This is a genomic window from Variovorax sp. GW822-FHT04E09 (assembly GCF_058800845.1).
Genome location: NZ_JBXAMR010000001.1, coordinates 892,795 through 948,092, shown reverse-complemented (window position 1 = coordinate 948,092; position 55,298 = coordinate 892,795). Strand labels below are relative to the sequence as shown.

The window sequence follows — 55,298 nt, the reverse complement described above, 5'->3', positions numbered from 1 at the left end:
CAGCGCGGCCACGCCGCTGAGCAGCCACAGGTGCCAGGCCGGCACGCCGCTCGACTGGTTGCCGCCGGCCAGCACCCAGCCGGTGGCGATGAGCAGCCCGACCACCACCGGCGCCATGCCCTGCTTGAAGGCGCGCACCTCGCGGCGCGTGCGGTTGCGATGGCCCCAGCGCGTGGCGACGTAGGTGAGGGTGGTGCTCGGCAGCATGATGCCGACCATGGTGACCATCAGGCCGAAGAAGCCCAGCAACCAGGCCATGGGCCCGGCGCCGATGCCGCCGCCCGCGTTGAGCCCGACGTTCCAGCCCATCAGCGCGACGAACAGCACGTTGGGCCCCGGCGCGGCCTGGGCGATGGCGACCGAGGAGGTGAACTGCGCCTCGGTGAGCCAGCCGTGCTGCGCCACGAGGTAGCGGTGCATGTCGGGCACCGTGGTGATCGCGCCGCTGATCGACAGCAGCGACAGCAGCAGGTACTGGCCGAAGAGGGCCAGCCAGTCGAGCCATTGCATCGCGATGGTCATGGGGAAATCTTCTTCCAGGTCCACACGCAGGCCACGCCGCCCACCGCGAGCAGCACCCACCCCAGCGGAATCTTCAGGAGGGCGATGGCCGCGAACACCAGCGCCACGAACGCCAGGCAGGTCGCGAAGCCCAGCGGATGCTTGCGCAGCTGCGGGATCAGCTTGATGCCCGTGGCCGCGATGAGCCCGCCCGACACCGCGCCCATGCCGCGCAATGCGGCGGCCACCTGCGGGTTGGCGGCGTAGTGCGCGTAGAGCACGGCCAGCGCGAGGATCACGAACAGCGGCACGGTGAGCATGCCCGCCACCGCGGCCACGGCGCCGCGCAGGCCGAAGTAGCGGTCGCCGATCATCAGCGCGAGGTTGATCACGTTCGGCCCCGGCATCACCTGGGCCACGGCCCAGTCTTCGAGGAACTGGTCGGGCGTGAGCCATTTCTTCTTCTCGACCATCTCGCGCTGGACGATGGCGAGGACGCCGCCGAAGCCCTGCAGCGCGAGCCAGGTGAATGAAACAAAAAGGTCGCGTGGCGACGCGGGCTGCGGATGGTCGGGCGGCGATGCCGCGGCGGGGGCGGACGGATGCATGTGGAACGATTATCGTAGGCGCACTGCTTCACCGGGACCCGACGCCATGCTCATTCGACTTCGCGCACTCTTCGATCTCTGCCGGCGCGCCTTCGCTTCCTGGTCCAACGACTACGCCCCGAGCATGGGCGCGGCGCTGGCCTACTACACGGTGTTCTCGATCGCGCCGCTGCTGCTGATCGTGATCGCGGTGGCTGGCCTGGTGTTCGGGCAGGAGGCCGCGCGCGGCGAAATTTTTGCGCAGCTCTCGGGCCTCATGGGCGAGCAGGGCGCGGCGGCCGTGCAGGGCATGCTGCAGGCGGTCAACAAGCCGACCGAGGGCATCGTGGCCACGGTGGTCGGCATCGCGTTGCTGATCGTGGGCGCGACCACCGTCTTCGGCGAGCTGCAGGACGCGCTCGACCGCATCTGGCGCGCCCCCGCGCGCACCCGCAACAAGGGCGTCTTCAACATGCTGCGCGTGCGGCTGCTGTCGTTCAGCATGATCATGGGCATCGGCTTCCTGCTGATGGTGTCGCTGGTGGCGAGCGCGGCGCTGGCCGCGCTGGGCAAGTGGTGGTCGCCGATGTTCGGTGCCTGGGCCACGCTGGCGCAGGTGGTGAACTTCGTCTTCAGTTTCGCGATGGTCACGGTGATCTTCGCGATGATCTACAAGATCATGCCGCGCGCCAAGGTGCAGTGGCGCGACGTGTGGGTGGGCGCGGCAGTGACGGCGCTGCTGTTTACCGTGGGCAAGCACCTCATCGGCCTGTACATCGGCAAGAGCAGCGTGGCCTCGGGTTACGGCGCGGCCGGCTCGCTGGTGGTGGTGCTGGTGTGGGTGTACTACTCGGCGCAGATCTTCCTGCTGGGGGCCGAGTTCACCTGGGTCTATGCGCGCACCTATGGCTCGATGAAGGACGCCATCGGCGAGCCGGCGGGGCAGGCGTCGCCGACGCGCGACGTGCCGCTGCCGGCGCACGTCGACGCTGCTTAGCCTGCGAAGCCGCCTTCGTCGAGAAACTTCTGCTCCTCGGGCGTGGAGGTGCGACCGAGCATCCGGTTGCGGTGCGGAAAGCGTCCGAAGCGCGCCACGATGTCGCGGTGCAGCACGGCGAAGTGCTGCGTGTTGGCGTCCTGCGTGGCGTTGAGTTCGACCGAACGCTCCTGCTCGGCCAGCACCTCCGAGTGCATGAAGGGCAGGTAGAAAAAGCGCTGCATCAGCGCCTCGGCCTGCCGGTCGAAGCCGGCCTCGACGGCGCGGCGCGCAACGGCCAGCGCGAGGCCGTCGGTGGCGAGCATGTGCGGGTTCTGGCGCCAGGCGTTGCGCGGGAACTGGTCGAGCAGCACCAGCAGCGCCAGCGCGCCTTCGGCGGTGTCGGCCCAGTGGTCGAGCCGGCCGCTGGCCGCGGCCTGGTGGGCGGCGGCCAACTGGTCGATGCAGGCGGCATCGAAGGCATCGCTTTTCGCGAACCAGCGCTCGGGGCCGGCATCGCGCCAGAAGGCGACCACGTCGTGTGCGGAGGGGAGTTTGTCGTCGGAAATCATCGTTGCATTCTCTTGCACAGGCGTGCGAAGAAGGGGCGCTGGCCGACAAGGCCGCAGGCGTCGTCTGCCTATGCTGAATGCTTTCATCCACAGGAGACCCCGACCATGAACAACACTCGCACACTCTGGCGCAGCACCCTCGTCGCGGGCCTGGCCGCCGTCGCACTGGCCGGCTGCGGAATGATGTCGAAGTCGAACGTCGCGAGCTTCAGCGGCGCGATGAACGCGGCCAGCCAGGTGCCGCCCAACATGACGCGCGGCAGCGGCATGGCCGAGGCCTGGCTTAACCGCGACACCAACGTGCTCAAGTACAAGATCACTTACGAAGGCCTGAGCGGCCCGGCCACGGCGGCCCACTTCCACGGGCCCGCCGCCGCGGGCGCGAATGCCGGCGTGGTGCTGCCCTTCGCGAGTCCGGCAAGCCCGATCGAGGGCCAGGCCAGGCTCACGCCGGCGCAGGCGGCCGACCTCGTGGCGGGCAAGTGGTACGCCAACATCCACACAGCCGCCAACCCGGGCGGCGAGATCCGCGGGCAGATGCTGCCGAAGATGTGAGATTCGTCCGGGCTGAAGCCGCGAAAAGGCCCCTGGTCAGGTGGCTGTCGCGGGGCTGGTGTCCAATGACCGCATGACGACGACACCCAAGAAAAAGCCTCGCGCCGCCACCGCTGCTTCCTCTTCTTCGCACGCACCACCTCATCCGTTCATCGCCCGCCGCGAAGGCATGCGCGCCGCCCGCAAGGCGCTGGTGCTGCAGGGCGGCGGTGCGCTCGGCGCCTACCAGGCGGGCGTGTACGCCGCGCTCAGCGAGACCGACCTGCAGCCGCACTGGATCGCGGGCGTGTCGATCGGCGCCATCAACGCCGCGCTCATCGCCGGCAATGCGCCCGCGCAGCGGGTCGACCGGCTGCGCGAGTTCTGGCACCTGGTGTCTTCGGGGCCGGCGCAGCGCCTGCCGTCGTGGCTCGGCGATCGCGCCACGCAGAACCAGTGGAGCGCCACCATGGCCTCGCTGGTCGGCATTCCGGGTTTCTTCGAACCGCGCTATTCGCCGGCCCTGCTGCTGGGCGGTGCCGCGCCGCTCCTGAGCTATTACGACACCTCGCCGTTGAAGGCCACGCTGGAGCGGCTCATCGACTTCGACCGCATCAACGCCTGCGAGGCGCGCTTCAGCGTCGGCGCCGTCAACGTGCGCACCGGCAACTCGGTGTACTTCGACAACACGCGCCAGCGCATCGGCCCCGAGCACATCATGGCCAGCGGCGCATTGCCGCCGGGCTTTGCGCCGGTGCACATCGACGGCGACGACTACTGGGACGGCGGCATCGTCTCGAACACGCCGCTGCAGTACGTGCTCGACACGCACCCGCGTTCCGAGGCACTGGTGGTGCTGCAGGTCGACCTGTTCAACGCGCGCGGCGAGATGCCGCACACGCTGTCGGGCGTGATGGAGCGCCAGAAGGACATCACCTATTCGAGCCGCACGCGCCTGAATACCGACGCGCTGGCGGCCAACATGAACCTGCAGCAGGCCATTGCCGACCTGATCGCCAAGCTGCCGCCCGGCCTGCGCAACGACCCGAGCGTGGTCGAGGTGCAGGCGCAGCTCACGCACGAGCCGATCGACATCTTTCACCTGATCTACCGCGACAAGACGTACGAGCTCGAGTCGAAGGACTACGAGTTCTCGCGCGCCGCGGTCGAGGAGCACTGGGAATCGGGCGTGCGCGACATGGGCAAGACGCTCGCGCACCCCGAGACGCTGCGCGCCGAAGCCACGGTGAATGGCGTGACCACCTTCGACCTCGGCGAGCCGGGCACCGGGCGCATCAAGCGGCCGGGACTGTCGCGCTGAGGGACGTCAGCCGGGCGCGTGCCCGGTTCTTGCTCGTTTTTTTCCTATCCACCACTTCCAAGGACGCTTCACCATGCAACTCAAGGACAAGGTCGCCTACATCACCGGCTCGGCCAGCGGCATCGGCAAGGAAATCGCCATCCTGTTCGCGCAGGAGGGCGCCAAGATCATCATTGCCGACCTCAACAAGGAAGCGGCCGACGCCACCGCCGCCGAACTGAAGGCCACGGGCGCGCAGGCCATCGGCGTGGCGGTCGACGTGACGAATGAAGACCAGGTCAATGCCTCGGTGGAAGAGGGCGCGAAGGCCTTCGGCGGCATCGACATCCTCATCAGCAACGCCGGCATCCAGATCGTGCATCCGGTCGACGAGTTCAGCTTTGCCGACTGGAAGAAGATGCTTGCGATTCACCTCGACGGTGCGTTCCTCACCACGAAGGCCTGCCTGAAGCACATGTACGCGCAAGGCCGCGGCGGCAGCGTGATCTACATGGGCTCGGTGCACTCGAAGGAGGCGTCGCTACTGAAGGCGCCCTACGTCACGGCCAAGCACGGCCTCATCGGGTTGGCCAAGACGGTCGCCAAGGAAGGTGCCAAGCACGGCGTGCGCGCCAACGTGATCTGCCCGGGCTTCGTGCGCACGCCACTGGTCGAGAAGCAGATTCCCGAGCAGGCGAAGACGCTGGGCATCACCGAGGAGCAGGTCATCAAGAACGTGATGCTCAAGGAGACGGTGGATGGCGAGTTCACCACCACCGACGATGTGGCGCGCGTGGCGCTGCTGTTCGCGGCCTTTCCGACCAACGCGTTGACCGGCCAGTCGCTCGTCGTGAGCCACGGCTGGTACATGCAGTAAGCGCTACAGCTTCAGCTCCCAGGTCTCGCCCACCTGCGGCTGCCCGTAGCCCTCGTGCGGCTCCGAGTGCGTGAGCTGGAAGCCGCGCTTGGCGTAGATGCTGCGCGCGGCAGTGAGGCAGCTGTTGGTCCACAGCGTCATCTTCTTGTAGCCCTTGCGGCGCGCGAAGGCGATGCACTCGTCCACGAGGCGTCCGCCCAGGCCCAGCCCGCGCGCGGCCGGCGTGAGGATCAGCATGCGCAGCTGCGCCACGGTGGCCGACTTGCGCACCACGAAGATCGCGCCGACGCGCTCGCCGTTGAGCTCGGCGATCCAGCAACGCTCCCATTCGGGCTGAAACTTGAGCAGGAACTCGCCCGCGATGCCCGCCACGAGCGCTTCAAAGCGGTGGTCCCAGCCGTATTCGCGCGCGTACAGCTCGCCGTGCTGCTGCACCACCCAGCCGATGTCACCGGGCGCGGGGTCGCGCAGCACAGCCGCCTGGGGACGGGCCGGCGATGCGGCCGGTTCGAGCAGCGCCTGCACCGTGTCCATGGCCTGCACCAGCTGGTTCTGCTGCGCCGGCGGCAGCGCCGCGAGCAGGGCGGCGGCCTCGTCGCGCGATTTCTGTTGCAGCGGCGCAAACGCGGCATGGCCGGCTTCCGTCAGGCGCAGCACGCTCTGGCGCGCGTCGCGCGGGTGCGGCTCGCGCGTGAGCCAGCCGTGGGTTTCGAAGCGGCGCAGGATGCGGCTGAGGTAGCCGGCGTCAAAGCCCAGGTCGCGCCCGATCTCGCTGGCGACGGGGGTTTCGCGGTGCGCCAGCTCGTAGAGCACGCGCACGTCGGTCAGCGACAGGTCGCTGCCCAGGTAGGGGTCGAGGGCACCGATGCGGCGCGTGTAGAAGCGGTTGAACCGGCGGATGGCCTTGACGGCGGACGGGTCGACGGGGGGCGTTGGCGTGGGCATGGTTGCCATTGTCATTCAAATTGATTGACTTTGGCAATCAAATAAGAGCCCTCTCGTTCCGGGGCAAGGGATCTTCAGGGCGACAGAAATGCTGGAAAACCCTAAAATCGAGGGTTGCCCACACAGGCGGCGCCCCGGCGCTGTCCGCTCCCACCGATGAACGCCCCCGTCGACGTCTCCTTTTTTGCGCGTGCCGCCAAGCCGCTGACCAGCTACCGCAAGTACTGGGCGGCCCGTTTCGGCACGGCCAAGTTCCTGCCGACCTCGCGCAAGGAGATGGACGCGCTCGGCTGGGACAGCTGCGACATCATCGTGGTCACGGGCGATGCCTACGTCGACCACCCCAGCTTCGGCATGTCGGTCATCGGCCGCATGCTCGAGGCGCAGGGCTTTCGCGTGGGCATCATCGCGCAGCCCGACTGGCAAAGCGCCGAGCCCTTCAAGGTGCTGGGCAAGCCGAACCTGTTCTTCGGCGTCACGGCCGGCAACATGGATTCGATGATCAACCGCTACACGGCGGACCGGAAGATCCGCAGCGACGACGCCTACACCCCCGGCGACGTCGGCGGCTCGCGCCCCGACCGCGCGGCCATCGTGTATTCGCAGCGCTGCAAGGAAGCCTGGAACGACGTGCCGATCATCCTGGGCGGCATCGAAGGCAGCCTGCGCCGCATCGCGCACTACGACTACTGGTCGGACAAGGTGCGCCGCTCCATCGTGGTCGACGCCAAGTGCGACCTGCTGCTGTACGGCAACGCCGAGCGCGCCATCGTCGAGATCGCGCACCGCCTGGCCGCCAAGGAGCCGGTGCAGCAGATCACCGACGTGCGCGGCACCGCCTATGTACGCCGCGAAACGCCCGAGGCCTGGTTCGAGATCAACTCCACCAGCGTCGACGAACCCGGTCGCGTCGAGGCGCATGTCAACCCGTACCTGATGGTGTCCGACCAGGCCAAGGCCAACGGCGCCACCTGCGCGAAGGAAGACGAGGCGCAAGCCGTCGCCAAGGCCGCCGAAGCCGCGGGCTCCGCTGCGGGCTCGGTCGTCAACCCCGCCATCAAGCCGCTGAACTTCGTGCCCAACCCGGCACTGCAAGGCCGCGGCAAGATCGCCGTGCCGCCGCGCGACCGCTCGGTGATTCGCCTGCCTTCGTACGAACAGGTGCGCAGCGACCCGGTGCTCTACGCCCACGCCAACCGCGTGCTGCACCTCGAGACCAACCCCGGCAACGCCCGCGCACTCGTGCAGGCGCACGGCGAGGGCGCCACGGCGCGCGACGTGTGGATCAACCCGCCGCCCATTCCGCTCACCACGGCCGAGATGGACCACGTGTTCGACCTGCCGTACGCGCGCAGCCCGCACCCGCGCTACGCCGACGAGAACGGCAGCCACGACGGCGCGACCAAGATCCCCGCGTGGGAAATGATCCGCTTCAGCGTGAACATCATGCGCGGCTGCTTCGGCGGCTGCACCTTCTGCTCGATCACCGAGCACGAAGGCCGCATCATCCAGAGCCGCTCGGAAGACTCGATTATCAAGGAGGTCGAGGCCATCCGCGATTCGGTCAGCGGCTTCACCGGCACCATCTCCGACCTGGGCGGCCCCACGGCCAACATGTACCGCCTGGGCTGCAAGAGCCCCGCGATCGAGGCGGCGTGCCGCAAGCCCAGCTGCGTGTACCCGGGCATCTGCCCGAACCTGGGCACCAACCACGACCCGCTCATCAAGATCTACCGCCGCGCGCGGGCGCTCAAGGGCATCAAGAAGATCCTCATCGGTTCCGGCCTGCGCTACGACCTGGCCGTGCAGTCGCCCGAGTACGTGAAGGAGCTGGTGCAGCACCACGTCGGCGGCTACCTGAAGATCGCGCCCGAGCACACCGAGCAGGGCCCGCTCACGAAGATGATGAAGCCCGGCATCGGCAGCTACGACAAGTTCAAGCAGATGTTCGAGAAGTACTCGGCCGAGGCGGGCAAGAAGCAGTACCTCATTCCGTACTTCATCGCCGCGCACCCGGGCACCAGCGACGAGGACATGATGAACCTCGCGATCTGGCTCAAGAAGAACGGCTTCCGCGCCGACCAGGTGCAAACGTTCTACCCGAGCCCGATGGCCACGGCGACGACGATGTACCACACCAACAAGAACCCGCTGCGCAAGATCACGCGCGAGAGCGAGACGGTGGACATCGTGCGCGGCGACAAGCGCCGCCGCCTGCACAAGGCCTTCCTGCGCTACCACGATGCCAACAACTGGCCGCTGCTGCGCGAAGCCCTGAAGAGCATGGGCCGCGCCGACCTCATCGGCAACGGCAAGCACCACCTCATCCCGACGTGGCAGCCGCTGACCGATGGCGGCTACACGAGCGCGCGCCGCAAGAACTCGACCTCCGCGCCGGTGGCCGCCAAGGCCGCGGCGCCGGTCAGGCTGGCGCCGGTGAAGCCCTCCAAGGGCCGCATCCTCACGCAGCACACGGGTCTGCCGCCGCGCGACAACGGCAGCGGCGGCAAGCCGCTCAACAAGCCTTCACGCAAGGTGCGTTGAGGCCTGGTCGAAGGCGCGGTCAGCCGAAGGCGGCGTGCTTCGACAGCCAGAACACCCACGCCCCCAGCGCCGCGCAATGCAGCGCGACCGTGACGTAGAACCTCCACAGGAAACTCGCCTTGCTCGACTTGTGCCGCAGCAGCTGCTGCGCGCACCATGCGCCCGGCCAGCCGCCCGCGAGCGCGAGCAGGTGCAGCGTGCTTTCCTGCGTGCGCCAACGCCCGGCCTGCGCCGCGCTCTTGTCGAAGGCATAGGCCGCGAAGGTGAGCAGGTTCAGCCCCGCGACGACCGCCAGCGCGAGCAGCGGCAGGTGGCCGAGCCACACTGCGGCGCCCAGGCCGACGGCGTAGACCACGATCAGCCAAGCGCCCCACGGCGTGCCGGCTGTGCTGCGCCCCGAAGGCCGGCGCGGCTGCGCGCGTGACGCTGCACGAGGCACGGCAGTCGCCGAGGCCGCAGCCGCTTCCACGGCCACCGCACGCGGCCCCTTGCCGCCGACATGGATCTCTTCGAAGTGCACCGCCATGCCGACCTGCGGCCTCAGCTGGCGGTCGCGAAAGTCGCGCAGGTGCACGAACACGTCGGCCGACACCTCCGGGCTGCGGATGAAACCGAAGCCGCGCTCGGCCTCCCAACGAACGAGTCGACCTTGGCGCTTCATGGCATGCAGTGAGAAAGGGCAGGGCACATGCGGGCGATTCTCTCTTGTGGGCACGGGACACGGCTCCTATCATCGACCGCTCATGCACCTGCATCACTCTCCCCCTTCGTCGACCTGCCGCTGACGTTCGCGCGCGCTTCGCGCCGCGCCCGTCATGCCCGCAAGTGGTCGCTGCCGTCCGCCTTCTTCCGCTGAGCGAAGACAGGCCGGGCGGCGGCCGGATGGTCATGCCCGCCCCCGGCAATGCGTCGACGCGACGCCGAGGCAGCGGGCCTCACGGAGAGTTTCAACATGAATGCAAGAACAACGGCCGCCTTGGCCTGGGGCGGCGTGCTGCTGGCCGGCGTGCTCTGGGGCGGCGGCGCCCTGGTGGCGCAATTCCTGATCGACGGTGGCATCGCGCCGCACAGCCTGTCGCTGGCGCGCTTCGCGCTGGGCATGCCGCTGCTGTGGTGGCTGCACTGGCAGGCGACGCGGCGTTCACCGGTCGCCGATGCCGGGTGGCGCCATCTGACGCGCCGCGAGCAAGGCCACGTCGTCGGCACCGGCGCCGCGATGGCGCTGAACGTGAGCTGCTGGTTCGCCGGCATCGCGCACCTGGGTGCCGCGCTGCCGACGGTGATCTCGATCTGCTGCGCGCCGCTGATCGTGGCCTGCGTGTCGGTGCTGCGCGGCTACGAACCCTTCGGCGCGCGCCTGCTCGGTGGCCTCGTGCTGGCGCTGGCGGGCGTGCTGCTGCTGGTGATGCCGGCCGCCGGCTGGGGCGCCTTGCCAACGGGCTATGGCACAGGGCTGGCGTGGTCCTTCGGCTCGGCCGTCTGCTATGCGCTGGTGGTGCTGGGCAACGCGCGCATGCCGGCGCGGGTGCCGGCCGTCACCGCGTCCGCGTGGGGCATGAGCGCCGCGGCGCTGTGCATGCTCGGCGTCGCCGTTGCGAACGGCATCACCTGGCCCGAGGGCACGGCGCAATGGACCGGTGCCGCCTACACCGGCGTGGCGACCACGTCGGTGGCCTACCTGGCCTTTGCCTGGGGTGCGCGCCGGCTCTCGCCGACGGCGGCGGTGGTCGGCACGCTGATCGAGCCGCTGGTGGCGGCCTGGCTCGCGGCGCTGTGGCTGGCCCAGCCGATGGCGCCGCGCCAATGGCTGGGCGCGGCGCTGCTGGCGGGGGCGATGCTGCTGCTGGTGCGGCGGAACCGGGGTATCGTGTAGCCCCATGACGAGCAGTTCGCCCCCCGTGCCGGTTTCGTGGAAGCGCATCCTGGCGGTGGCCGCCTGCTGCGGCGTGTCGCTGCTGGCGCAGGCGGCGGCCCCCGAGGCCTCCGCGCCCGCGGGGGCTCAGGCCCTGCGCGCCGAGCACCAGAAGCTGAGCGACAAGCTCGACCAGAGCCGCTTCGGGCGCCCCGTGCAGCTCGACTCCACCGAGACGCCCGGCGGCCTCGAGGGCGACATCTACGCCGTGGTCGAGCACCCGCTGTCGAAGGTCAGCGCGGCGCTCAAGGGCTCGGACCACTGGTGCGAACTGCTCACGCTGCACATCAACAACCGGCGCTGCCGCATCAGCACCTCGCCGCAGGGCAAGGAGACGCTCACGCTGTTCGTGGTGCGCCGCTACGACAAGCCGGTCGACCAGGCCTTCGAGTTGCCTTTTGCCTACCGCGTGGCCAGCGCCACGCCCGAGCACCTGCAGGTCGAGATGTCTGCCGACACCGGCCCGTTCGGCACCAGCAACTACCGCGTGCGGCTGGAGGCGGTGGCGCTCGACGAGCGCAAGACCTTCCTGCACTTCAGCTACGGCTACAACCACAACACGATGGTGCGGCTGGCCACGCAGGCCTACCTCGCCACCTTCGGCAGTTCCAAGGTGGGCTTCACCGTGGTGGGCAAGGGCGCCGACGGCCAGCCCGAGTACATCCGCGGCCTGCGCGGGCTGGTGGAGCGCAATGCGATGCGCTACTTCCTCACGCTCGACGCCTACCTGGCCACCGGGGCCAACGACCCGGCCGAGCGCCGGCAGCGCTACTGGTTCGCGGCGGCCGAGCGCTACCCGCGCCAGCTGCACGAGGTCGACCTCGACACCTACCTCGCGGTGAAGCGCGAAGACCGCCAGCGCGACGGCAGCGGTCGCTGAGAAGGCGCTAAAAGCGCGCCGACCACCGCAACCTTTCGGTTGCAGTTTCACGGGCTTGTCATCTGCCTCGGCATTAATCGCCGGGGCTTGCGCCTTTGCGCGGGCGCATCACAAGGACAACAAGCAATGCGCAAGATAACAAGAGGATCGAGGATGGGATGGCTGGCGCTCGTGGGCGCTGGCGCGGTGCTGACCGCCTGTGGCGGCGGCAACGGCGGCGGGGGCGGCTGGTCGTTCCCAGTGGGCGGCGGCACCACCAATCCGCCCGCTGCACAGTCGAAAACCGGCACCTTCCTGGATGCCGCAGTCGAAGGCCTCGACTACGTGGCCGGCAGCGCCCCCAAGGCCGCCACCAACGCCAAGGGCGAGTTCATCTGCAAGGACGGCGAGACCGTCACCTTCAGCGCCGGCGCGCTGGCTTTGGGCAGCGCCGCGTGCGGCGAAGCGATCACGCCGCTCACCCTGGCCGGCGGCAGCGACGTGAAGGCCGATGCCGTGGTCAACCGCCTGCTCGCGCTGCAGAGCTTCGACGAGGACCGCGACCCCGCCAACGGCATCCGCCTGACGCCCGCGCTCAAGGCCGCCCTGACGGCCGGCGCGCTCGATTTCAACGCCTCGCCCGACGCCTTCCACACCGCGCTCAACGCGGTGCTGGCCGCGTTGCCCGCTCCCTACAATGCCCGCATGGTCGACTCGAACCGCCGCATGCTGGCCCGCGAACACTTCGAGGACACGCTGGCCTCGCGCCTGGGTGCACCGGTCACCGAGGCATCGACGCAGACGAACCAGCTCGGCGCCATCGGCATCGCCGTCACGCGCTACCAGCTGCAGGCCGACACCCGCTTCCACGTGCCCTACGAGGGCGACAACCCGGACATCAAGGCCGACTTTCCCCAGGGTTTCCTGCCGGCCTACGGCTCGGGCCTGGCGTTCAAGGGCAAGGCCGACGACGGCGCGCTCGAGTTCTACGCCATCACCGACCGTGGCCCCAACGGCGACGGCCCGACCGCGCCCGTGCCCGGCGGCGGCGACGGTGTCACCAGCATCAGCAAGGTGTTCCCGGCGCCATCGTTCGCGCCGAGCTTCGGCATCGTGCGCGTGGGCAAGACCGGCGCGGTGCTCAGCACCAGCGTGCCGCTCAAGCGCGACGCCAACACCAAGATCACCGGCCTGCCGCCGCGCTCGGGCGTGGGCTCGACCGGCGAGACCCCGCTGACCGACCAGTACAAGTTCGACGAAGCCAAGGCCGGCTACGACGCCAACGGCCTCGACCCCGAGACCCTGGTGCTCGACAAGGCGCGCAACGTGCTGTGGACCAGCGACGAGTACGGCCCCTTCATCGCGCGCCTGAACATCGCCAGCGGCGTGGTCGAGAAGAAGTACGCGCCCGGCCCCGGCGCCACCGACCTGCCGGCCGTGCTGGCCCAGCGCCGCCCCAACCGTGGCATGGAAGGCCTGACGCTCGATGTGGCCAGCGGCGTGCTGCACGGCTTCCTGCAAAGCCCGATCGATCCGCGCGACGCCAACGGCAAGTCGATCAAGGCCAAGCCGCCGGGCGGCAGCAACACCGATGTGCGCCACATCGCGAAGTTCACGCGCTGGCTCGCGTTCGATCCGGCCACCGAGACCTCGAAGCTCTACGCCTACCCGATCGACGGCAGCCAGTACGACAAGGACCGCACCGGCAACGCCAAGCTCGGCGACATGGTGAGCCTGGGCAACGGCCGCTTCATCGTCATCGAGCAGGGCGCGCGCAAGGGCGACGGCAAGGTGTTCAACAAGCTGATGCTGGTGGAGCTGCCGGCCAACGCGACCGACATCAAGGCCTTCGACCACAACCTGGAAATCAGCAGCATCACGCAGGCCACGTCGAACGGCGCCGACTACTCGACCGTGGTGACGATGCGCAAGACCGAGCTGCTCGACCTCAACGTGCTGGGCTGGCTGGCCGAGAAGGCCGAGGGCCTGACCATCGTCGACGACCAGACCCTGGCGCTGGTGAACGACAACGACTTCGGCCTGGGCACCGTGCTGCTCGCCGCCGATGGCACCCGCCTGGCCGGCAGCGTGGAAGAGTGCACGGCCGCCATCGACGGCCAGCTCAGCGGCTGCCCCGCGGGCGCAACCCGGGCGCGCATCACGCGCGGCTCCGACCTGGAGCGGCCGACGCGCATCTGGCTCATCAAGCTCGATCGCAAGCTGAGCGAACTGCGCCTGCCGGCGTCCTGAGCGCCGTCAGTCGGCCAGCGTGAGCAGCGGCACGTCGCGCTCGCGGCCCATGGCCTCCAGCTCGGCGCGCGTGCGCGTCGCGAGCCAGGTGGCCAGTGCCGTGTGCGTGGCCGGCGCCATCATGTCCGGCGGCGCCACGCCGGCGACCTCGCACAGGCGCGCCGCGAAGTGCGGCTCCAGCGCCGCCACCGCCACGCGGCCGTCGGCGCAGGGGTAGACGCGGTAGCCGGCGTGCGCGCCGCCCACCGCGCCGTCGGGCTTCGTCAGGCCCCAGGTGCGGGGCAGGGCGAGCCAGTCGGCCGAGGCGTTCAGCGCCACCTCGAGGTACACGCCGCCGCGCTGGCGCGTCTGTTGCAGCACGGCCTTCAGCACCGCCTCGCTCGCCAGCAGCGCGCCGCCCATGTCGGCGTACAGCGTGGGTGGCAGCGCGGTGCCGGTGACGAGGCCGCTCTCGGCGAGGTAGGTCAGGTCGTGGCCCGGCTCCTCGGCGCGTTCGCCCGGGGCGCCGACGATGGCGACCTGCGACAGCGCCGGATGCCGCGCCTGCAGCGAGGCCCAGTCGAGCTTCAGCTTCTGCAGCGCCGAGGGGCGGAACGAGGTCAGCAGCACGTCGGTGCGGGCCAACTCGGCGTGCAGCTGCGCCTGGCCGGCCTCGGTCTTCAGGTCGACCGTGCGGACCTCCACGCCCTCGTGCAGCGCCGTGTACGCGGGCCGGTTGTACAGCCCCATCGGATCGCCGCCGGGCGGCTCCAGCTTGAGGCAGGCCGCACCCATCGTGCGGCAGCGCAGCAGCGCGGCGGGGCCCGGCAGGTTGAGCGCCAGGCTCAGCACGCGCACGCCGTCGAGCGGCAGGAAGGAAGCATCGGAGGAACGGGGCATGGGTCGTGTGTCCGGAAGGTCCAGGGGTGAAAGGGAAGGGGGCGCGGCCATTTTCACCCGCCGGCAGAGCCAGATTCCGCAAGCCATGGCGCCCTGGCAGTCGTAGCATGCGGCCGATGGCAGCACGCGCTCCTGCCGCTGCCGCAACGCCAAGGAGACCCCTCATGTTCGAAGCATCCCTGATGCGCGGCCAGCGCATCCTCGTCACCGGCGGCGGCACCGGCCTCGGCCGTGCCATGGCCGAGCGATTTCTGAGCCTGGGCGCCGATGTCGCCATCTGCGGCCGGCGCCAGTCGGTCTGCGAAGAAACCGCTGCCGCCTGGCGCCAGCAGTTTCCCGATCGGCGCATCGATGCCTTCGGCGTCGACATCCGCATCGCACAGCAGGTCGACGACATGGTCGAGAGCCTGTTCCAGAGCGGCGGGCTCACCGGCCTCGTGAACAACGCGGCGGGCAACTTCGTCTCGCCGACCGAGAGCCTCTCGCCGCGCGCCTTCGACGCCGTGGCCAACATCGTGTTCCACGGCAGCTTCTACGTGACGCAGGCGGTGGGCAAGCGCTGGGTGGCGCAGGCCAAGTCGGGCGCGTGGAAGCCGGGCGATGCCTTTCGCAGCGTGATGAGCATCATCGTCACCTGGGTCGACAACGGCAGCCCGTACGTCGTGCCCTCGGCCATGAGCAAGGCGGGCATCGAGGTCATGACCAAGTCGCTCGCGGTGGAGTGGGCGCGCCACGGCATCCGCCTGAACGCCGTGGGCCCGGGCGAGATCCCGACCGAGGGCATGAGCAAGCGCCTGAACCCCGGCGAGGAACCCGGCGCGCGCAGCATCAAGACCAACCCGATGGCGCGCGTTGGCCGCATGAGCGAGCTGCAGAACCTTGCCTCCTTCCTGATGGCGCCGGGCCAGTGCGACTGGCTCACGGGCCAGAGCATCATGATGGACGGCGGCAATGCGCTGGCCACCGGCGGCAACTTCTACGAGCTGCGCGAGTGGAGCGACGCCGACTGGCTGGCCGCGCGCGAACGCATCGAGGCGCAGAACCAGAAGGACAAGGCGCAGCGCTGAAAGTTACTTGCGCGGCGGCTTCGCGGCGCCCACCGTGACCTGCTTGCGCACGGGGCTCGACAGCACGAGCGAGGTGGTCACCGAACCGTCGACCGCGAGTGCATCCACCACGCGCTCCAGGTCGGTCGGCTCGGCGATGGCGCAGCGCACGAAGAAGCAGTCGGCACCGGTCACGCGGTCCACCGCGAGCACCTCGGGCATGGCCTCGAAGAGCGCGAGGTAGCGCGCAATGGCCGCGTGCGTGGTGTCGATGCGGATGATGGCCTCCAGCCCCACGCCCAGCGCGCGCAGGTTCACGCGCGCGCCGTAGCCCTCGATCACGCCCGCATGCTCGAGCTTGCGCACGCGCTCGCTCATCGCCGGCTGCGACAGGCCGATGCGCTTGCCGATCGCGGCCAGGCTCTGGCGCGCGTCGGTCTGCAGGGCTTCGAGGATGAGGCGGTCTTTCTTGTCGATGGTCATGGCGTGCAGCGGGAGAAGAGGGGACCGATGATCGATCGGTAAGGTGCGCTGATTTTCGATGGGTTGCCCTTCTGCGCGTGCGGCGCAGCCGCTATGGTGGCGGTCATCTTTTTTCAGGAGACCCCATGCAACTCGTCGGCATGCTCGACTCGCCCTTCGTTCGCCGCGCCGCGATCTCGCTGCGCCTGCTCGGCCTCGGTTTCGAGCACCGCTCGATCTCGGTCTTCAGCACCTTCGAGCAGTTCGGCGCGATCAACCCGGTGGTCAAGGCCCCGACGCTGGTGTGCGACGACGGCACGGTGCTGATGGATTCGACGCTCATCATCGACCATGCGCAAGCGGTCGCCGGCCGCAGCTTGTTTCCTGCCGATCCTGCCGGTCGGTTGCGCGACCTGCGCCTCACGGGGCTCGCGCTCGCGGCCTGCGAGAAGACGGTGCAGATCGTCTACGAGCGCAACCTGCGGCCCAGCGAGAAGCAGCACCAGCCGTGGGTCGATCGCGTGCAGGGCCAGCTGAATACGGCCTATGCCGAGGTGGAGCGCGAACTGGCGGCTGCGCCGCTGGCGGCACCCGCAGAAAAAACGATCACGCAGGGCGGTATCTCGGCGGCGGTGGCCTGGACCTTCACGCAGTTCATCCTGCCCGACGCGGTGCGCCCGTCGGACTTTCCGCTGCTCGCCGCCTACACGGCGCAGGCCGAGCAGCTGCCCGTGTTCGTCGGCGCACCGCTGGCCTGAGCGACCGCGCTCAGGCCGCGATGTCCGCGCCGCGCTCGGCCAGCAGGCCGCGCAGCAGCGAGCGGTGGCAGTGCGACTCGTCCTCGCAGTAGCAGCCGACCGCGAGCGCGGCGGTGTGCGAGAGCGCCGCGAGCAGGTCGAGGCTGCGGCTCGCGTCGGCCTCGGCCATCTCGGCCTTGTACTTGCGCATGAAGGCATTCCATTGCGCTGGCGTCTCGGCTTCCTGCCCCAGCTTCATCGTCTCGGCCGACGGCGCGAGGTTGGGGTACCACACGTCGTACCAGTTCTGCGAGGCGAACTCGGTCTTCGGCACGCCGCGCGGCGGGCGGCGCACGGTGCCGATGCGCAGGCCCTCGCCGGGTGCGCGCGGGGTGCCGAGGCGGACGATGCGGATGCTCATGACGGGGATCTCCTGGGGCTGTTGTTGTGGTGTGTTCGACTGTCAGGTGCCGACGATACCGCCGTCGCGCCGGCGGACCGCCAGCGTGGCCGAGCGCGGGCGCGCGCTGCCGGGCTGCGAGCCGTCGGGCCAGGCGCTGTTGTGCTTCGCGTCGCCGTCGTCGCGCGACTCGCCCGGGTGCTGGATGTTGACGAACAGCGTGCGCCGGTCGGGCGTGACCACGCAGCCCGTGATCTCGCAGCCGTTGGGCCCCGTAAGGAAGCGCTGGATGCGGCCCGTGGCCGGGTCGGCGCACAGCATCTGGTTGTTGCCGAGCGCGGCGTAGGGCGGCTTGCCCATGGACTGCCCGCTCATGTCGGTCTGGATCCACAGCAGCCCGCCGCTGTCGAAGTGCAGGCCGTCTGGGCAGCCGAATGCGTCGGCGCTGTCGCTGGGGTAGCGCGTGCCGGCGCCGGGCTGCGTGGGGTCGCCTGCGAGCGCGTAGTGGTCCCAGGCGAAGGCGGTGCTGGCCGCGTCGCCGCCGTCCTCGCGCCAGCGCAGGATGCCGCCGAAGAAGTTGGGCGCGCGCGGGTTGGCGGCATCGGCGCCGGGCTTGCCGAGGTCGCCGCGCTGCGTGTTGTTGGTGAGCGTGACGTACACCTCGCCGCTGTGCGGATGCACGGCGATCCATTCGGGGCGGTCCATCTTCGTGCCGCCGACGATGTCGCCCGCCAGCCGCGCGTGGATCAGCACTTCGGCTTGGTTGGCGAAGCCGCTGGCCGCGTCGATGCCGTGGCGGCCGTGCACCAGCTCGAGCCAGCGCCCGCGGCCGTCGGCGTCGAAGCGCGCGACGTGCAGCGTGCCTTCGTCGAGCAGGTGCCGGTTGGCGGCGCGCGCGGCGGCATCGGTGCCGGGGCGCACGGGGTCGCGGCTCACGAACTTGTAGATGTATTCGAAGCGCGCATCGTCGCCCATGTAGACCACCACGCGGCCGTCCTTCGCCACGGTGCAGGTCGCGCTTTCCTGGCGCTTGCGGCCGAGCGCGGTGCGCTTGACGGGCACCGACTCGGGGTCGAAGGGATCGATCTCGACCACCCAGCCGAAGCGGTGCGGCTCGTTCGGATGGCGGCTCAGGTCGAAGCGTTCGTCGAAGCGCCAGTACTCGACCCATTGCGCGCCCGGCACCGTGCCATAGCGGCGCTGCGCGGGTGTCGCGTTCTTGGCTGCCTCCTTCGGGCCGCCGAAGTAGCCATGAAAGTTCTCCTCGCAGGTCAGGTAGGTGCCCCAGGGCGTGACACCCATCGCGCAGTTGGCGAAGGTTCCGAAGACGCCGGTGCCCGCCGGGTCGGCGGCGGTGCGCATCAGCGGCGTGCCCGCGGCGGGGCCGGCGATGCGCATCGGCGTGCGGCCGTGCACACGGCGCGCGTAGGGCGAGGGCAGCACCTGGCGCCAGCCTTCTTGTGTGCGGCGGACCTCGATCACCGACACGCCCATCGCATGCAGTGACTTGCGGACCTTGTCGGCGTTCCAGGCCTTCACGCCGTCGGTGTGCAGCAACTGCTCGTCGGTGTACTCGTGGTTCATCACGAGCAGGCCGCGTTCGCCGCGTGCATCGAGCGCAAAGAAGTGCATGCCGTCGTGGTGCATGCCCGCCTGCAGGGCCTGCTCGTCGGCGCTGTTGCCGGCGTCGGGCGCGAAGGCCGGCATGCGGCCCGCAACGCCCGTGGGCGCGCCCCAGGGGTAGAGCATCTGCCACTCGTACTCCGGCGGCACCACCACCGCGTCGCGTTGCGAAATGGGCACGCTGGTGAAGAAGCCCGACGGGGTCGTCGCGCCCGTGGGCGGCGGCAGCTGCGAGCGCGCGCAGCCCTGGCCGAACAGCGCGACGACGGCGGCGGTGGCGCCCGATTGCAGGAGAAAGTGACGGCGGTCCAGGGGCATGGCGAGGCGGCGGAGGTGTTGGGTCGGCGACAGTGCGCATCATCGCCCAGCGGCCCGGTCGCGCGATACTGAGCCGATACCCGGACACCGACAGGAGACATGCAATGAGCGACCGTATCGAATGGACCCGCCACGCCGACGGCGTGGTGGAACTGCAGCTGGCGCGCGCCGACAAGATGAACGCGCTCGACCCCGCGATGTTCGACGCGCTGGTCCAGGCGGGCGAAGCGCTGCGCGACGACAAGAGCGTGCGCGCCGTCGTCATTGCGGGCCGCGGCAAGGCCTTCTGCGCGGGGCTGGACATGGCGTCGTTCGAACGCATGGGGCAGGGCGCCGCCAGCGACGTACTGGGCGCCTCGGCCGGCGGCACTGATCTGGTCGCGCGCACGCACGGCCTCTCGAACGCCGCGCAGCAGGTGGCGATGGTGTGGCGCGAGGTGCCGGTGCCGGTCATCGCGGCCGTGCACGGCGTGGCCTTCGGCGGTGGGCTTCAGGTGGCGCTGGGCGCCGACATCCGGCTCGTGGCCGCCGACACCAGGCTGTCGGTGATGGAGATCAAGTGGGGCCTCGTGCCCGATATGGCCGGCATGGTGCTGATGCGCGAACTCGCGCGCACCGACGTCGTGCGCGAACTCACCTTCACCGGCCGCATCTTCTCGGGCGAGGAGGCCGTGCGCCTGGGCCTGGCCACGCGCGTGGCCGCCGACCCGTTGGCCGAGGCGCTGCAGATGGCGCACGAGATCGCAACCAAGAGCCCCGACGCGATCCGCGCCGGCAAGCGGCTGCTGAACGCGTCGCTCGCGCACAGCGCCGCCGAGCTGCTGATCGCCGAGTCGGTCGAGCAGCAGGCGCTGATCGGCAGCCCCAACCAGCTCGAGGCCGTGAAGGCCAACATCGAGCGGCGGGCGCCGCAGTTCAGCGCGCCGGCCTGAGTTTCTTCTTCTCGTTTTTCTTGCGTTCCTCGCGGTGCGGACACCGCGAGGCGCAGCTGTTTGCGCGCCCGTTTCTGCCGGTAGAAGCGGCGCTCGCAACATTTCGTATGCCAAAAATCGTACACAAAGCGCGCCACCCGTGTCTTTGTGTAAGAATTAAGTAGTTGTTTTCCCGAGTAATTCGGCGGAATTGACCGCACTTTGTGTGCAGAAGGTCACGTCTTGCCGTATGCCCTCGGTCGGGAAAATGACTATCGGAGTCACACTCGAAAACAATTAATCAACTTTTGCTTTGGCTAGCGACGGCGTTCCGCATGTCGACGAATACGTTTTCTTGCAATCTCAGCGTGCCCATCCTCGTGGGCGAGGACCGCTACAAGTACGTCCCGATCGTGGGGGTGTTTCGCAGCATCCCCATCGAGCAGGTCGACGAGTGGGTGATGCACCCCGACGGCCGTCCGCGCAGCGATCGCGAACTCGCCGCCGAAGTGCTGGTCGAAATCCGCAAGCCGCTCGGCACCAGCGGCCACACGGCGCCGAACGCCTTCGATGTCGCCGACATCCTGCAGCTCGATCGCGCGGCTGCCATCGTGGTGTCGACCTTTCTCGCGGCGCTGCCGCGGGTCTGAACACCGCCTCGCGGCGTCTTCCTTTTTCTTCCCGTCTCAGCTCGCGATGGCGCCGACCGCCCAGTAGAAGGTCGGCCGCGCACCGTTGAGCAGGTGGTCGCCCACCACGCGTCCCTTGTAGATCGTCGGGTTGTGCGACGCCAGCGTGCGCGCATTGCGCCAGTGCCGGTCGAGCCGCCGGTCTTCCTGCAGCGCCGAGGCGCCGCCGATGTCGAACAGCCGCGTGCCCGCCTGCAGCACCGCATCGACGATGCCGGCCTGCGCCTTGGCGGTGTTCAGCTCCACCTCGAACAGCAACTGCTCGGGCACGGCCTCGCCGCGCTGCAGGTGGCGATCGACCTCGCCCAGGCCGCGTGCTACCGCCTGCACCGTCGACGCCGCCACGAAGGCCGTGCTCGCGAGCTGGCCGATCACCTGCTGCACCAGCGGGTCTTCGCGCGGCGTGGCGCCGCTGCCGTGGCTGTAGACGCGCTTGCGCGGCTGCACGAAGGCCACGGCATCGCGCACGATGGCGCGTGCGATGCCCGCCAGCGTCGCCAGGTGCGTGAGCTGGAAATGCGCGGTGAGCGGCGTGGGCTGGTCGCGCACGTACAGCAGCACGTGCTCGGGCTTCACGCGCACCTGGCGAAAGCGCGTCGTGCCCGAGGCGCTCAGGCGCTGGCCGAAGCCGCGCCAGTCGTCGACACGCTCGACGCCCGCCGCTTCCGCCGGCACGAGCGCGATCACGCGGTCGCTGCTGCCGTCGTCGTTCAGGCGCTGGGCCGCGACCGAGATCCAGTCGGCGTAGAGCGTGCCGGTGCTGTAGAACTTGTCGCCGTCCAGGCGCCACGTGTCGGCGCTCTGCGCGTCGCGCGTGAGCGTGGTCTGCAGCGCGCCGAGCGCGCCTTCGCCGAGCTCGGTGGTGGCGTTGCCGAAGATCACGCCGTCGGCCGCCAGGCGCATCCAGGGGCCGTGCAGCGCAGGATCGATCTCGGCGAACAGGCGCTCGATGAAGCCGAAGTGCGCGCGAAGGATCTGCGGCAGGTTGGAGTCGGCTTCGCCGAGTTCGATCAGCAGGTCGTACAGCTGCTCGACCGATGCGCCCAGGCCGCCGTGTTCGAGCGGCACGCGCAGTGCGCCGAAGCGGGCGGCCTTGAGCCAGGCCACCGGCGCGTAGGCCAGTTCGCGGTCGTTCTCGCGCTGCGCCGCGTGCTCGGTGATGCGCGCGAAGACGGGGCGGAAGCGCTCGGCGAGTTGCTGAGACGAAGGTGCGAGGGTGGAAGGGCGGGCGGGAGCCGTGGGCGCGGCAGGGCGCGTCGGCGTGTCGTGGATGGATGCCATGGAGAGCCGGGCGGCCCCGAGGGCGCGCCGGAAAAAGAGCGATACAGGCGTGGGACTGTGCCCGCGCCATGCCGTCGCTGGGAAATACGCTTTTCGTGTTTTCTTATGCGCGGCGGGCGGGCTGCGCCGTCGCGTCAGAACTCGCCCTTCAGCCCCACGCGCACGCCCACCGATCCGCTCGCGCCGCTGACTCCGGCGGAGAGCGCCAGCGGCATGTCCGTCGCGAGGCGGTGCACGACGCTGGCACCCATCGCGGAGTGGCCCTTGTAGTTCGCCAGCTGCGCGGCCCAGCTGGTCTTGCCCGGTGCGGACGGCATCGGCGCATCGCCCATCGCCATCGCCGCGGCCACGCCCTTGGCCGCGAAGCTGCGCGCCTCCGACACCGCGGCCGCCGTCAGCTGCTGGGCCTGCTGCAGATTGACCGCGTCGGTGGGCAGCACGCCGGGCGCCACGTTGGCGATGCTGCGCGTCTGGCCGGTGGCGGCATTGCCCACCGACACCGAGTTGTCGCGCGTGGCCACCGAGCCCTGGCCGAGGGCGACCGAGTTCGATCCCGCGGCCAGCGTGTTGGCGCCCAGTGCCACCGCGTTGTTGCCGGTGGCGACGGCGTCGTTGCCGACGGCGGTCGTCGGATCGGCCAGCGCCTTCGCGCCCGCACCGATCGCCACCGAGCCCGCGTAGCGCGCCTGCGCCCCGTTGCCCATCGCCGTGGTGTTGTCGCCCTGGGCCGTGGCGTTGGTGCCCAGCGCCGTGGCGCCCGTGCCCGTGGCCTGCGTGCCGGTGCCGCAGGTCACGTTGCCGCCGCTGAAGCTGCACAGGCCGTTGGACAGCGCCTGGTTCATGACGCCCTGCAAGGCGGCGATCTGCTGCATCGTGAAGGTGTTGGCGGTGGTCAGCGCGCCTTGCTGCACCTGCTGCAACTGGCCGACGTTGGCGGCATCGGTGGCGGCGACGCCCGCGCGCACGTTGCTCAGCGTGGTGCCGGCGCCGCCGTTGGCGTTCAGCGCGACCTGGGCACCGCCCGCGCCGTACTGCACGGAGTTGTTCGCCACGCCCAGTGCGGTGTTGGCCGTGCCTTGCGCGGCGACGGCGGTGGCCTTGGCATCCGTGGCGCTGGCTTGCGCGCCTTGCGCCGCGCCGAGGGCCGTGTTGGCGGTGCCCTGGGCCGTGGCTGCGGCCGTGGTTGCGGTGTTGGCCGTGCTCTGGGCGGTCGCCGCTGCGGCCTGCGCGGTGGCGACGCCCGCCTGCGCGGTTTGCGCGGCGCCCAAGGCGGTGTTGGCTGTGCCTTGCGCCGCGCCCGCGGCGTCCCTGGCGAGGACGGCCGTGCCATTGGCCGCGGAGGCCGCGGCCTGTGCGGTGTCCGCGGCCTGCCGCACGGTGTACAGCTGGCCGCCGTTGACGGCATCGGTGCTGGTGGCGTTCACCGCGCCGGCGCTCACGTTGACCAGGCCGCGCGTCTGTCCCGCGCTGCCGAAAGACACGGTGTTGGCCGATGTGGCGACCGAGTTCGCGCCGATGGCCACGCCGCCGTTCGCACCGTTCACGACCCGGCTGCCGGAGCCGATCGCCACGCTGCCCGTGGCCTGCGCCGCCGCACCCGAGGCGGTGTCGCTCGCGCCGCCGATGGCGGTGCTGCCGTTGCCGGAGGCCTGGGCGCCCTGTTGGGTGCCCAAAGCGCTGCCGATGGCGACCGCGGCGTTGCCCGATGCCTGTGCGCCGCTGCCGCCCGATGGGCCGTTGTTGCCGCAACAACCGTTGCTGCCTGTGGCTCCCGCGCCGAGTGCGATGGCCCCGCCCGCCGATGCCACGGCACCACGTCCTCCAGCGCCGCCTATGCCGCCTGCTTCGCTCGATCCGCCGGTCCCTCCGCCGCCGACGGCCGTTGCGCCGCCGGCGGTGGCGCTGGCACCGGTGCCACCCGAGCCACCGGTTCCGCCAGAGGTCGCGGCCCCGCCATTGCCCCCCGCACCCAGTGCTGTCGCGCCGTCGAAGGCGGCCGAGGCTGCGGCGCCGCCGAGGCCGCCTGTTCCTGCCGAACTGCTCGTGCCTGCGCTGCCCGCATCGCCGTGCGTCAAGCCGGCCGCATGGACGCTGCCTGCGGCTAGCAAGGCCACGGCAGCCAAGTGCCGAAGGGCGCGGACGCGCGACGGTTGCCCATGGACACCATGGATGTGGACGTGGATCGGCATGGACTCTTCCCCTGTGAAAGCAAACAAGACAAACGCGACGGAGTGTGTCTTTTTGCCCTCGAGGGAGCCATCACCGAAAACTGGTACGAGCCCTCGCCAGGGTGCTAGATCGCCTTGACTTCGAAGTACGCCTCGTCGGTGTCGCCCAGGTCGCGAAAGCCCGCCGTGCGCGCGGCGTCGTAGGCCTTGACCCAGCGCGCGGCCAGCGCGATCTCGCGCTTGGTGAGGTCGGTGTCGCTCGACTCGCTGGCGTTCTGGAAGGCGCGCATTGCCGGCAGCACGTCGGCGCCCAGTTGCTTTTCGAGTTCGCGCCGGAAGCGTTGCTCCGCGACCCTGACCGCGTCGGCCGACGAATGGGGGTAGTCGATCAGCTTGGCGGAAAAGGCGTCACGCGGCTTGTCCTCGGTGTCTTCGAGCGCGGCCGCCGCGGCGGCGGGCTCGTGGAAGTTGAAGAGGGGCGAGGGCGGCGCTGCCGGCCGGGGGAAGAAGAGTTCAGCTTGGGTCATGGTTCACCCACGCGTTGGACTGGGATGCGTTCTTCGGCATGTGGATTCCTTGAGAATACTGTTTAAATGTACAGTATTGAATCCAGAATTCAAATGACAGACGGCGCGCATCTGGCGCACGGAACCCTCTGCTTTAATGGCGCCTTGCCGGGGTGGGCCCAGGCTTGTGTCACAGAGGAAGGCGACGTGCAGATGGATTGGATGACCGTCCTGGGGACCGTCGGAGTGATCGTCCTTCAAGGGCTGTCGTTCTGGTTCCTCTACTGGCTCTGGAAGAAGCTCCGTACGCCCAAGGTGCCCCGGGCGGGGGCTGCGCCCCTTGCGATCAAGGGCGGGGTAGTGCCCGTCGTGGCCACCTTCACCGGCCTGCGCGGACTGCCGTGGGTGGCGCTGGCGACCAACAGCCTGAACCCTGTCTTGCGCATCGAAAGCGAGCAGCTGGTGTACCGCGTGCTGCGCCAGCGCGAGCGGCCTTTCGCGGACATCCGCCAGGTCGATGTGCGCGAGGCCTATGGCACCTTCAACCTGATCTTCGAGTTCCATGACGCGCGCCGGACCTTCGTGGCCAATGTGGGCACTGCGGCGCGCGGGGCACAGGCGTTGGCGCTGCTGCCGCCGGGCGTGCCGTTGTCCGCGCGTGCACAGGCCGCTGTCGCCGACGGGCACTGATGGCCGCCATGTCCGCAGCCTTTTTCTCGATGGTGCCCTTGCTTGTCTACGGGCTCGTGGCCTGGTTCGTGGCCATGGTCGCCTTGCTCGTGCTGGGCCTTGTATGGCTGGCGTTGGATTGGCCGGGCGCCGTGCCGCTGTCCAGGTTCGCGGCCTGGTTCGGCTTCCTCACGGATGCGGTCTTCAGTCTCCTGGGGGGCTTCGCCATGGGCGCCTTCGCCGTCTGGGACACGATCAAGAAGTCGCGAACCGCCATGACGGACCTGCCTTCGATGGCCGAGTACATCATCGTCCCGGTGGTGCTGGGGGGGCTGTCGCTGCTCATCATGAAGCACGGCTGGTACACCTTGACCACCAGGCTGCGTGGCAAGACACGCTGAAGGCGCAAGCGGCCAGGGTCGGCGTCCGCTGCCCGTGCCATTCTTTCAGCGACGACTCATTGCCAGGTGGTCCTTCCCTTGTTCTGACGGCCAGGGGCCAAGGGCCTCAACGGCCGGGTCCGAAATGATTCTGCGCAACGCACCGGCGCCCGCCGGATTGCACTGCATTGCAGGCGTTCTCTGCGGCGGCGTACTGCTGTTGGCGCGTCTGGCGTTCCGCAGCGATCTGGGCGGGTGTCACGCCGGGCTCGGTAGGGCAGTTGGCGGCGATCATGTCCAGCACCGTCTTTGTCATGAACATCACCGTTTCCTGGCTGGCGGTGATCGAGGCATTGGGTGTGACCTTCGTCGCGATGACCGACTGCTTCATGGCTTCGCAGGTCTGACTGGAAAGGCGCGTTCCGACAGGGCGGCTGGCCGCGTTGGCCGTGCCCCCTGACGACGAACCTCCACCCGCGGTCGTGCTGCCACCCGACTCACCCGTCATCTGCCGCGCCGTCGTGGCCGCCAGCGGATGGTCGGGGAAGCGGCTCATCAACGTGCGCTGCACTTCGCGCGCGCGGGCGCGGTCGCCCTGTGCGTTCAACTCGTCGGCGCGAGCGAACAGCTGGCCGGGGTTCATGGTCTGCAGGCTAGCCTGGAACTGCTGCTCGGCGCGTGCGGCCTCTTCGCGCTTGCGTTGCTTCTCGGCCTCTGCTGCGAGCCTTGTCTTCTCGGCGGCCTCGCGGGTGGCGGCCTCGCGCGCGGCCGGCAGATTGACCTCGGTGCGGACTCCGGCCACGTCGTACTGCGTGCCCACCGACAGCTTGCCGTTCTCGTAGCGGCCTTCTTCGGCCAGCGTGCCATCGGCGCGGTACTCACGTCCTTGTGTGCGCCAGTTGGTGCTCATGCTTCCTTCGAAACGTGTGCCGTCGGCGCGCGAAAAAGTACCCTGGAAGGATGCGTTCTTGCTCCAGGTGCCTGACCGCGTCGATCCGTCCCTGAGCGCCTGCACGCCTTGTCCTTCGCGGTTGTCGCTGGCCACCTCTCCCACGTAGCGATTGCCATTGGGGGCGTACAGCATGTCGGCGGCACCATGCACGCGATTGGCGTTGAACTGTCCGCGCTGGATCTCGCCATCGGAAAAGATGCGTGTGCCGGTGCCGTCTGCCTTGCCGTCCTTGACTTGCCCGTAGTAGACCCAGGTCGTGTCACCGTTGCTCTTGCCCGACAGCATGTCGCCAGTGCCCACCTCGCGCACGCGCGCCCCGATCTCCTGCGACAGGCGCTGCGGCTGCGCCAGGCCACCGAGCTTGCGCTCGTTCTCGCGGTCATCGCCCTCGAGCACCGCGGTGAACATCGCATCGGGCGTGACCTCCTTGCGATAGAAACCGAAGAAGTTGCGGGTGCCTTCGCCGATGGCCGTCTGCAGCCGCTCGAGGTAGCCCTTGGCGCGCGCGCAGGTCTTCTGCGCGCTCAGAACGAAACGGCAACCGATGTGGGCTGAGCAAAGGTCGGCCTGGGTGACCGTGGCTTCGTCCTTGAGCTCGAGGCAATTCGCGATCTCGGGATTGACCTGGGCCCGCGCTGCCATCGGGACGGCGAGCACACAGGCGCTGAGGATGAGTGCCGACAGGAGAGGGTGCGGGAACCGGATCGCCTGCCTGGGGCGTTGGTGCCCTCTGCGCATGGAATTGGAAACGGGGGCTGTTTCTCGTGCGGTGGTCGCCATCGTCATGACGTTCTCCTCGGTTTTGTGATCGGCCGAATCTAGCGGAGCGATCTGCAAACCAAATACCGCTTTTGTGGGAGTCCACGGGAACCGGTGGGTCGTGTCGTTTGGCGGCGATACGAGAGGCGCATGCCGGCGCCGCGGTGGGGCGCAGGGCTTCCCGACATGCGATCAGGACGCGGACGACAGAGGGGAAATGGTGTCCGGAGGAGGTTGAAGGGGGCGCAACCAGGTCGTCACGTCGCCAGTGCGCCGTTCTTGATCGGCTGCGGGAAGTTGGTCGCTGGGCCGACGCCACAGAGCCTGAGCCGCCCTGAATTGCGCCTCGATCCTGGCTTCGGTCAGGGCCGAGGACCGTGCAATACTGGCGCGATGACTCGCATCGAAAAACTACTTGAGGGGATCGATCTTCAGGCTGCGGCGGGGATCGAGATCGGAGCACTGGACAAGCCCATCATTCCGCGGGAATCGCCCGGGGTGTTCTATGTTGACCACGTAGACACGCCAGCCTTGCGCGAGAAGTACGGCGACGATCCGCAGGTCAACGTGGACAACCTTGTTCATGTCGGTGGAGTCTGGGGCGAGAAGGGACTACCGGAGATCGCAGCCTCCGTGGCTCCCGTGGATTTCCTTGTCGCCTCGCACGTCATCGAGCATGTTCCCAACCTCATCGCCTGGCTGAAGGAAATCGAAGCGGTGCTGAAGCCCACGGGAAGCCTGCGCTTGGCGATCCCAGACAGGCGCTACACCTTCGACCTGCTGCGAACCGAAACCGTGCTGGCCGATGTCCTGTCCGCCTATCTCGTTGGCGCGCGTATCCCTCAGATCCGGCAGGTGATCGATGACGTGGCGAACGTTGCCGAGGTCGATACGTGGCACGTCTGGGACGGAACGCTCGACCGCTCGCGCCTGGCATTGCTGCATCCGCCGGCCGACATTGAGATGCTGGCGCGCGACGTGCTGGAGAACCAGACGTACCGTGATGTGCACTGCTGGGTGTTCACCCCGTCGTCGTTCGCCCAGCTCATGGGGCGGATGGCCGAACTGGGCTACCACTCGTTCAAGTGCACTCGACATTTCCCGACCGAATACCACCAGAACGAATTCATCGTGCACGCCCAACCAGGTGCGAATGCCGCAGAGGCGGCCGCGAGCTGGCAAGCGATGTTCGTTGATGTGGAGCGCGATGCCGTGGAGAAGGCGGAGCCTGCGGCTCTGGAACGGGCAATGGCTTCGCGAGATGCCGAGATCGAGGCACTCCAGGCACAGGTGGCAAACCTGAAGGCAACCATCAAGGCCTTGAAGGATTCGAACTCCTGGAAGGTCACTGCGCCCATGCGTTCAGTCGTGCACGCCCTGCGGCGCGGTCGCTGATCTGGCGCTTACCACCAAGCAGGTACGGGCATCCGCCGCAGCGACCAAGGGAAAGGGTGAGCAGGGTCGGCGGCCACCGTTGCTCGTGGCGCAAGAACGCCGGCTTCTACGGAGGAGAAATGGCTGTTTCCGGCTCTTTGTGGGGGAACGCGGAGCCAAGAAATGGCCTGCCCGGAGGGGATCGAACCCCCGACAACCTGCTTAGAAGGCAGGTGCTCTATCCAACTGAGCTACGGGCAGATTCCGGTTGAGAAGCGAGGGCCGGAGCCTTCGGTCCTCGGGCCGCAAGGGATGCGGCAACAGACCCGAAAAATCAACGGTCTGGACGCTTCTGCCTCTGACCGGGGAAGCGCGGATTCTACCTACATCCCTCCATGCACGACGCCTTCGGCGGCGGTCGTTGAGAGGGCGAAAGGGCGGGGTCGGCGCGGGACGACACCCTGGCGGTCTCGGCGGCCTGCTTCGACGCGAGCTGCTTCTTGCCGCAGGTGCTGCACCGGTAGAACCTGAGGGCCGGCAGCATCCTCATCCAGGTTCGTCGCTCGATGCGGCGAAGGCCGGCCAGGCCGCAGGAACATCGGAGAAACAGATTCAGCAGCATCACAGAAGAGTTCAAACCGGGAAGGTGTCGACACTCTTTCCCCGACGCTGCTTCGCGGTTTGCGCAACCGTGAAGCACCCGCGTTCGATTCTGTGGGGGCACAAGGCATGCAGCGAAAGGGCTGCACGCGCAACAGATTGCTAAGGAGGGCGTTTCGACCGTCTGATGCCTTTGTGGATCGCTGGGGCGGAGGGGGCGTCAGACGTTTTCCGAGCGGTACTTCCAGACCGCGTCGTTCACCGCGCGTTCGGACGCCAGTTGCTTCTTTCCGCAGGCGCTGCATTGGTAGAAGCGCAGGCTCGAGAAGAGTCGCATCCATGGCCGGCGCTCGATGCGTGCGAGATGCCTGAGGCCGCAAGAACAGCGGGAAAAGTAATTCAGCATCGGAAAAGGGTCCAGGGGTGAGGGTTCTGTTGCGACGTCCATCCCTGACTCAGCTCTTCGGCTTTGTAAACGCGATTCCACTTACTTTGTAAACACGATCACGATTGGCTTGATTCTGCGTGAGCGCCGAGGGCCTCGCGGGTAGTTCCTTAAGAAAAAGGTTGTCTTGACGGTGTAACAACAAGGCAGCGGCGTTGCCTGATGTACGGAAAGCCGTGGGTCGTGCTACGAAACGTCTAAAGGGCGGTGAGATTCGCGGTGATCGCGAGCGGCCCGGAAAAGAAAAAAGCCTGCAACGACTTTCATCGTTGCAGGCTTTCACTTTTCTTTTGGTCGGGGCGAAAGGATTCGAACCTTCGACCCTCTGGTCCCAAACCAGATGCGCTACCAGGCTGCGCTACACCCCGCCAAGCCTTCCATTCTAGCCCGAATAAGAGGCCGCTCAGCGCTTCTCGTACTGCGTCTTGCCAAAAAGGATCTCGCGCGCCTTGTCATCGGTGATGGGGCGGCGCAGGTCGGCCAGCACTTTCACGCCGCGCTGCACGGCGGGGCGCGCGGCGATGCCGTCGAACCAGGCCTTCAGGTGCGGGTAGTCGGTGAGGGTGATGCCCTGGTTTTCCCAGCTGCGCAGCCACGGGAAGATGGCGATGTCGGCAATCGAATAGCTCGTGCCGGCGATGAACTTGTGCTTGGACAGCTGCCGGTCGATCACGCCGTACAGGCGCCTGGCTTCATTGGTGTAGCGGTCGACGGCATAGGCGATCTTCTCGGGCGCGTAGATGCGGAAGTGGTGCGCCTGGCCGAGCATCGGACCGACGCCGCCCATCTGGAACATGAGCCACTGCAGCACGTCGTAGCGTTCGCGGTCGCCCGTGGGCAGGAACTTGCCGGTCTTGCCCGCGAGGTACACGAGGATGGCGCCCGATTCGAACAGCGAGATCGGCTGGCCGTCCGGTCCGTCGGGATCGGTGATGGCGGGGATCTTGTTGTTCGGGCTGATCTTCAGGAACTCGGGCGCGAACTGGTCGCCGGTGCCGATGTTCACCGGGTGCGCGTGGTACGGCAGGCCGCACTCCTCGAGCATGATGTGAATCTTGTGGCCGTTCGGCGTGGGCCAGGAATAAACCTCGATGGGCGATGCGGGCATGTCGCGGGCTCCGGAGTGAGAGGGTTGTGACGGGAGAACGGCAGCATATACACGCGCATCCGGACGCGTGCGGGTGCGGGCATTGGCCGTTCAGCCGCTGGTCACCCCACCTGCCGCTCGTGCGCGTTGCACCACATCCAGTGTTCGCCGGGCTCGATCGACTGGATCACCGGATGCCCTTCGGCCCGCGCATGCTTCGTGGCGTGGCGATTCTTCGACGAGTCGCAGCAGCCCACATGGCCGCAGTGCACGCACAGGCGCAAGTGCACCCAGGTGTCGCCGGTCTTCAGGCAGTCTTCGCAGCCGCGGGGTGTGTGCGGTGGGGCGAGGTCGGCAGGAACGTGTTCGCAGGCTTGGATGGGCATGGGTGTCTCAGGACAAAAAGAAAGATTCAAGCCACGGCCGAGGCCGACGACAGGTGCTGGTGAATGAGCGCCACCACCGCAGCGCCTTCGCCGATCGCGCCGCCCACGCGTTTGACCGAGCCCGAGCGCACATCGCCCACCGCGAACACGCCCGACACGCTCGATTCGAGCGCCGTGGCCGGACGTGCCGGAAAGCCGCTGCTCGCGGCCGCACCGGTCAGCACGAAGCCGTGCTTGTCGACCGACACGCCGCAGCCTTCGAGCCATGAGGTCTCGGGCTCCGCGCCGACGAACAGGAAGATGTTGCGCGCGGGGCAGTCGTGCTCCTGGCCCGAGGTGTGGCAGCGCCACGTGGCGCCGGTCAGGCCTTCTTCGGGCGCGCCGTGCAGCCGCACGAGCTCGGTGTGCGGCTGCAGCGAGATGTTGGGCGTGGCCTCGATGCGGTCGATGAGGTAGCGCGACATGCTGGCCGCCAGCGACGGCCCGCGCACCAGCACGTTGACCTTGGCCGCATGGCGCGACAGGAACACCGCCGCCTGGCCCGCCGAGTTGCCGCCGCCCACCAGCGCCACTTCCTGCTGCGCGCAGATCTTGGCTTCGATGGCCGAGGCCCAGTACCAGATGCCGCGGCCTTCGAATTCGGCCAGGCGCGGCACGCCGGGTCGGCGGTAGCGCGCGCCGCTCGCAATGACCACCGTGCGCGCGTTGATCGTGCGGCCGTCGGTGAGCTTCAGCGCCAGGCTGTCCCGCGCGTTCTCGCGCGAGCAGTCGAGCGCCGCGACCTGCGCCGGGATCAGCATCTCGACACCGAACTTCTGCGCCTGCACGAACGCGCGGCCCGCCAGGGCCTGCCCCGAGATGCCGGTCGGAAAGCCCAGGTAGTTCTCGATGCGCGCACTGGCGCCGGCTTGTCCGCCGAAGGCGCGGCAGTCGAGCACGATCACGCGCAGACCTTCGGAGGCCGCATACACCGCGGTCGCAAGGCCCGCCGGCCCGGCGCCGACCACGGCCACGTCGTAGAGCTCGTCGCGCGCCGCGGTGTCGACCATGCCGAGGCAGCGCGCCAGGCCTTCATCGCTCGGGTTGACCAGCACCGAGCCGTCGGGGCAGACGGCCAGCAGCTGGTCGGGGCCGTACTGGGCGAGCAGGGCGGCGGCATCGGCGTCGGCCGCCGCATCGACCAGGTGATAAGGATGGCCGTTGCGGCGCAGGAAGTTCTCCAGCCGCGCCATTTCGGGCGAGTCGGGCCGCCCGATCAGCACCGGCCCGGCCGCACCCGATTCGATGAGCGCCACGCGCCGCAGGATCAGCGCGCGGGTGATGCGCTCGCCCAGGTCGGCCTCGGCCACCAGCAGTGCGCGCAGGCGGTCCGGCGGCACGACCAGCGCCTCGACTTCTTCGTCGGCATGCCCGTCGACCAGGGCAGGGCGCCCGCTCAGCTGGCCGACCTCGGCGAGGAATTCGCCCGGCCCCTGGCGCGCGATCGGCACCACGTGGCCCAGGCCGTCGCGCTGCGTGACGGCGACCACGCCCTTGAGCAGCACGAACATGCCGGCGCCGGTCTCGCCGGCGGTGAACAGTCGTTCGCCGCGCGCAAAGCGCTGCACGCTGCCGAAGCTGGCGATGCGTGCCATCTCGGCGTCACTGAGGACGGGAAAAGTCTGGTGCAGGCGGCTGTTGGCGCCTGGTGCGTCGGTGGCCATGGGGTCGAACTCCGTGTCGCGAATGCCCCGCATTAGACGCTGAAGCGGTGCCAAAGCGACGCTGGCGCGCGTTGTAACAACGTCATGTGTCTGCCACGCCGCTGACATGCCGGTTTCATTGCGCGTGTCCAGACTCGGTCAGCAGAAAGGGATTTCCCATGAAAGAACTGCCGAACCCGACGTTTCCGCTCTCGCAGCTCGGACTGCGCGCAGCCTTGTGGCCCGCACCCGCGGCCGGAACCCCCGCCGTTGCCGCCGCTGCCGCGACCGTCGCCGCACTGGCCACCCGCACGGCGGTGCCCGAGGCGCCGCTGGCCGTCATCGTGCCACCGGTGGTCGAAGCCAAGCCGGGCATCACGGTGAGCTGGGCGCGTCATCTGGATGACGTGCGCGCCGCGCAACGCCTGCGTCACGACGTGTTCGTCGGCGAGATGGGCGCACGTCTGACTACGCCGCTGGCCGGCCACGACATCGACCTGTTCGACGACTTCTGCGAACACCTGCTGGTGCGCGACGAGCTCACCGGCCAGGTCATCGGCACCTACCGCGTGCTGACCCCCGCGCAGGCGCGCCGCGTCGGCAGCACCTACAGCGACACCGAGTTCGACCTGACCCGTTTGCGCGACCTGCGCGAGCGCATGGTCGAGCTGGGCCGCAGCTGCGTGCACGCCGAGCACCGCCAGGGCGGCGTGATCCTCGCGCTGTGGGGCGCGCTGGCCGGCTTCATGCACCGCAACAAGCTCGACACCATGATCGGCTGCGCGAGCATTCCGATGTCGCACAACGGCGTGACCAGCGGCGACGCGGCCGCCAGCATCTGGCGTCAGCTCTCGGCCAGCCACCTCGCGCCGATCCAGTACCAGGTGCAGCCGCGCCTGCCGCTGCCGGTCGAGCGGCTCGACAGCGCGCTCGACGTGGAACCGCCTGCGCTCATCAAGGGCTACCTGCGCCTGGGCGCCAAGGTGCTCGGCGCGCCGGCCTGGGACCCGGACTTCAATACCGCCGACCTGCCGATGCTGATGCGCATCGACGACCTGCCAGCGCGCTACCGCAAGCACTTCCTCGGCGCATGAAGCCGGCGGCCATCCGGCCCGACGCCGGGCCGCACGCTGCTTCGCCGTCGCCGAATGTGTCAGGTTCGCTCTCTGTGGGGCAGGGCGCGTCACGCGAATGTCATGGAACTGTCACGGACGAAGTTGACACTGTCATATTTCAGCCGTCGTGTTCTCCCGTGCCGCTTGCTCCAGAATCAGTGCCCATGCCCTCCCTCTCCGCTGACCCGTCGCGCGCCGGCGAAGCGCCTTCGTTCGCGTTGCTGGACCGCGACCACAGCATCCTCTCGTTCAACGAGCGCGTGCTCGACTGGGCCCACCGGCCCGAAGTGCCGCTGATCGAACGGCTGCGCTACCTGTGCATCGTGTCGTCGAACCTCGACGAGTTCTTCGAAGTCCGTGCCGCGCCGCACCTGAGCGCGGGCAGCGCCGGTGATCGCAAGGGCACCTACACGGTCGAATCCTTCGAGCGCCTGTCGGAAGCGGCCCATGCCCTCGTGGCGCGCCAGTACGCGCTGTACAACGACGAGCTGATGCCGACCTTTGCCACGCACGGCATCCACATCGTGTCGCACGGCGAACGCAACCCGGCCCAGCGCAAGTGGGTCAGCGAGTATTTCGAGCGCGAAGTGCGCCCGCTGCTGATCCCCGTGGGGCTCGACCCGGCGCATCCGTTCCCGCAGGTGGCGAACAAGTCGCTGAACTTCATCGTGCGCCTGGGCGGCAAGGACGCCTTCGGTCGCGAGAACCCGATCCAGATCGTCAAGCTGCCGCGCGTGCTGCCGCGCCTGATCAAGATGCCGGCCAAGGTGTCGGACGGCAAGACACTGTTCGTGGCGCTGTCGAGCGTGGTGCGCGCCCACCTGGCCAGCATGTTCCCGGGCCGCGAGGTGGGCGACTTCTCGCAGTTCCGCGTGACGCGCCACTCCGACCTCGCGGTCGACGAGGAAGACGTCAAGAACCTGCGCACCGCGCTGCGCCAGGGCCTGCAGCATCGCCACTACGGCCAGGCCGTGCGGCTCGAGGTGTCGGCCAGCTGCGCCGAGTCGCTCGCGAGCTTCCTGCTCGCGCAGTTCAACCTGCCGCCGCAGGCGCTGTACCGCGTGCACGGCCCGGTGAACCTGGCGCGGCTCACGCAGCTCATCGATCTGATCGGCGAGCCGCAGCTGCGCTTTCCTCCGTACGCGCCGTCGTTCCCCGTCACGCTGTCGCCCGCCCAGTCGTTCTTCGAACGGCTGCAGCGCGGCGACGTGCTGATCCACCAGCCCTTCGAAAGCTTCGACGGCGTGCTGGCCTTCCTGCGCGAGTCGGTGCTCGACCCGCAGGTGCTGGCGATCAAGCAGACCATCTACCGCACCGGCGCCGACTCCGAGCTCATGGACCTGCTGCGCGAAGCCGTGCGCCGCGGCAAGGAAGTGACGGTGGTGGTCGAGCTGAAGGCGCGCTTCGACGAAGAGGCCAACATCAACTGGGCCGAGATGCTCGAGTCGATCGGCGCGCAGGTGGTGTACGGCGTGGTGGGCCTGAAGACCCATGCCAAGATGCTGCTGGTGACGCGCCGCGAGGGCAAGCAGCTGCGCCGCTACGGCCATCTGTCGACCGGCAACTACAACCCGCGCACGGCGCGGCTGTACACCGACATCAGCCACCTCACGGCCGACCCGGCGCTCACGGCCGACATGGAAGCCGTGTTCGTCCATCTGGCCAGCCAGAGCCGCCTGCCCAAGCTCAACCGCATGTGGCTCGCGCCCTTCGACCTGCATAAGAACCTGGTCGCGCGCATCGATGCGCTGGGGCAGGCTGCTGCCAGCGGCGAGCCCACGCGCATCGTCGCCAAGATGAACGCGCTGACCGACGAGGAGATCATCGGCGCGCTCATCCGCGCGGGGCAGAAGGGCGTGAAGATCGACCTCATCGTGCGCGGCGCCTGCACGCTGCCGGCGCAGGTGCCGGGGCTCACCGACAACGTGCGCGTGCGCTCGGTGATCGGTCGCTTCCTCGAGCATTCGCGGGTGTTCTATTTCCGCCATGGCGAGGACGAGTCGCTGTACCTGTCGAGCGCCGACTGGATGAACCGCAACATGATGCGGCGCATCGAGCTGGCCTGGCCCGTGACCGACCCCAACCTGCGCCAGCGCCTCATCGACGAGTGCCTGGTGGCTTACCTGCACGATGGGCGCGACGCCTGGGACCTGGGCGGCGACGGCATCTACCGGCGTGTCGACCATGACACGCACCCCGGCGAGGCGGGTGCGTCCCCCGCGATCGAAGCGCATGGCGCCCAGGCCGCCTTGATGGGCCGCTATGCATCACGAGGAAACCACCGTGATGCGTCCGGCAATTGAAATTGAAGAAGAAGTTCGAAAGACGATGAGCATGGACTTGATCTTCTGGCGTCACGCCGAAGCCGAGGACTGGACCGAAGGGTGTGACGACATGCAGCGCTCGCTCACCCCGCGCGGCGAAAAGCAGGCCAAGCGCATGGCCACCTGGCTCGACCGGCAGCTGCCCGATGGCACGCGCATCGTGTGCAGCCCGGCGCGCCGCTGCGAGCAGACCGCGCTGGCACTGGGCCGCAAGTACAAGCTGCGCTCCGAGCTGTCGCCCGACACCACCCCCGACGCGCTGCTGGCCGCCACAGGCTGGCCCAACGGCAAGTCGGTGGTGCTGGTGATCGGCCACCAGCCCTCGCTGGGCCAGGCCATCTCGATGCTGCTCGGCCTGAAGCAGGACAGCTGCCCGGTGCGCAAGGGCTCGCTATGGTGGATCCGCACCCGCGAGCGCGACGGCGACGTGCAGACCGTCGTCGTGACGGTGCAGGCGCCCGAGCTTCTCTAGCTGCCAAAGCCGTCCTCCGCCGCGAACCCTGCCTGACGCGTGCGGACAGGCGCTTTGTCACGGTTGCGGGCAGAGCTGGCAGGGCGCTTGTCTCCCGGAAAAAGGGGCGAAGCACTCATGCGCGCGCGCGGCGCAATTTCTACAGTGTGACTCCACGGCAGCGTGCTTTTGACGCCGATGCGGGAAAGAAGCGGTGCCGGTCGACCACATCACTGGGGAAGACGCATGAAACCGCTCAACACACTGCCAGGAAGCTTCATGAACATGCTGCGTGCAGACGCGGACGTGCGGTTGAAGGCGCTGATTTTTCTGCTTGTTGCCGCAGCCCTGCTGTCGGGGTGCGCGATGAACACCGCCGCGCCTGTGCCGCCGACCCGTCACGATGTCGCCCGGTCGATCGAGAAGGTCGAGCTCATCTACAACCAGGAAGACCAACTGATCGTCACGGATGGCGGCGGGTCGGGGCTGACGGGCTTCGCAGGGTTTCTGGGACCCCTCGCTGCGCTGGTGGCCATCTCCGTCGATACCAACAGCCGACTGACGATGGCCGCCCGGACCGACCAGCGCAGCAAGGAGTTCACGGCCGCAGTGAAGAGCAGCGGCGTGACCATGGGGCTGAACAGGCAGTTCGCAGAGCAACTGGCGGCGCGCCTGCGGGACAGTGGCCGCGAGGTGAAGCTGACGCCTTTCTTTCGCGCGACCGGAGAGCACGCGCAGATGCAGGTGCAGGAACTCCAGCCGACGCCCGGCTACAGCACATTGATCTTGCGGATCACGACGTCCTATGGCGCGGCCGATGCGACGTCGAGCTTCAAGCCATACGTCTGGGTGGAGCAGTTGCTCAGGGACGAGAAGCAGTCCGTCGTGGGCCAGACGTTGCAGGTCGCCGACGTGAGCGAGCCGACCTATCTCCTGTACGACGGCCTGCTCAAGGACACCGCAGGCGCTCGCGAAGGGTTGAAGCGCGGGCTCGACCAGATCGTGCAGCCGGCCTATGTCAGCCTGTTCGGGGAAGACGAGCCGCGCAAGGCCGGCGCTGCGGCAGTCACGCAGACGGCCGGCATCGACACGAAGTGAAACGGCTCAGGCGCCGCTGAGTTCCACGCGCCAGTTGCCGGTCTTTTGCCAGGCCAGCACTTCCTCGCGCAGGAGGTGCGCCGACTGCGGGTACATCTCGGCCCAGTCGGGCGCGCAGGCGATCGTGAAGGCCCTGGCACCGAGTGCCGCGAGGTTCAGCGCCTGCGGCTCGGGGTCGCGGCGCGCGTGGCACAGGATCACGGCCAGGCGCAGCGCCAGCAGCTGCATCACGAAGGTCTCGTCGTCCAGCGAGGCTTCGAGCTTGCGCAGCTTGCCGCGCTGGCCCAGCACCAACTGGCCGAGGGCGTGCAGTTCGTTCACTGCAAAGCCGGGCGCGTCGGTGTTGTCGAGGATGTAGGCGCCGTGCTTGTGATAGTCGCTGTGCGACACCAGCGCGCCGATCTCGTGCAACTGCGCGGCCCAGCCGAGCTTGCGCAGTGCGCGCCCGGCGCGGCTCGAGGTGCTGCCGCCGCGCGCGGCGGGGGCGAGCTGCACGAACAGTGCGGCGGCGGTGTCGCTCACGCGCTTGGCCTGCGCCGGGTCGACCGCGAAGCGGGTGGCGAGCCGCGCCACGGTGGCGCTGCGCATGTCGGCCACGCTCTCGTCGCGTTCGAGCAACTCGTAGAGCACGCCGTGGCGCAGGGCGCCCTGGGCGACCTTCATTTCCTGGATGTCGAGCAGGTCGAACACCGCGCGCAGCACGCTCAGGCCGCCGCCGATCACGGCCTTGCGGTCTTCGCGCATGCCGTCGATGCGCAGCTTGTCGATGCTGCCGGCCTTGAGCAGGCGGTCGAGCAGCCAGTCGAGGCCCTCGCGCGTGACCAGGCCGGCCTCGCCGCCGGCTGCGGCGAGCACGTCGCCCACCGCGCCGATGGTGCCGGAGGCGCCGTAGGCCACGTCCCACTGGTCGCGGGTGTAGCTGGAGAGCGCGTCGTCCAGCACAGCCTTGGCCGCGACTTCGGCGGCGCGGAAGGCGGGGGCGGTGAACTGGCCTTCGCCGAAATGCTTCATCGACCAGGCGACGCTGCCCACGCGGTACGACTCCATGCGCTCGGCCTCGAGCGCGTGGCCGATGATCATTTCGGTGGAGCGCCCGCCGATGTCGATGACGAGCCGGCGTTCCTGGTCGGAGGCGTCGGTGTGCGGCAGGTGGTGCGCCACGCCCTGGTAGATCAGTCGGGCTTCTTCCCGGCCCGGGATCACGTCGATGCCGAAGCCCAGGATGGTGCGCGCGCGCAACAGGAACTCTTCGCGGTTGCGCGCTTCGCGCAGGGTCTGGGTGGCCACGGCGCGCACCTGCGAGCGCTTGAAGCCGGCCAGCCGCTCGCCGAAGCGGGCGAGGGCGTCCCAGCCGCGCTGCATGGCTTCGGTCGTGAGGTTGCGGGCGCTGTCCAGGCCGTTGCCCTGGCGCACGGTTTCCTTGAGGTACTCGGTGCGGTGGATCTGTCCGTGGTCGACCTGGCCGATTTCCAGCCTGAAGCTGTTCGAGCCGAGATCGACCGCTGCGAGGCGGGTGCCGTTTTGCATGTTGTAGTGAAGAGGGCGGTTCTCTGATCGTAGCGCCGTGACAGCAGGCGCCGCCTCCCTGGATCGCGTCACGGCGAGGGCTGGAGGTTAGGTGGGGTGAATGACGGTTGTGTGACAGCGTCACACACAGCAGGGGTGGCGCAGCGGCATTTTCCCTCGACAGAAGGGGTGTCACATCGATGTCACAAAAGCTTTTTAGAGTCCGTTCGAGCCCCCAAAGGGACTACTTCTTACTTCTCAAGGAAGCTTTATGAAAACGACGTTCAAATTTGCAACCGCCGGCCTCGTGACCGCGCTGTTCTCCATTTCCGCCTTCGCACAAGACGTGACCGGCGCCGGCGCCAGCTTCCCCGCACCGCTGTACGCCAAGTGGGCTTCCGACTTCAACAAGGCCACCGGCGTCAAGATCAACTACCAGTCGGTCGGCTCGGGTGCCGGCCTCAAGCAGATCGAAGCCAAGACCGTCGACTTCGGCGCTTCGGACGCTCCCCTGAAGGACGACGAGCTGCAAGCCAAGGGCCTGATGCAGTTCCCCACCGTCATCGGCGGCGTGATCCCCGTGGTCAACATCCCCGGCATCAAGCCGGGCGAGCTGAAGCTCAACGGCCAGGTGCTGGGCGACATCTACCTGGGCAAGATCACCAAATGGAACGACCCCGCCATCAAGGCACTGAACGCGTCGCTGGCCCTGCCTGACGCCGCCATCGCCCCGGTTCGCCGCGCCGACGGTTCGGGCACCAGCTTCCTGTTCACCAACTACCTGAGCAAGGTCAACGCCGAATGGAAGAGCAAGGTCGGCGAAGGCACGGCCGTGAACTGGCCCACCGGCGCGGGTGGCAAGGGCAATGAAGGCGTCGCTGCTTTCGTGAACCGCCTGCCCAACTCGATCGGCTACGTCGAGTACGCCTACGTCAAGCAGAACAAGATGACCTACGCCCAGCTGCAGAACGCCGCCGGCACGTTCGTCTCGCCCGACGACAGCGCCTTCAAGGCCGCCGCCGCCGGTGCCGACTGGAACAAGAGCTTCTACCAGGTGCTGACCAACCAGGCCGGCAAGGATTCGTGGCCCATCACCGGCGCCACCTTCATCCTGATGCACAAGGTGCAGGACAAGCCCGCCAGCGCCACCACCGTGCTGAAGTTCTTCGACTGGGCCTACAAGGGCGGCGACAAGACGGCCGACGAGCTGGACTACGTGCCGATGCCCGACGCCGTGAAGGCCACCATTGCCAAGGCATGGGGTGAAGTGAAGGACGCATCGGGCAAGCCGGTCGCGTTCAAGTAAGAAGCAACCCTTCATCCACCCTCCAGGACGGCGCGCCCATGAGCAACTCTTCGCTCCAGGACGCGCCGCTTTCGTCTTTGCCGGAGCGACCCGTGTCATCCACCCTCCCTGCTGCCGCCTCCCTCGACCTCGCGGCCGAGCGCGCGCGCACCTCCGCCGCTCCTCCGCCGCCCGTCAAGGCGGCCCGTTCCGGCCCCATGGCCGACCGCCTCTTCGGCTGGGCCGCCAAGGGCGCCGCGCTGCTGACGCTCGCGATGCTGATCGGCATCCTGTTGTCGCTCGTTGCCGGCGCCTGGCCCGCCATTTCGAAGTACGGCCTCGGCTTCCTCACGAGCAGCGTGTGGGACCCGGTGAAGGACGAGTACGGCGGCCTCGTGATGATCTACGGCACGCTGGCCACCTCGTTCATCGCGCTGGTGATCGCCGTGCCGGTGAGCTTCGGCATCGCGCTGTTCCTGACCGAACTCTCGCCCAACTGGCTCAAGCGCCCGCTGGGCACCGCCATCGAACTGCTGGCTGCCGTGCCGTCCATCGTGTACGGCATGTGGGGCCTGCTGGTCTTCGGCCCCATTCTTTCCACCTGGGTGCAGCAGCCGCTACAGAAGCTGCTGGCCGGCGTGCCGTACCTCGGTGCCCTGGTGTCCGGCCCGCCCGTGGGCATCGGCATTCTGTCGGCCGGCATCATCCTGGCCATCATGATCATTCCGTTCATCGCCTCGGTGATGCGCGACGTGTTCGAAGTGACGCCCGCGCTGCTCAAGGAGTCGGCCTACGGGCTGGGCTCCACCACCTGGGAAGTCGTCTCCAAGGTCGTGCTGCCCTACACCAAGGCCGGCGTGATCGGCGGCATCATGCTCGGCCTGGGCCGCGCACTGGGCGAGACCATGGCCGTCACGTTCGTGATCGGCAACATGAACCAGCTCAACTCCCTGTCGGTGTTCGAGGCGGCCAACAGCATCACCTCGGCCCTCGCCAATGAATTCGCCGAAGCCGGCGCGGGCCTGCACCAGGCCGCGCTGATGTACCTCGGCCTCGTGCTGTTCTTCATCACCTTCGTCGTGCTGTCGCTCTCGAAGATGCTGCTGGCCCAGATGAAGAAGAGCGAAGGAACCAAGTCGTGAGCACCGCGCAAAACCTGATCAACGCCAAGACACTGGCAGAGACGCGCCAGGCGAAGTTCGCCGCGCGCAACCGCGTCAACAAGATCGCCCTCACGCTGTCGCTCGCCGCGATGGCGTTCGGCGTGTTCTGGCTCGTGTGGATCCTCTGGGAAACGCTGCGCCAGGGCGTGGGCGGCCTGGCGCTCGCCACCTTCACCGAGATGACGCCGCCGCCGAACGAGGCGGGCGGCATCGCCAACGCCATCTTCGGTTCGTTCGTGATGGTGATGCTGGCGACCTTCGTGGGCACGCCCATCGGCATCATGGCCGGCATCTACCTGGCCGAGTACAACCCCAAGGGCCTGCTGGCCTCGATCACGCGCTTCGTCAACGACATCCTGCTGTCGGCGCCCTCGATCGTGATCGGCCTGTTCGTCTACGCCGTGGTGGTGGCCTACTTCAAGACCTTCTCGGGCCTGGCCGGCGCACTGTCGCTGGCGCTCATCGTGATTCCGGTGGTGATCCGCACCACCGAGAACATGCTGCAGCTGGTGCCGCCGGGCCTGCGCGAAGCGGCCTACGCACTGGGCACGCCGAAGTGGAAGGTCATTCTCAGCATCACGCTGCGCGCCGCGCGCGCCGGTGTGGTCACGGGCGTGCTGCTGGCCGTGGCTCGCATCGCCGGCGAAACCGCGCCGCTGCTCTTCACCGCGCTGAACAACCAGTTCTGGACCGCCGACGTGAGCCAGCCGATGGCCAGCCTGCCGGTCACGATCTTCAAGTTCGCCATGAGCCCGTACGAGAACTGGCAACAACTGGCCTGGGCCGGTGTGTTCCTGATCACCGTCGCCGTGCTTGCCCTCAACATCCTGGCGCGCGTGCTGACGCGCAACAAACACTAAATCAAGAAGGCGCCAACATGCCAAACACCGTCGCACAACAACAACCGTCGCGCTCGAAGATCTCGGTCAAGGACCTGAACTTCTACTACGGCAAGTTCCACGCGCTCAAGGGCATCAACCTCGAGATCCCCGAGAACAAGGTCACGGCCTTCATCGGCCCGTCGGGCTGCGGCAAGTCGACCCTGCTGCGGACCTTCAACCGCATGTTCGAGCTGTACCCCGAGCAGCGCGCCGAAGGCACCATTGCGCTGGACGGCGAGAACCTGCTCACGTCCAAGCAGGACGTGGCGCTGATCCGCGCCAAGGTCGGCATGGTGTTCCAGAAGCCCACGCCGTTCCCGATGTCGATCTACGACAACATCGCCTTCGGCGTGAAGCTGTTCGAAAATCTGTCGGCCAGCGAGATGGACGACCGCGTCGAGTGGGCCCTGAAGAAGGCCGCCCTGTGGACCGAAGTGCGCGACAAGCTGCAGCAAAGCGGCTCGGGCCTCTCCGGCGGCCAGCAGCAGCGCCTGTGCATCGCACGCGGCATCGCGATCAAGCCCGAAGTGCTGCTGCTCGACGAACCCTGCTCCGCACTCGACCCGATCTCGACCGCCAAGATCGAAGAGTTGATCGCCGAGCTGAAAAACGAGTACACCGTGGTCATCGTGACCCACAACATGCAGCAGGCCGCCCGCTGCAGCGACTACACCGCCTACATGTACCTCGGCGACCTGATCGAGTTCGGTGCCACCGAACAGATGTTCTTCAAGCCGCAGCGCAAGGAGACCGAGGACTACATCACCGGCCGCTTCGGTTGAAGTCAAAGGAAACACCATGACCGAGAAACACCTTTCCAGCCAGTTCGACAGCGAACTCAACGGCGTCTCGTCGCGCGTGATGGAGCTCGGCGGCATGGTCGAGTCGCAGATCCACCAGGCCGTGTACGCCCTGCTGCAGTTCGACGCCGAAGCCGCCGACCGCGTGATGGAGACCGAGCACCGCGTCAACGCGATGGAGATCGAGATCGACCGCGAGCTGTCGTCGATCATCGCCCGTCGCCAGCCCACGGCACGCGACCTGCGCCTCTTGATCGCTATCAGCAAGACCACCGCCAACCTGGAGCGCGTGGGCGACGAGGCCAACAAGATCGCGCGCATGGTCAAGTCGATCATCGAGAGCGGATCGGCCCGCCAGCTGCCCACCACCGAGCTGCGCATTGCCGCCGACCTGGCCTCGAACCTGCTGCGCACCGCGCTGGACGCCTTCGCGCGCCTGGACACGGCCGCCGCGCTGTCGATCCTCAAGGACGACGACCTCATCGACAAGGAGTTCGACGGCTTCGTGCGCAAGCTGGTCACCTACATGATGGAAGACCCGCGCACCATCTCCGCCAGCCTGGACCTGCTGTTCCTGGCCAAGGCCATCGAACGCATCGGCGACCACGCCAAGAACATCGCCGAGTTCATCATCTACATCGTCAAGGGCGCCGATGTGCGGCACACTTCGATGGAGGAAATCGAGTCGGCATTGCAGTGACGACCGTCGCCGCAAAGACTCCCCATAACGCATGAAGAAACCAAGAGTCCTGATCGTCGAAGACGAATCCTCGATCGCCGAGCTGATCGCCGTCAACCTGCGCCACAACGGCTTCGAGCCGATCTGGTCCGAAGACGGCGCCGCCGCCCAGCGCGAAATCGACGCCTTCCTGCCGGACCTGATCCTGCTCGACTGGATGCTGCCGGGCCAGAGCGGCCTGCAGCTCGCGCGCCAGTGGCGCAAAGACCCGCGCACCAAGGCCATCCCGATCCTGATGCTCACGGCGCGCGGCGACGAGCCTGACAAGGTCGCCGGCCTCGACGCCGGGGCCGACGACTACATCACCAAGCCGTTCTCCACCCAGGAAATGCTGGCGCGCATCCGTGCCGTGCTGCGCCGCCGCGCCCCCGAGGTGGTGACCGAGCGCGTCGAGATCGGCGAACTGGCCCTCGACACCTCCACCCACCGCGTGACGTGGCAGGGCGGGGCGCTGAAGGTCGGCCCGACCGAGTTCAAGCTGCTGGCCTACCTGATGCAGCATGCCGAGCGCGTGCACAGCCGTGCGCAGCTGCTGGACAAGGTGTGGGGCGACCACGTCTACATCGAGGAACGCACGGTCGACGTGCACGTCAAGCGCTTGCGTGAGTCGCTGGGCGTGGCCGCGCCGATGGTGGAAACCGTTCGCGGAGCGGGTTACCGGCTGACGGCCCAAGTCACGGTGTGAGCAGCGCCGTGAGCCTCGGCGGCGGGCGCGGATAATCGCCCGCCATGCCTTTTCGTATTGCTACTTTTTTAATAGCGTCCCTTGTAATTGCGGCGGGCGCTGTCGGCCTTTTTGGCTGGAAGTACGGTTGGCTGGGTGCCTGGCTGGGCGCGGTGCTCTGGCTGGGCTTCGATGCCTGGCGCGCCGAACGCCTGCTGCGCGTGCTGCGCAACGACGCGGCCGGTCTGCCGTCGCGCGGGCCGGGCGTGTGGGGCGAGCTTTCGGAGCGCATCCGCAAGCTGCTGCGCGACCGCGAACAACAGACCCGGCAGGCCGAAGACCGGCTGCAAGAGTTCCTGGCCGCGATCCAGGCCTCGCCCAACGGCGTGGTGCTGCTCGACGAGCAGGGCCGAATCGAGTGGTGCAACCAGACGGCGGCGGGGCAGTTCGGCATCGATGCCGAGCGCGACCTGCTGCAGCACCTGGCGAACCTCGTGCGCGACCCGGCGTTCGTGGCCTACCTGGCCTCGTGGAACTACAGCCGCGACGTCGTCATCGACGCGCCCGGCCTCGTGCATGCACAGCATCGCGGCCATCCGGTGCGGCTGTCGGTGCAGGTGCATCCCTACGCCGGCAACCGGCGCATGCTGCTCACGCGCGACATCACGGCACTGGAGCAGGCCGAGGCGATGCGGCGCGACTTCGTGGCCAACGTGTCGCACGAGATCCGCACGCCGCTCACGGTGCTGGCCGGCTTTGTCGAGACGCTGCAGAACTTGCCGCTGGATGCCGACGAACGCACGCGCTACCTGTCGCTGATGGGGCAGCAGTCGCACCGCATGGAAACGCTGGTGAACGACCTGCTGACGCTGTCGCGGCTGGAGGGCAGTGCGGCGCCGTCGGGCAACCAATGGGTGCGCATGCGCGCGCTGCTGGCGCAGTGCGAGGACGAAGGGCGCGGCCTGTCGGGCCGGCTCACGCCGCAGGGACACCGGCTCACGTTCACGTCCGAGGCCGAGTCCGAGCTGTCGGGCGCGCCGACCGAGCTGCAGAGCGCGATGTCGAACCTCGTGAGCAACGCCATCCGCTACACGCCGGGCGGCGGCGAGGTGGTCGTGACCTGGCGGGTGCTGCCCGACGGGCGCGGCGAGTACGCCGTGCGGGACACCGGCCCGGGCATTGCCGCCGAACACATTCCGCGGCTCACCGAGCGCTTCTATCGCATCGACCGCAGCCGCTCGCGCGAGACCGGCGGCACGGGACTGGGGCTGGCGATCGTGAAGCACATCGCGCAGCGCCACGGCACCGAGCTGCGCATCGAAAGCACGGTGGGCAAGGGCAGCCGCTTCGCGCTGCTGTTCCCGGCGACGCGCGTGCGCGAAGCGCGCGTGATGAGCAAGTAAGCGAGCCGCGTGGCCCTCAGCGGGCGCGCGCCTTCATCGTCCAGCGCAGCAGCGCGACGAACAACAGCGCGGTGAGCGCCAGCGCCGCGGCGCTCATGAGCCAGAAAGCCAGCGGCGACTGCATGGCCGGCCATGGCCCCAGGCCGCGGTAGGCCAGCAGGTAGCTGCCGCCCAGGCCCATGCCCCAGAGCATCGCGCAGTAGATGACCAGCGGCGCCAGCGTCACGCGGTAGCAGCGCAGCACGAAGACGCACAGCGTCTGGAACGCATCGGCGATGTGATACAGCGCCACCGTGGTCAGCAGCGCCGCTGCCATCGCGATCACGGCCGGGTTGTCGGAGTACACGTTGGCGAGCTGCGTGCGGAACACGGCCATCGCGCCGGCATAGAGCAGGGCGAACAGCGCGGTGAGCTCGAAGCCCAGCCGGCAGGCATGGCGTGCCCGGGCGGTGTCGCCGGCGCCAAGCCAGAAGCTCACGCGTGCGCTCGTCGCGATGGCGAGCGACAGCGGCGTCATGTAGGCCACGGCCAGCAGGTTCGAGGCGATCTGGTGCGCGGCCGCTGCCGCGGTGCCCAGGCGCGCGATGAAGAGTGCCATCAGCGTGAACGACGTCACTTCCACCAGCACCGCGAGGCCGCCGGGCACGCCCAGCCGCGCGAACAGGCGGATCTGGCGCCAGTCGGGCGCCTCGATGCGTTCCCACAGCTGGTAGCCGCGGTAGAACGCGCCGTGGCGCAGCAGCCAGACCGCGCAGCCGAGCATGGCCCAGTTCACGCACAGCGTGGCCCAGGCGCAGCCCACCAGTCCCATCGCCGGCAGGCCGGCGCCGCCGAAGGTGAGCCAGACCGACAGCGGCAGCTTCACGAGCAGCGAGGCCAGCTGCAGCCAGGTCACGAGCTTGGGCTTGCCCAGGCTCTGGTTCAGCGTGCTGAAGAGGCGAAAGAGCAGGGCGGGCGCCAGCGCGAAGGCCAGCACCGCGAGATAGGCCTCGACCTCGCCACGCATGTCGGCGGGCACCTGCGTCCAGCGCAGCGCGGCGCCGGGCAGCAGCAGCACGGTCATGCCGACCACGACGGCGATGGCTGCGAGGTAGAGCGACTGGCGCACCGAGCGGCCGATCTCGCTGCCCCGGTTGGCGCCGTGCAGTTCGGCCCACACCGGCAGCAGCGCCTGCAGCACGCCCATCAGCGAGACATACACGCTGACGAAGATGGCGGCGCCCACCGACAGCGCGGCCAGCGCGCCTTCGGAGTAACGGCCCGCGATGATGGTGTCGGCCACGCCGAAGGCCATCACGGCCAGCTGGCCGATCAGCACCGTGCCGGCGTGCCGTGCGATGAGTCCCCGTTCGTTCCCGTGCGTGCTGCTGCTCACGGGTCAGCGCACGATCTTTTCGTAGAGCAGCAGGTCGTCCGCGGGGCTGCTGGGACGGCGCAGGGTGCCGCTGAAGCGCCACTGTTCCAGCGGGATGATGGTGTGCAGCCGCTCGATGGTGTCGGGGCTCACGAGCAGCCACGGGCAGTCGTTGCCCAGCAGCAGCGGCTGCAGGTTGAGGTTGCCGTGGTGGCGCAGCGCCGCGACGTGCGGCCGGCTCAGCGCCAGCTCGGCAACGCAGCGCGGGTGGCCGATGCGCTCGGTCACGGCGCGCACCTGCGGGACGTAGCTGCGTGCGTAGTCGATGGACGGCAGCCACAGCGTCATCAGCAGCATCCAGCACAGCGCGGTGCCGCCGGCCGGCAGCACCAGCGTCTTCCAGAGCGCGGCGCGATGGCGCCCGGTGCGCCAGCGCACCAGCCAGCACCAGGCCAGCGTGGCGGCCAGGGCGAGCACGAAGGCGACCGGCGAGAACTCGGCCACGAAGCCCGGCACCAGCCGCGCCACGCTGGCGGCCGGCTTGCGCGGCGCGCCGGTCAGCATGGCAATCCAGTACATCCAGCCGAGCACGGCCAGGCCGCTGAAGAACAGCACGTTGAACCAGTCGATCAGCGCGGCCGCGCTGCGCCGGAAGGTCGGCAGCGCGAAGGCCGCTAGCGTGGCGAAGGCGGGCAGGGCCAGCAACAGGGAGCGGTCGGAGAAGTCGGTGGTCCAGGTGGCGGCGAGCGGCACCAGCGCGAACCACAGCGGCAGCGCGACGTGGCGCTCGAGCCACTGGCGGCGCCAGCGCCAGAGCGTCCAGATGGCGAGCGGCCAGACCGGCCAGGTGAACCACAGCAGCAGCTTGGCCTGGCTGCGCACGTCGGACAGCAGCGAGTGGCCCAGCGTGATCTTCCATTGCGCCAGGCCCAGGCCGAAGACCAGCGCAGCGGCCAGCACGGTGATGCCGACCATGGTCAGCAGGGCGGGCAGGGTGAAGCCGGGGCTCTCGTCGTCGCTGCGGCCTTCCGCTTCGCGGGCGGCGCGTTGGCGGCGTTCGTAGACCATGTACACGGCGCTGCCGATCGCCAGTGCGAGGCCGACCGTCGGACCGCCGCTCAGCGTCATGCCGAGGGTGCCGACCACGAGCGCGATCACCGGGCCGACGCGGCGGTAGGGCAGCGCGGCGACGCCGTAGAACAGGTGCGAGGCGAAGTACAGCTGCGCCAGCGCGGGCGTGGTTTCATGCCCCAGCTGGGCCAGGCCCAGCGAGGCGATCAGCGCCAGCAGGCCGCCATCGGCGATGGCGCGGGCGTAGTCGGTGGGGCGCGCCTCGCCGCCGAAGGCAAAGGCCACGGGCTGGGCGCGCGGGGTGCGGGCCAGGTAGTAGACGGCGTACCAGGTCGCGGTGAAGGTGCCCCACAGCATCAGCGCGAACACGAAGCGCACGGCCAGGTCGGGGTTGACCCACGAGGGGGCAAGCTGGATCGCCCAGGCGCCGATCCAGTAGGGGATCAGCGCGGGGGTCTCGGGGCGCATGCCCAGCAGCAGCGGATCGAACCAGCGGGCGATCCCCTCGGTGCTGCGGGCCAGTTCGGCCATGTAGCCGAAGGCCGTGATGTCGGCGCTCTTCCAGGGGCCCCGGCCGAGCAGGCCCGGCAGCAGGTAGGCCGCGCACAGCAGCAGCAACGCGACGCGCGGCAGCCGGCGTACGGCATTCTGGGCAACGATCGCGGGGGTCGGCTGGTTCAAGGGCGAGGCGGAAGAGGCGAAGGGGTGATTGGAAAGAAAAAGGGCAGCGCGGTAAACCGGGCTGCCCTCGACGCCAGAGCGCGTGCCTGATTACTTGGCAGCGGTCTTGCCGAAGCGGTTGCGGAACTTCTCGACGCGACCACCCATGTTGTCCACCGACTTTTGCGTGCCGGTGTAGAAGGGGTGCGATTCGCTCGTGGTGTCGAGCTTGAACAGGGGCAGCTCGCGGCCGTCGTCGGTCTTACCCATTTCCTTGGTGTTCGCGCACGAACGGGTCACGAACTTGAAGCCGTTCGACATGTCGACGAACAGAACTTCGCGGTAATTCGGGTGGATGCCTTCTTTTGCCATGGTGTTTCCTTTTGCGCTGTTGGAATCAATGCGCGGTCGATGCGAGAGCCACCAGCGTGCCAGCAATCTGGCGCGCCGCCCTGAGGTCTTGACGTGAAGTGAAGGCCAAGGAAGCCGGGCGACGTGCCCAGCCGCACTTTTCGCGGAGCCCATGATTATCGCATACTGCCCCAATTGCGAGCAAACCGGGCCCTCCCATGACTTCTACACCCCTTCGCGCCGGCCTTGTCGGCTATGGTTTCGCCGGCCAGACCTTCCACGCGCCGGTGCTCTCGGCCGTTCCGGGACTCGAACTGGCGGCCGTGGCGAGCTCGCAGCCGCACAAGGTGCATGCCGACTGGCCCAGCGTGGCCGTGGTGCCCGACGTGGCGGCGCTGGTGGCCCGGGCGGACATCGACCTCGTGGTGGTGGCGACGCCCAATGCCCAGCATCATCCCGTGGCCAAAGCGGCGCTGGAGGCGGGCAAGCACGTGGTGGTCGACAAGCCCTTCACGCTCGACGTGGCCGAGGCGCGGGAGCTCGAGTTGTTGTCAAATCGCAACAATCGCGTGCTCTCGGTCTACCAGAACCGGCGCTTCGACGCCGATTTCCTGACGCTCCAGCAGGTCCTGGCGTCTGGCGATCTGGGGCGCCCGGTGTATCTGGAGTCGCATTTCGACCGCTTCCGTCCCGAGGTTCGCGAGCGCTGGCGGGAGCAACCTGTGCCGGGCGCGGGCCTGTGGGTGGACCTGGGTTCGCACCTGCTCGACCAGGCCGTGCAGCTTTTCGGCCGGCCTGACACGCTGCAGCTCGACACGGCCGCCTTGCGCGATGGCGCACGGGTCGAGGACTATTTCCACGCCGTGCTGCGCTACGAAAGCGGTCCCCATGCACCGCTGCGCGTGGTGCTGCACGCCACCACGCTCGCGGCCCATGCCGCGCCGCGCTACATCGTGCACGGCACGCGCGGCAGCTACGTCAAGCATGGCGTCGATCCGCAGGAAGACGCGCTGCGCGCCGGCCAGCGACCGCCAGCCGAAGGGTGGGGCGCCGATCCGCTCGATGGCGAACTCACGCTGGTCGGCAGCGACGGCGCGCCGCACTTTCGCGCGGTGCCGACGCAGGCCGGCAACTACGTCGCCTACTACGCGGCGGTCCGCGATGCGATCCTCGGCAAGGGGCCCAATCCCGTGCCACCCGCGCAGGCCGTCGCGCTGATGGAGCTGCTCGACATCGGCCGCCAGAGCGCAGCCGAAGGCCGCGCCATCCACATCGAGCGCCCATGAAAAAAGCGCGTTGACCCGTGAGGGCCAACGCGCTTTTGCGGAAGAGCCTGAAGCTCAGCCGCCGCGACGCATCATGTCGAAGAACTCGACATTGGTCTTGGTCGCCTTCATGTTCTTGAGCATCAGCTCCATCGACTCGATCTCGTCCATGTTGTACATGAGCTGGCGCAGGATGCGGGTCTTCTGCAGGATCTCGGGGGCCAGCAGCAGTTCTTCGCGGCGCGTGCCGCTGCGGTTGAGCTGGATCGAGGGGAACACGCGCTTTTCGTACAGGCGGCGGTCCAGGTGGATTTCGGAGTTGCCGGTGCCCTTGAACTCTTCGAAGATCACTTCGTCCATGCGGCTGCCGGTGTCGATCAGCGCGGTGCCGATGATGGTCAGCGAGCCGCCTTCTTCCACGTTGCGCGCGGCGCCCAGGAAGCGCTTGGGACGCTGCAGCGCGTTGGAGTCGACACCACCGGTCAGCACCTTGCCCGACGAGGGCACGACGTTGTTGTAGGCGCGGGCCAGACGCGTGATCGAGTCCAGCAGGATCACCACGTCCTTCTTGAGTTCGACCAGGCGCTTGGCGCGCTCGATCACCATTTCGGCGACGTGCACGTGGCGCGCTGCGGGCTCGTCGAAGGTCGAAGCGATGACTTCGCCCTTCACCGTGCGCTGCATTTCGGTCACTTCTTCAGGGCGCTCGTCCACGAGCAGCACCATCATGTGGACGTCGGGGTAGTTGGCGCTGATCGCGTGGGCGATGTGCTGCATCATCACGGTCTTGCCGCTCTTGGGCGGCGCCACGAGCAGGGCGCGCTGGCCTTTGCCGATGGGGGCGATGATGTCGATGATGCGGCCGGTGAGGTTCTCTTCGCCCTTGACGCCTTCGCGTTCCAGCTTCATCTGTTCCTTGGGGAACAGCGGCGTCAGGTTCTCGAACATCACCTTGTGCTTGTTGGCTTCGGGTGCGCCGTCGTTGACCTTGTCCAGCTTGGTCAGTGCGAAGTAGCGCTCGCCGTCCTTGGGCGTGCGCACTTCACCTTCGATCATGTCGCCGGTGTGCAGGTTGAAGCGCCGCACCTGGCTGGGTGAGATGTAGATGTCGTCGGTGCTGGCCGTGAAGCTGGTGTCCGGGCTGCGCAGGAAGCCGAAGCCGTCGGGCAGGATTTCGAGCACACCGTCGGCGAAGACCTGTTCGCCGGCCTTGGCGCGCTTCTTGATGATCGCGAACATCAGCTCTTGCTTGCGCATGCGGCCGATGTTTTCGATCTCAAGCGCCTCAGCCTGCTTGAAGACTTCAGACACGTGGAGTGCCTTGAGTTCGTTTAAGTGCATGGAACGACCCCTGGAGGGGTAATCGAATCGGGAACGGGGGGAGGTTTGATGTGGGGCAAGAACTGCCTCACGAACCGGGGAACTCGAACCGGTTGCCTGATGAAAGGCCCGGTGAACTGAGGGCGATTATGACAGGAAAATCGCCCCGGCCAACGCATTGCGCGCTGGCCGGAAGAAATGCATCAGGCGAGTTGCTGGTCGATGAAGGCCGTGAGTTGCGCCTTGCTCATGGCGCCGACCTTGGTGGCGGCCAGCTGGCCGTCCTTGAACAGCATCAGCGTGGGGATGCCGCGAATGCCGAACTTGGCGGGGATGTCGCGGTTCTCGTCGACGTTGAGCTTGGCGATCTGCAGCTTGCCTTCGTAGGTGGCCGAGACTTCGTCCAGGATCGGGGCGATCATCTTGCAGGGACCGCACCATTCGGCCCAGTAGTCGACCAGAACCGGCTGGCTGGACTTGAGCACGTCGGCCTCGAAGGAAGAATCGGAGATGTGTTTGATCAGTTCGCTGGCCATGTGATGTGTCCTTGTGCGCAGAGAGAGTTTCGGTGCAGCTAAAGTGCTGGTCATTGTGACAGAAACCAAGGGGTGACGTGCCATGCGGCCCGGCTATGGCGGCGATAGCCAAAGCCCTTTGCGGCCCTGCCGCCGACCCCCTCAACCCCCTCGATAGAACATGAACGAAGGCCACCCCGTCCAGGCCCTGTGGTGCGATCCCGCCGACGGCGTCGTCGCGCGGATCGTGCGCGCGCTCGACGAGCGCCAGCTGCATGCGGCGCGCACCGTGGTGCTGGTGCCGTACGCGCAACTGATGGCGGTTGCGCGCGGCATGTGGGCGCGCTGCGGCAGCCCGGGCTTCGTGCCGCGCTTCGAGACCACGCACAACTGGGCGCGCAGCGCGGGCGGCTTCCTGCCGTCCGGCTACGACATCGCCTTCGACATGGCGCGCGACCTGGTCACGGCGCAGGGCCTGCTCGCGCAGTCGGGCTTCCAGGCCGAACGCTTCGCGCTCGCGGGGCGCGTGGTCGAGCTGGCCTACCAGCTGGCGCCGCTGGCATCCGCCGTGGCGCCTGAGGTGCGCGGCAGCGACTGGGCCCAGGGGGCGTCCAAGGTGGCCGATGCCGGCAGCGAGTCGGAGTGGTTCCGCATCGAGAGCGCGCTGATCCGCGTCGCCGTGGCCTGGGCCGCGAACTCGGGCTATGCAACCGACGTGCTGCTGCGCGACGCGGCGCGCACCCAGGTCGATGCGCTGATCGTGCTCGAAGGCTTCCAGACCGATCCGCTGACGCAGGCCTTGTGCGCGCTGTGGGGTGACCGCGCGATCCGCATCCCGCTCGTGCCCGCCGACGCCCCGCCGTCTGCGGCCCACGCGCACGTGGCGCTCGACCCCGAGGACGAGGCCCAGCTGGCCGCCGCCTGCGTGCTGCAGCACCTGGCCGAGGGCCGCGCGCCCGTCGCGCTCGTCGCCACCGACCGCGCGCTCACCCGCCGCATCAGCGCGCAGCTGAGCACCCAGGGCATCGTCACGCACGACGAAACCGGCTGGAAGCTCTCCACCACGCGCGCCGCCGCCACGCTGATGAGCGCACTGCGTGCCTGCGCACACGACGCCGCCACCGACCAGGTGCTCGAGTGGCTCAAGAGCGGCGCTGAGGTCGATGTGTTCGCCGTGCAGTCGCTCGAAATGCGCTTGCGGCGCGAAGGCGTGCGCGACTGGCAGGCCTGGTGCGCGTTGATCGCGCGCAGCGACAAGCCGCAGGACGAAGGCCTGCGCGCCTTCACCGCCACCATCGAAACCCGCCGCGCCCCGATGGCGCGCGCGCGCTCCCTGGCCGACTGGCACCGCGCGCTGCGCGAGCTGTTGACGGCCGGCGAGCAGTGGGACGCGCTCGCCGCCGACTTTGCGGGCGCCAAGGTGATCGCCGCCCTCTGGCTCGATGCTGACGCGCACGGCGAGGAAGACGAGTTCCCCGGCGGGCGCCACAGCCTGGCCGAGTTCACGGCCTGGGCGCGTGACGTGCTCGAAGACGCCAGCTTCGTGCCGCCCGCCGGCGACGAGGCGCCCAAGGTCTCCGTGCTGCCGATGTACCAGCTGCTGGGCCGCGTCTTCGGCGCCGTCGTCATTCCCGGCTGCGACGACCGCCGCATGCCCGCGTCGCCCGAGCCGCCGGGCAACTGGAGCGCGGCGCAGCGCCTCGACCTGGGGCTGGCCTCGCGCGAGGTGCTGGAGGCCGCACAGCGCGCGGCCTGGGCCATGGCCACGCGCAACCCGAACTGCGACCTGGTCTGGCGCCATTCCGACGCCAGCGGCGAGCCCGTGCGCCCGAGCCCGCTGGTGCAGGCCCTGCAGCTCGCGCACGCATTGCAGTCGGGCGTCGATCCGCGCACGCCGCGCGACGTCGCCGTCACGCCGACCCTGCGGCCCACGCCCTCGGGCGCGCTGCTGCCGCTCACGAATGTGTCGACCAGCGTCTACGAAGACCTGCGCCGCTGTCCCTATCGCTTCTTCGCGCTGCGCCAGTTGGGCCTGCGCACCGCCGACGAGCTCGATGCCGAGGTCGACAAGCGCGACTTCGGCAACTGGCTGCACGCGGTGCTCGGCCAGTTTCACGAGACC

General features: G+C 68.4%; 51 protein-coding genes and 2 tRNA genes (2 of these 53 only partly in view). 28 read left to right on the top strand and 25 right to left on the bottom strand.

What is annotated here, in order from left to right; all coding sequences use genetic code 11:
* On the bottom strand, positions 1 to 522 hold the 5' portion of the coding sequence (locus tag AC1RL8_RS04520) for a chromate transporter (protein ID WP_492684022.1). It extends 78 nt beyond the left edge of the window; 522 of the gene's 600 nt are visible here — the first part of the coding sequence; it begins with the start codon at positions 520 to 522; its stop codon lies beyond the left edge, outside the window.
* Positions 519 to 1,109 carry a chromate transporter gene (locus AC1RL8_RS04515; RefSeq protein ID WP_070060987.1) on the bottom strand — a complete coding sequence of 197 codons (591 nt, stop codon included), beginning with the start codon at positions 1,107 to 1,109 and terminating at the stop codon, positions 519 to 521. Before AC1RL8_RS04515 ends, AC1RL8_RS04520 begins: the two co-directional genes overlap by 4 nt.
* A gap of 46 nt (positions 1,110 to 1,155) precedes the next feature.
* On the opposite strand from AC1RL8_RS04515, the gene AC1RL8_RS04510 reads away from it, so the two are divergent.
* The gene (locus tag AC1RL8_RS04510; protein ID WP_062481073.1) at positions 1,156 to 2,085 is read left to right on the top strand and encodes a YihY/virulence factor BrkB family protein; all 930 of its coding nucleotides are present in this window, start codon (positions 1,156 to 1,158) and stop codon (positions 2,083 to 2,085) included.
* Here the strand turns inward: AC1RL8_RS04510 and AC1RL8_RS04505 are convergent.
* On the bottom strand, positions 2,082 to 2,636 hold the full coding sequence (locus AC1RL8_RS04505) for a DUF924 family protein (protein ID WP_492684021.1): 555 nt from the start codon (positions 2,634 to 2,636) through the stop codon (positions 2,082 to 2,084). The genes AC1RL8_RS04510 and AC1RL8_RS04505 overlap by 4 nt on opposite strands.
* A gap of 105 nt (positions 2,637 to 2,741) precedes the next feature.
* Here AC1RL8_RS04505 and AC1RL8_RS04500 point away from each other — a divergent pair, with 105 nt between their 5' ends.
* From AC1RL8_RS04500 to AC1RL8_RS04490, 3 genes are all read left to right on the top strand, one after another.
* Positions 2,742 to 3,191, top strand: coding sequence for a CHRD domain-containing protein (locus AC1RL8_RS04500; RefSeq protein ID WP_492684020.1), 450 nt, complete (start codon positions 2,742 to 2,744; stop codon positions 3,189 to 3,191).
* A 73-nt stretch (positions 3,192 to 3,264) separates the two neighbouring features.
* Positions 3,265 to 4,491: a patatin-like phospholipase family protein gene (locus AC1RL8_RS04495; protein WP_492684019.1), complete on the top strand. Its 1,227-nt coding sequence runs from the start codon at positions 3,265 to 3,267 to the stop codon at positions 4,489 to 4,491.
* A gap of 73 nt (positions 4,492 to 4,564) precedes the next feature.
* Positions 4,565 to 5,347, top strand: coding sequence for a 3-hydroxybutyrate dehydrogenase (locus AC1RL8_RS04490; protein ID WP_095745632.1), 783 nt, complete (start codon positions 4,565 to 4,567; stop codon positions 5,345 to 5,347).
* A gap of 3 nt (positions 5,348 to 5,350) precedes the next feature.
* On the opposite strand, the gene AC1RL8_RS04485 is transcribed toward AC1RL8_RS04490, so the two are convergent.
* Entirely contained in the window at positions 5,351 to 6,292 is a 942-nt protein-coding gene (locus tag AC1RL8_RS04485) for a bifunctional helix-turn-helix transcriptional regulator/GNAT family N-acetyltransferase (protein WP_492684018.1), read from the bottom strand.
* A 156-nt stretch (positions 6,293 to 6,448) separates the two neighbouring features.
* Between AC1RL8_RS04485 and AC1RL8_RS04480 the strand changes: the two genes are divergently transcribed.
* Positions 6,449 to 8,836, top strand: a complete 2,388-nt coding sequence (locus tag AC1RL8_RS04480) for a YgiQ family radical SAM protein (RefSeq protein ID WP_062481079.1) — start codon at positions 6,449 to 6,451, stop codon at positions 8,834 to 8,836.
* Positions 8,837 to 8,855: 19 nt separating this feature from the next.
* Here the strand turns inward: AC1RL8_RS04480 and AC1RL8_RS04475 are convergent, their stop codons facing one another.
* Positions 8,856 to 9,497, bottom strand: a complete 642-nt coding sequence (locus tag AC1RL8_RS04475) for a DUF1294 domain-containing protein (protein WP_492684017.1) — start codon at positions 9,495 to 9,497, stop codon at positions 8,856 to 8,858.
* A 291-nt stretch (positions 9,498 to 9,788) separates the two neighbouring features.
* Between AC1RL8_RS04475 and AC1RL8_RS04470 the strand changes: the two genes are divergently transcribed.
* The 3 genes from AC1RL8_RS04470 to AC1RL8_RS04460 all read left to right on the top strand — a co-directional run bounded on the left by AC1RL8_RS04470 (position 9,789) and on the right by AC1RL8_RS04460 (position 13,857).
* Positions 9,789 to 10,709 (top strand): DMT family transporter, encoded by a 921-nt coding sequence (locus tag AC1RL8_RS04470; RefSeq protein ID WP_492684016.1) that lies wholly within the window; start codon positions 9,789 to 9,791, stop codon positions 10,707 to 10,709.
* Positions 10,710 to 10,713: 4 nt separating this feature from the next.
* On the top strand, positions 10,714 to 11,628 hold the full coding sequence (locus AC1RL8_RS04465; RefSeq protein ID WP_307586849.1) for a hypothetical protein: 915 nt from the start codon (positions 10,714 to 10,716) through the stop codon (positions 11,626 to 11,628).
* 153 nt (positions 11,629 to 11,781) lie between these two features.
* A complete protein-coding gene (locus AC1RL8_RS04460) occupies positions 11,782 to 13,857 on the top strand; it encodes an esterase-like activity of phytase family protein (RefSeq protein WP_492684015.1) in 2,076 nt (691 codons plus the stop codon).
* A gap of 6 nt (positions 13,858 to 13,863) precedes the next feature.
* On the opposite strand, the gene AC1RL8_RS04455 is transcribed toward AC1RL8_RS04460, so the two are convergent.
* Positions 13,864 to 14,736, bottom strand: coding sequence for a CoA transferase (locus tag AC1RL8_RS04455; protein ID WP_492684014.1), 873 nt, complete (start codon positions 14,734 to 14,736; stop codon positions 13,864 to 13,866).
* Positions 14,737 to 14,900: 164 nt separating this feature from the next.
* Between AC1RL8_RS04455 and AC1RL8_RS04450 the strand changes: the two genes are divergently transcribed.
* The gene (locus AC1RL8_RS04450) at positions 14,901 to 15,803 is read left to right on the top strand and encodes an SDR family oxidoreductase (protein ID WP_492684013.1); all 903 of its coding nucleotides are present in this window, start codon (positions 14,901 to 14,903) and stop codon (positions 15,801 to 15,803) included.
* Positions 15,804 to 15,806: 3 nt separating this feature from the next.
* On the opposite strand, the gene AC1RL8_RS04445 is transcribed toward AC1RL8_RS04450, so the two are convergent.
* Positions 15,807 to 16,265: an Lrp/AsnC family transcriptional regulator gene (locus tag AC1RL8_RS04445; protein ID WP_369629107.1), complete on the bottom strand. Its 459-nt coding sequence runs from the start codon at positions 16,263 to 16,265 to the stop codon at positions 15,807 to 15,809.
* Between the two features lie 125 nt (positions 16,266 to 16,390).
* Between AC1RL8_RS04445 and AC1RL8_RS04440 the strand changes: the two genes are divergently transcribed.
* Positions 16,391 to 17,002 carry a glutathione S-transferase gene (locus AC1RL8_RS04440; RefSeq protein ID WP_492684012.1) on the top strand — a complete coding sequence of 204 codons (612 nt, stop codon included), beginning with the start codon at positions 16,391 to 16,393 and terminating at the stop codon, positions 17,000 to 17,002.
* Positions 17,003 to 17,012: 10 nt separating this feature from the next.
* Here the strand turns inward: AC1RL8_RS04440 and AC1RL8_RS04435 are convergent, their stop codons facing one another.
* Positions 17,013 to 17,402, bottom strand: coding sequence for a DUF488 domain-containing protein (locus AC1RL8_RS04435; protein ID WP_062481598.1), 390 nt, complete (start codon positions 17,400 to 17,402; stop codon positions 17,013 to 17,015).
* A gap of 42 nt (positions 17,403 to 17,444) precedes the next feature.
* Positions 17,445 to 19,322 (bottom strand): PhoX family protein, encoded by a 1,878-nt coding sequence (locus AC1RL8_RS04430; protein ID WP_492684011.1) that lies wholly within the window; start codon positions 19,320 to 19,322, stop codon positions 17,445 to 17,447.
* A 104-nt stretch (positions 19,323 to 19,426) separates the two neighbouring features.
* Between AC1RL8_RS04430 and AC1RL8_RS04425 the strand changes: the two genes are divergently transcribed.
* Positions 19,427 to 20,254 (top strand): crotonase/enoyl-CoA hydratase family protein, encoded by an 828-nt coding sequence (locus AC1RL8_RS04425; protein ID WP_492684010.1) that lies wholly within the window; start codon positions 19,427 to 19,429, stop codon positions 20,252 to 20,254.
* A 314-nt stretch (positions 20,255 to 20,568) separates the two neighbouring features.
* Positions 20,569 to 20,883, top strand: a complete 315-nt coding sequence (locus AC1RL8_RS04420) for a hypothetical protein (RefSeq protein WP_056580133.1) — start codon at positions 20,569 to 20,571, stop codon at positions 20,881 to 20,883.
* 36 nt (positions 20,884 to 20,919) lie between these two features.
* Here AC1RL8_RS04420 and AC1RL8_RS04415 read toward each other — a convergent pair whose 3' ends face one another.
* The 3 genes from AC1RL8_RS04415 to AC1RL8_RS04405 form a co-directional block, all read right to left on the bottom strand.
* The gene (locus AC1RL8_RS04415) at positions 20,920 to 22,203 is read right to left on the bottom strand and encodes an acyl-CoA dehydrogenase family protein (protein ID WP_492684008.1); all 1,284 of its coding nucleotides are present in this window, start codon (positions 22,201 to 22,203) and stop codon (positions 20,920 to 20,922) included.
* 134 nt (positions 22,204 to 22,337) lie between these two features.
* Positions 22,338 to 24,317 (bottom strand): YadA family autotransporter adhesin, encoded by a 1,980-nt coding sequence (locus tag AC1RL8_RS04410; RefSeq protein ID WP_492684007.1) that lies wholly within the window; start codon positions 24,315 to 24,317, stop codon positions 22,338 to 22,340.
* A 179-nt stretch (positions 24,318 to 24,496) separates the two neighbouring features.
* A complete protein-coding gene (locus tag AC1RL8_RS04405) occupies positions 24,497 to 24,898 on the bottom strand; it encodes a hypothetical protein (protein ID WP_492684006.1) in 402 nt (133 codons plus the stop codon).
* A gap of 66 nt (positions 24,899 to 24,964) precedes the next feature.
* On the opposite strand from AC1RL8_RS04405, the gene AC1RL8_RS04400 reads away from it, so the two are divergent.
* Together AC1RL8_RS04400 and AC1RL8_RS04395 are read left to right on the top strand one after the other, a co-directional pair.
* Positions 24,965 to 25,567: a hypothetical protein gene (locus tag AC1RL8_RS04400; RefSeq protein ID WP_492684005.1), complete on the top strand. Its 603-nt coding sequence runs from the start codon at positions 24,965 to 24,967 to the stop codon at positions 25,565 to 25,567.
* Between the two features lie 8 nt (positions 25,568 to 25,575).
* On the top strand, positions 25,576 to 25,947 hold the full coding sequence (locus AC1RL8_RS04395; protein WP_492684004.1) for a hypothetical protein: 372 nt from the start codon (positions 25,576 to 25,578) through the stop codon (positions 25,945 to 25,947).
* A 106-nt stretch (positions 25,948 to 26,053) separates the two neighbouring features.
* Here AC1RL8_RS04395 and AC1RL8_RS04390 read toward each other — a convergent pair whose 3' ends face one another.
* Positions 26,054 to 27,664, bottom strand: coding sequence for an MORN repeat-containing protein (locus tag AC1RL8_RS04390; protein ID WP_492684003.1), 1,611 nt, complete (start codon positions 27,662 to 27,664; stop codon positions 26,054 to 26,056).
* Positions 27,665 to 28,030: 366 nt separating this feature from the next.
* Here AC1RL8_RS04390 and AC1RL8_RS04385 point away from each other — a divergent pair, with 366 nt between their 5' ends.
* A complete protein-coding gene (locus tag AC1RL8_RS04385; protein ID WP_492684002.1) occupies positions 28,031 to 29,032 on the top strand; it encodes a methyltransferase domain-containing protein in 1,002 nt (333 codons plus the stop codon).
* A gap of 163 nt (positions 29,033 to 29,195) precedes the next feature.
* Here the strand turns inward: AC1RL8_RS04385 and AC1RL8_RS04380 are convergent.
* The 6 genes from AC1RL8_RS04380 to AC1RL8_RS04355 all read right to left on the bottom strand — a co-directional run bounded on the left by AC1RL8_RS04380 (position 29,196) and on the right by AC1RL8_RS04355 (position 33,232).
* Positions 29,196 to 29,272 (bottom strand) — tRNA-Arg (locus AC1RL8_RS04380).
* Positions 29,273 to 29,831: 559 nt separating this feature from the next.
* Positions 29,832 to 30,059, bottom strand: coding sequence for a hypothetical protein (locus AC1RL8_RS04375; protein ID WP_139140219.1), 228 nt, complete (start codon positions 30,057 to 30,059; stop codon positions 29,832 to 29,834).
* Positions 30,060 to 30,347: 288 nt separating this feature from the next.
* Positions 30,348 to 30,424: transfer RNA gene (locus tag AC1RL8_RS04370), tRNA-Pro, on the bottom strand.
* 35 nt (positions 30,425 to 30,459) lie between these two features.
* On the bottom strand, positions 30,460 to 31,164 hold the full coding sequence (locus tag AC1RL8_RS04365) for a glutathione binding-like protein (protein ID WP_095745562.1): 705 nt from the start codon (positions 31,162 to 31,164) through the stop codon (positions 30,460 to 30,462).
* Positions 31,165 to 31,265: 101 nt separating this feature from the next.
* Entirely contained in the window at positions 31,266 to 31,529 is a 264-nt protein-coding gene (locus AC1RL8_RS04360) for a UBP-type zinc finger domain-containing protein (RefSeq protein WP_492684001.1), read from the bottom strand.
* A gap of 26 nt (positions 31,530 to 31,555) precedes the next feature.
* On the bottom strand, positions 31,556 to 33,232 hold the full coding sequence (locus AC1RL8_RS04355) for an FAD-dependent oxidoreductase (RefSeq protein ID WP_492684000.1): 1,677 nt from the start codon (positions 33,230 to 33,232) through the stop codon (positions 31,556 to 31,558).
* Between the two features lie 158 nt (positions 33,233 to 33,390).
* On the opposite strand from AC1RL8_RS04355, the gene AC1RL8_RS04350 reads away from it, so the two are divergent.
* The 4 genes from AC1RL8_RS04350 to AC1RL8_RS04335 all read left to right on the top strand — a co-directional run bounded on the left by AC1RL8_RS04350 (position 33,391) and on the right by AC1RL8_RS04335 (position 38,199).
* On the top strand, positions 33,391 to 34,305 hold the full coding sequence (locus AC1RL8_RS04350) for a GNAT family N-acetyltransferase (RefSeq protein ID WP_062473152.1): 915 nt from the start codon (positions 33,391 to 33,393) through the stop codon (positions 34,303 to 34,305).
* Positions 34,302 to 36,629, top strand: a complete 2,328-nt coding sequence (gene ppk1, locus AC1RL8_RS04345) for a polyphosphate kinase 1 (protein ID WP_492683999.1) — start codon at positions 34,302 to 34,304, stop codon at positions 36,627 to 36,629. Before AC1RL8_RS04350 ends, ppk1 begins: the two co-directional genes overlap by 4 nt.
* 31 nt (positions 36,630 to 36,660) lie before the next feature.
* Positions 36,661 to 37,122 (top strand): SixA phosphatase family protein, encoded by a 462-nt coding sequence (locus AC1RL8_RS04340; RefSeq protein WP_062473174.1) that lies wholly within the window; start codon positions 36,661 to 36,663, stop codon positions 37,120 to 37,122.
* Positions 37,123 to 37,347: 225 nt separating this feature from the next.
* Positions 37,348 to 38,199 (top strand): hypothetical protein, encoded by an 852-nt coding sequence (locus AC1RL8_RS04335; RefSeq protein WP_492683998.1) that lies wholly within the window; start codon positions 37,348 to 37,350, stop codon positions 38,197 to 38,199.
* 6 nt (positions 38,200 to 38,205) lie between these two features.
* Here the strand turns inward: AC1RL8_RS04335 and AC1RL8_RS04330 are convergent, their stop codons facing one another.
* The gene (locus tag AC1RL8_RS04330; RefSeq protein ID WP_095745557.1) at positions 38,206 to 39,726 is read right to left on the bottom strand and encodes a Ppx/GppA phosphatase family protein; all 1,521 of its coding nucleotides are present in this window, start codon (positions 39,724 to 39,726) and stop codon (positions 38,206 to 38,208) included.
* Between the two features lie 250 nt (positions 39,727 to 39,976).
* Between AC1RL8_RS04330 and pstS the strand changes: the two genes are divergently transcribed.
* Genes pstS through phoR form a run of 7 tightly spaced genes read left to right on the top strand, consistent with a single transcriptional unit; the run spans position 39,977 to position 46,640 of the window.
* A complete protein-coding gene (pstS, locus tag AC1RL8_RS04325) occupies positions 39,977 to 41,011 on the top strand; it encodes a phosphate ABC transporter substrate-binding protein PstS (protein WP_062473144.1) in 1,035 nt (344 codons plus the stop codon).
* A 38-nt stretch (positions 41,012 to 41,049) separates the two neighbouring features.
* Positions 41,050 to 42,132, top strand: coding sequence for a phosphate ABC transporter permease subunit PstC (gene pstC, locus AC1RL8_RS04320; RefSeq protein WP_307586803.1), 1,083 nt, complete (start codon positions 41,050 to 41,052; stop codon positions 42,130 to 42,132).
* Positions 42,129 to 43,013: a phosphate ABC transporter permease PstA gene (gene pstA, locus AC1RL8_RS04315; protein ID WP_095950235.1), complete on the top strand. Its 885-nt coding sequence runs from the start codon at positions 42,129 to 42,131 to the stop codon at positions 43,011 to 43,013. The genes pstC and pstA overlap by 4 nt, the downstream gene beginning before the upstream one ends.
* A 17-nt stretch (positions 43,014 to 43,030) precedes the next feature.
* Entirely contained in the window at positions 43,031 to 43,816 is a 786-nt protein-coding gene (gene pstB / locus AC1RL8_RS04310) for a phosphate ABC transporter ATP-binding protein PstB (protein ID WP_056580144.1), read from the top strand.
* 16 nt (positions 43,817 to 43,832) lie between these two features.
* Positions 43,833 to 44,534 carry a phosphate signaling complex protein PhoU gene (phoU, locus tag AC1RL8_RS04305; protein ID WP_062473142.1) on the top strand — a complete coding sequence of 234 codons (702 nt, stop codon included), beginning with the start codon at positions 43,833 to 43,835 and terminating at the stop codon, positions 44,532 to 44,534.
* Positions 44,535 to 44,565: 31 nt separating this feature from the next.
* Positions 44,566 to 45,258 (top strand): phosphate regulon transcriptional regulator PhoB, encoded by a 693-nt coding sequence (gene phoB, locus AC1RL8_RS04300; protein WP_062473140.1) that lies wholly within the window; start codon positions 44,566 to 44,568, stop codon positions 45,256 to 45,258.
* Between the two features lie 44 nt (positions 45,259 to 45,302).
* A complete protein-coding gene (phoR, locus tag AC1RL8_RS04295; RefSeq protein WP_487846756.1) occupies positions 45,303 to 46,640 on the top strand; it encodes a phosphate regulon sensor histidine kinase PhoR in 1,338 nt (445 codons plus the stop codon).
* Between the two features lie 16 nt (positions 46,641 to 46,656).
* On the opposite strand, the gene AC1RL8_RS04290 is transcribed toward phoR, so the two are convergent.
* The 3 genes from AC1RL8_RS04290 to AC1RL8_RS04280 all read right to left on the bottom strand — a co-directional run bounded on the left by AC1RL8_RS04290 (position 46,657) and on the right by AC1RL8_RS04280 (position 50,097).
* Positions 46,657 to 48,015 carry an MATE family efflux transporter gene (locus AC1RL8_RS04290; RefSeq protein WP_492683997.1) on the bottom strand — a complete coding sequence of 453 codons (1,359 nt, stop codon included), beginning with the start codon at positions 48,013 to 48,015 and terminating at the stop codon, positions 46,657 to 46,659.
* Positions 48,016 to 48,018: 3 nt separating this feature from the next.
* Positions 48,019 to 49,746: a hypothetical protein gene (locus AC1RL8_RS04285; protein ID WP_492683996.1), complete on the bottom strand. Its 1,728-nt coding sequence runs from the start codon at positions 49,744 to 49,746 to the stop codon at positions 48,019 to 48,021.
* A 90-nt stretch (positions 49,747 to 49,836) separates the two neighbouring features.
* Complete coding sequence (locus tag AC1RL8_RS04280; protein WP_056580149.1) at positions 49,837 to 50,097, bottom strand: type B 50S ribosomal protein L31; 261 nt, start codon at positions 50,095 to 50,097, stop codon at positions 49,837 to 49,839.
* Positions 50,098 to 50,294: 197 nt separating this feature from the next.
* On the opposite strand from AC1RL8_RS04280, the gene AC1RL8_RS04275 reads away from it, so the two are divergent.
* Positions 50,295 to 51,362, top strand: a complete 1,068-nt coding sequence (locus tag AC1RL8_RS04275) for an oxidoreductase (protein WP_492683995.1) — start codon at positions 50,295 to 50,297, stop codon at positions 51,360 to 51,362.
* A 54-nt stretch (positions 51,363 to 51,416) separates the two neighbouring features.
* Here the strand turns inward: AC1RL8_RS04275 and rho are convergent, their stop codons facing one another.
* Positions 51,417 to 52,682, bottom strand: a complete 1,266-nt coding sequence (gene rho, locus AC1RL8_RS04270) for a transcription termination factor Rho (protein WP_062473130.1) — start codon at positions 52,680 to 52,682, stop codon at positions 51,417 to 51,419.
* 182 nt (positions 52,683 to 52,864) lie between these two features.
* Complete coding sequence (trxA, locus tag AC1RL8_RS04265; RefSeq protein WP_042578306.1) at positions 52,865 to 53,197, bottom strand: thioredoxin TrxA; 333 nt, start codon at positions 53,195 to 53,197, stop codon at positions 52,865 to 52,867.
* A 160-nt stretch (positions 53,198 to 53,357) separates the two neighbouring features.
* Between trxA and AC1RL8_RS04260 the strand changes: the two genes are divergently transcribed.
* On the top strand, positions 53,358 to 55,298 hold the 5' portion of the coding sequence (locus tag AC1RL8_RS04260; RefSeq protein WP_492683994.1) for a PD-(D/E)XK nuclease family protein. Its footprint extends 615 nt past the window's final position; 1,941 of the gene's 2,556 nt are visible here — the first part of the coding sequence; the start codon lies at positions 53,358 to 53,360; the stop codon falls past the right edge of the window.

Coding starts and splice junctions, on each gene's coding strand:
- AC1RL8_RS04490 (WP_095745632.1), top strand. CDS start 4,565: ATGCAACTCAAGGACAAGGTCGCCTACATCACCGGCTCGGCCAGCGGC.
- AC1RL8_RS04350 (WP_062473152.1), top strand. CDS start 33,391: ATGAAAGAACTGCCGAACCCGACGTTTCCGCTCTCGCAGCTCGGACTG.
- AC1RL8_RS04435 (WP_062481598.1), bottom strand. CDS start 17,402: ATGAGCATCCGCATCGTCCGCCTCGGCACCCCGCGCGCACCCGGCGAG.
- phoU (WP_062473142.1), top strand. CDS start 43,833: ATGACCGAGAAACACCTTTCCAGCCAGTTCGACAGCGAACTCAACGGC.
- AC1RL8_RS04500 (WP_492684020.1), top strand. CDS start 2,742: ATGAACAACACTCGCACACTCTGGCGCAGCACCCTCGTCGCGGGCCTG.
- phoB (WP_062473140.1), top strand. CDS start 44,566: ATGAAGAAACCAAGAGTCCTGATCGTCGAAGACGAATCCTCGATCGCC.
- AC1RL8_RS04405 (WP_492684006.1), bottom strand. CDS start 24,898: ATGACCCAAGCTGAACTCTTCTTCCCCCGGCCGGCAGCGCCGCCCTCG.
- rho (WP_062473130.1), bottom strand. CDS start 52,682: ATGCACTTAAACGAACTCAAGGCACTCCACGTGTCTGAAGTCTTCAAG.
- AC1RL8_RS04415 (WP_492684008.1), bottom strand. CDS start 22,203: ATGGCATCCATCCACGACACGCCGACGCGCCCTGCCGCGCCCACGGCT.
- AC1RL8_RS04480 (WP_062481079.1), top strand. CDS start 6,449: ATGAACGCCCCCGTCGACGTCTCCTTTTTTGCGCGTGCCGCCAAGCCG.
- AC1RL8_RS04375 (WP_139140219.1), bottom strand. CDS start 30,059: ATGGACGTCGCAACAGAACCCTCACCCCTGGACCCTTTTCCGATGCTG.
- AC1RL8_RS04400 (WP_492684005.1), top strand. CDS start 24,965: ATGTACAGTATTGAATCCAGAATTCAAATGACAGACGGCGCGCATCTG.
- AC1RL8_RS04470 (WP_492684016.1), top strand. CDS start 9,789: ATGAATGCAAGAACAACGGCCGCCTTGGCCTGGGGCGGCGTGCTGCTG.
- AC1RL8_RS04485 (WP_492684018.1), bottom strand. CDS start 6,292: ATGCCCACGCCAACGCCCCCCGTCGACCCGTCCGCCGTCAAGGCCATC.
- AC1RL8_RS04510 (WP_062481073.1), top strand. CDS start 1,156: ATGCTCATTCGACTTCGCGCACTCTTCGATCTCTGCCGGCGCGCCTTC.
- AC1RL8_RS04335 (WP_492683998.1), top strand. CDS start 37,348: ATGAAACCGCTCAACACACTGCCAGGAAGCTTCATGAACATGCTGCGT.
- AC1RL8_RS04365 (WP_095745562.1), bottom strand. CDS start 31,164: ATGCCCGCATCGCCCATCGAGGTTTATTCCTGGCCCACGCCGAACGGC.
- AC1RL8_RS04355 (WP_492684000.1), bottom strand. CDS start 33,232: ATGGCCACCGACGCACCAGGCGCCAACAGCCGCCTGCACCAGACTTTT.
- AC1RL8_RS04395 (WP_492684004.1), top strand. CDS start 25,576: ATGTCCGCAGCCTTTTTCTCGATGGTGCCCTTGCTTGTCTACGGGCTC.
- AC1RL8_RS04450 (WP_492684013.1), top strand. CDS start 14,901: ATGTTCGAAGCATCCCTGATGCGCGGCCAGCGCATCCTCGTCACCGGC.
- AC1RL8_RS04430 (WP_492684011.1), bottom strand. CDS start 19,322: ATGCCCCTGGACCGCCGTCACTTTCTCCTGCAATCGGGCGCCACCGCC.
- AC1RL8_RS04465 (WP_307586849.1), top strand. CDS start 10,714: ATGACGAGCAGTTCGCCCCCCGTGCCGGTTTCGTGGAAGCGCATCCTG.
- AC1RL8_RS04330 (WP_095745557.1), bottom strand. CDS start 39,726: ATGCAAAACGGCACCCGCCTCGCAGCGGTCGATCTCGGCTCGAACAGC.
- pstC (WP_307586803.1), top strand. CDS start 41,050: ATGAGCAACTCTTCGCTCCAGGACGCGCCGCTTTCGTCTTTGCCGGAG.
- AC1RL8_RS04280 (WP_056580149.1), bottom strand. CDS start 50,097: ATGGCAAAAGAAGGCATCCACCCGAATTACCGCGAAGTTCTGTTCGTC.
- AC1RL8_RS04440 (WP_492684012.1), top strand. CDS start 16,391: ATGCAACTCGTCGGCATGCTCGACTCGCCCTTCGTTCGCCGCGCCGCG.
- AC1RL8_RS04420 (WP_056580133.1), top strand. CDS start 20,569: ATGTCGACGAATACGTTTTCTTGCAATCTCAGCGTGCCCATCCTCGTG.
- AC1RL8_RS04495 (WP_492684019.1), top strand. CDS start 3,265: ATGACGACGACACCCAAGAAAAAGCCTCGCGCCGCCACCGCTGCTTCC.
- AC1RL8_RS04360 (WP_492684001.1), bottom strand. CDS start 31,529: ATGCCCATCCAAGCCTGCGAACACGTTCCTGCCGACCTCGCCCCACCG.
- AC1RL8_RS04475 (WP_492684017.1), bottom strand. CDS start 9,497: ATGAAGCGCCAAGGTCGACTCGTTCGTTGGGAGGCCGAGCGCGGCTTC.
- AC1RL8_RS04460 (WP_492684015.1), top strand. CDS start 11,782: ATGGGATGGCTGGCGCTCGTGGGCGCTGGCGCGGTGCTGACCGCCTGT.
- AC1RL8_RS04340 (WP_062473174.1), top strand. CDS start 36,661: ATGGACTTGATCTTCTGGCGTCACGCCGAAGCCGAGGACTGGACCGAA.
- AC1RL8_RS04515 (WP_070060987.1), bottom strand. CDS start 1,109: ATGCATCCGTCCGCCCCCGCCGCGGCATCGCCGCCCGACCATCCGCAG.
- AC1RL8_RS04425 (WP_492684010.1), top strand. CDS start 19,427: ATGAGCGACCGTATCGAATGGACCCGCCACGCCGACGGCGTGGTGGAA.
- phoR (WP_487846756.1), top strand. CDS start 45,303: ATGCCTTTTCGTATTGCTACTTTTTTAATAGCGTCCCTTGTAATTGCG.
- ppk1 (WP_492683999.1), top strand. CDS start 34,302: ATGAAGCCGGCGGCCATCCGGCCCGACGCCGGGCCGCACGCTGCTTCG.
- AC1RL8_RS04455 (WP_492684014.1), bottom strand. CDS start 14,736: ATGCCCCGTTCCTCCGATGCTTCCTTCCTGCCGCTCGACGGCGTGCGC.
- AC1RL8_RS04385 (WP_492684002.1), top strand. CDS start 28,031: ATGACTCGCATCGAAAAACTACTTGAGGGGATCGATCTTCAGGCTGCG.
- AC1RL8_RS04445 (WP_369629107.1), bottom strand. CDS start 16,265: ATGACCATCGACAAGAAAGACCGCCTCATCCTCGAAGCCCTGCAGACC.
- AC1RL8_RS04390 (WP_492684003.1), bottom strand. CDS start 27,664: ATGACGATGGCGACCACCGCACGAGAAACAGCCCCCGTTTCCAATTCC.
- AC1RL8_RS04275 (WP_492683995.1), top strand. CDS start 50,295: ATGACTTCTACACCCCTTCGCGCCGGCCTTGTCGGCTATGGTTTCGCC.
- pstB (WP_056580144.1), top strand. CDS start 43,031: ATGCCAAACACCGTCGCACAACAACAACCGTCGCGCTCGAAGATCTCG.
- trxA (WP_042578306.1), bottom strand. CDS start 53,197: ATGGCCAGCGAACTGATCAAACACATCTCCGATTCTTCCTTCGAGGCC.
- AC1RL8_RS04505 (WP_492684021.1), bottom strand. CDS start 2,636: ATGATTTCCGACGACAAACTCCCCTCCGCACACGACGTGGTCGCCTTC.
- pstS (WP_062473144.1), top strand. CDS start 39,977: ATGAAAACGACGTTCAAATTTGCAACCGCCGGCCTCGTGACCGCGCTG.